Here is a 57,671-nt window from a genome sequence, read left to right as displayed (position 1 = left end):
CGTATTTGGACGACCCGTCGTGATGAAAAAAAACGTCGTATGGAAAAGGTTCGCTCGATGTTAAACGGTGTGATTTTGCCTACGGATCATATTGTAGATGCAATGGAAGTCTTGTTAGTTAGCGGTGATCGAGTAGCGCTAGAAGGTAATAATCAGAAACAAGCTAGCTTCTTATCCCAAGCATTATCCAATGTGAATCCGCAAGTGGTTAACAATCTGCATATGATTATGTCCAGTGTATCTCGTCCAGAACATTTAGACATTTTCGAAAAAAATATTGCTAGCAAACTTGATTTCTCGTATGCAGGTCCTCAAAGTCTACGTATCGCTCAAATGGTGGAAGATCAGACGCTGAGTATCGGCTCGATTCATACGTATCTTGAACTGTATGGTCGGATGTTTGTCGATCTGACTCCAAATATCGCATTGGTTGCCGCTGACAAAGCAGATCGTCAAGGTAATCTATACACAGGTGCCAACACAGAAGAAACACCAACCATTATTGAAGCCACTGCTTTCCGCGATGGAATCGTTATTGTACAGGTAAATGAAATTGTAGATGAATTACCACGTGTAGACGTACCTGCTTCTTGGATCGATGTCATTGTAGAAGCCGATCAACCGTATCAATTAGAAGCGTTATTTACTCGTGATCCACGCCATATCAAAGAAACTCATATCTTAATGGGCATGATGGCAATTCGAGGTATCTATGAACGGCATCAAGTTCAATCGCTGAATCATGGGATTGGATTCAATACAGCTGCTATTGAATTGTTATTACCCACCTACGGAGAATCGCTTGGACTACGAGGTAAGATTTGCAAAAATTGGGTGCTCAATCCTCACCCTACGTTAATTCCTGCTATTGAAAGTGGATGGGTTGAAAGTGTACATTGCTTCGGCGGTGAAGTCGGTATGGAAAAATATACAGCCGCTCGCCCGGATGTCTTTTTCACCGGACATGACGGTACAATTCGATCGAATCGGGCAATGGGTCAAGTTGCTGGACAGTATGCGGCAGATATGTTTATCGGAGCCAGTCTACAGATTGATCCAGACGGCAACTCCTCAACAGTGACCTCGGGTCGGTTAAGTGGTTTTGGCGGTGCACCAAATATGGGTAGTGATGCTCATGGACGTCGTCATGATACAGAAGCATGGCTGAATATGATAAAAGATCAAGATCCTATCGTACGTGGACGCAAATTAGTAGTGCAAATGGTAGAAACTTTCCAATCAGGGGATCAACCTACATTTGTCGATCAACTGGATGCGATTCAAGTAGGGCATGATGCAGGTCTACCGCTTGCTCCTGTTATGATCTATGGAGATGATGTAACCCATGTTGTTACTGAAGAAGGAATCGCTTATCTATACAAAGCGCAAAATATCGAAGAACGTCGTACTGCATTAGCGGCGATTGCTGGAGTGACCCCTTTAGGTCAACGTCATGATACCGATCTGAATGAGAAATTACGTCAAGATGGACTGATTGCTTTTCCAGAAGATTTGGAGATTCGACGTACCGATGCGAAGCGTTCTTTGTTAGCTGCGAAAAGTATAGAAGAACTTGTAGAATGGTCAGATGGATTATACGAACCACCATCCAAATTCCGGAGCTGGTAATCATGAGCATATCAAGTATATCCGCAATCCAATCAGACAAGAACCTTATAGTCAATCGTTATGCTTCTTGGTTAGGGGAGTTAGCAGTGTATGCACTTCGAGATGAAGCTTCTTTAACCCCGAAGCCCGGATTGGTTGATCTTCATCATAATGGTTCTCATGAAGATATGAATATTGAGTTGATGTACCAATCGGCAGCCTCTTTACAATCTACATTTACACAAATGGCTCAAGTATCTTATGGCACATATGCAGATCAATCGCTACGTGAACAACTGGCATGGATCGGACGCACAGGTGAACAGCAGATGCTTACTGTAACGAAGGGGGTCAATACCCACCGAGGAGCGATCTGGGCACTTGGATTGTTAACAGGCTCAGCTTCTATGCTTATTGGAGAAGCTTATAGGAATACAGAAGTACCCTATAGATTAAAGGCTATCTCTGCTGAACATATCGCACGTACTGCATCTGAAATTGCTCAGTATCCCGATCGTTATGCACCTGTTACAGCTTCGCATGGTACACAGGTGAAGCATCAGTATGGAACAGGTGGAGCCAAAGATGAAGCACAACATGGATTCCCTCATGTGATCAACGTCGGGCTACCTGCTCTACAACAAGCTCGTGCACAAGGAATTGATGAATTATATGCTCGCCTCGATAGCCTGCTGACTATTATTTCGGTTCTACCGGATACCTGTTTATTATATCGAGGAGGTCAGCAGGCGCTTGAGCAGACACAGAAACGTGCAACAGCGATTTTGTCACAAGGTGGAACATCTACAACTAAAGGCTGGCAAGCTCTATTAGCATTCGATCAGTGGATGGTGAAGCATCATTTCTCGCCGGGAGGTAGTGCTGATCTACTTGCAGCTACTTTATATATCGATTCGATTCTTAAAGGCATCACAGATAGGACTGACATGGAATCTCTTTCAAAAACGACAGGAGGTCGTATGTAATGGAAATTATTCATCTGCAATATCCAGCGAAGCAAACATTAACTCAGCGTGCACATATCGGTGTAGCCGGGTCAGGCGACTTGGAACTATTAATTGAACCTTCTACAGACAATCAAGCTTATATTCAGATCAGTACAAGTGCAAATGGATTTGAAGATATTTGGCGTGCAGTATTTGATCGCTTTTTCAAAATCTATTCGTATGCGGTAAAGATTGAAATTAACGATTTTGGCGCTACACCGGGTGTCGTCAACTTGCGATTAACTCAAGCCATGGAGGTGCTTCGTGATGGACAATAATACTCAACCTTTAAATATAGCGACAGAAAGTTTTATCGAATTATCAGGACGGGAACGAGCACAAGCCGTACTTGATGCTGGTAGCTTTCGCGAATTGATCGGTCCTTTTGATCGAATGACTTCGCCTCATTTACCATTGCAGGGCATTGTGGCACAAAGTGATGATGGAGTGATCGTAGGCAGAGGAACGATTGCTGGAGAACCTGCTGTAGCGATTGCACTTGAAGGTGCTTTTCAAGGTGGCGGGATCGGTGAAGTCTGTGGAGCCAAAATCTCAGGTGCGCTCGAACAAGTACTTCGTGATCATGAAAAAGGAATCAAAACACGTCCTGTCCTGTTACTCGAAACAGGTGGAGTACGACTACAAGAAGGAAATTACGGTCTACTGGCGATTGCTGAGATCGGAGCAGCTATTATGGCGCTTCGTCCGTATATACCTGTGGTGAGTGTGATCTCGGGTATGATTGGCTGTTATGGCGGAATGTCGATCTGTGCGGCAGGATTATCCAGTCATTTAATCATGACCCGTCAAGGTCGCTTACAGTTGAATGGTTCAGAAGTGATTGAGCAAGAAGCAGGGATTCAAGAAATGGATGCATCGGATCGTTCTCGTATCTGGTCGATGGTAGGCGGAGAGCAACGGGTCGCCGCTGGTTTTGCAGATACACTGGTGAATGATGATATCCACGAAATTAACGAAGCGATTCATGACGTTTTCCGCCAAGGGATTCGAGAAGTGACACGTACAGCGCAAGTCGATCGTTACCTTGCTTTGTTGGCTGCTGTCGATGCGAATACATTGATTGTTCCCTCTTCGATTCGTGAATCTTGGAAATCCGGTATCGTAGACCAAGAGAATTTACAGTCACAATTGGGAGCACAGCGAGCTCAAGCCAATGATTCAGTTGTTGAAGCGCCTATCACTAGAGGACGGACATGGTTTGAAGCATTATCCGGTCAATCGGCTTCGGCTCAGCAAGGGATTGCTTCTGTACTTTGTGCAGATACTGAATTAGAGAATCAACGTGTACGTTATATCTCGGTTGTTCCGAATCCAAATGCACGATTTGTGAGAGCTCGTCAAGGAGAGATTGGACTTGAAGAAGGATGGAATATCGCTCGTTCTATTCGTGAAGCGATTGAAGCAGACAAAGACGGAGAAAAGCGCGCGATTGTAGCCATCGTAGATGTTCCTAGTCAAGCTTATGGTTATCGTGAAGAAGTATTAGGCATTCATTTATCATGCGGATCAGCTGTAGATGCTTATGCTAGTGCCCGTCTTGCCGGTCATCCTGTGATTGCTTTGATTGTAGGTAATGCTATCTCGGGCGCATTTCTAGCCCATGGTATGCAAGCGAATCGATTACTTGCTTTAGATGATGAAAAAGTAACCGTACAAGTCATGTCCAAGCAGTCTGCGGCTCGTATTACACGTCGTTCGATCGAACAGTTAAATGAAGCGGCGACTAAAGTGCCAGGTGCGGCTTACGATATTCGTTCTTTTGCCAAATTGGGAGCTTTGGATCAATTGATCGAAGGAATCGAAGCAGATCAACCACAAGACAAAGATATCGAGCGTATTCAGCAGTATCTGATTACAGCTATTGTAGAGACTCGTCAAGGACCTCGTGATCTAAGTGTACGTCTAACCAGTGCAACTGCGGCAACAGGTAGAGCTTCTTCTATCAAAGTAAGACAGTTATTAGCAGAGCAATGGGATTAAATACAGCTCCTCATGATTTACTTCAACTGAATTCACGCTGGAGAGAAGTAGAGGCAGATCATGATCTGCCTGAATGGGTGCTTAGATCACTAGAACAGACACCATGGGTCGTCGTCAGACGTGCTCCTGCGCTAGAAGGTCAGATTGCTGTAGGTGTTCGTGGCAAAGAACGTCATCTAAGGCAAGCATTAACGATTCCAGATCATTTAGTTGTTCAACAAGTGACACCAGAGCAATTACTACAGTCATCCCTATCTCCTGATCACCGTTCGATAGCGAAAGAACGTTGGCACACTATGCCAGCCCTACAAGCTTTAGAGCAACTTGCCGTATCGTGGGAATCATATGATCTCCATTGGGGACCGGCAGGAAGCACTGGATTTGAATTAGCTACCGGTATGCCAACATTGACGATGACTAGCGATCTGGATATTGTACTGCGTTGTACTTCATTTCTTGCTCCTGTGTTAGCAGAGCAATTATTAGAACAAACATTGGATCTTCCGGTACGTGTCGATGTACAGATAGAGACGCCTTATGGAGCGGTAGCTCTAAGTGAATGGGCAAGACCAGCTACTGATCGGGTGTTAATGCGTACTTTGCAAGGGCCTTTGCTGGTGACTGATCCGTGGAATCCACGCCTCGTATAATTATGATTGATCCAAAGTTATAAAATAACTGACAAACACGATCAGATGAAGGAGAGATGCCAGATGAGTGTAGTCATGCTTTTTCCCGGTCAAGGTTCACAGCGTGCAGGGATGTTGCATGAATTGCCGGATCATTCTGTGATTAAGCAGACACTGACAGAAGCAGAAGACCTTTTACAATTAAAGATCGATCAACTGGATAGTGAAGAAGCATTACAGACAACCGATCATGTGCAGATGTCTCTTTGTATTGCTGGAGTAGCTGTGTCTAGAGCATTGGCGGCAGAAGGCGTTCTTCCTGATCTTGTAGCGGGTCATAGTGCAGGTGCTTTTGCCGCGGCAGTGGCTTCAGGTTCACTTTCGTTCAAAGATGCTTTACATCTAACTCGCTTACGCGGTCAATTGATGATGGAAGCTTATCCACAAGGGTATGGGATGGGTGTAATTACGGGGATGACTCAGCGTCAGGTGGAACAGATTCGTCTGAGTATTCATTCTGAAGAGCATCCAGTATATATCGCTAATTTAAATGCTCCAACACAGATTACTGTCGCAGGGCAGTGGCAAGCGATCGACCAATTGTTGACCACATGCAAAAGCAAAGGAGCACATACTGCCAAACGATTGAATGTCAGTGTGCCATCGCATTGTCCGTTATTATCTTCTGTATCCGATCAGTTAGCTACAGCACTGCACGATATGGAAGTGTCTCGTCCGCTGATCCCGTACGCAGGTAATTATAAAGGGCGTGCTATTCGTACAGCAGAAGGAATTATAGAAGATTTATCTTTAAATATTGCTCATCCTGTACGCTGGCATGATGTGACTACTTTATTTTATGAATTAGGTGCTCGGTTATTTCTAGAAATGCCTCCCGGACAAGTATTAAGTGGTCTGGCTTCTGCTGCTTTTCCAGAAGCTCGTGTAGAAGCCTTATCTTCCAGTCGGCTCGATAATGCAGTCATTTTGGCAAAGCGAGAGCAAGATAACCGTTAACGTAATCTAAGCTATACGCAAAATACATGCATAAACATGTGCTCTTATCTTCAAAAGAAGAGCGCATGTTTATATACATAGAAGAAGTGTACTATAATAAATATAGTCATTATGTATAAATGACCATTTGGATTGATCTTGTTGCAGCGTATTAGAGAGGATGAGAAAAAGATGGAAACGACACAAATTCATACACAATACGGAGAATTACAAGGTATACGTGAACATGGAGCAGTGATCTGGAAAGGGGTTCCTTTTGCAGAACCACCTGTTGGAGAACTGCGTTTTCAAGCTCCAAGACCGCCGCAACCATGGCAAGGTGTGAAAGAAGCATTGCATTTTGGTCCGATTGCTCCTCAACCGGTATATGAAGGAGCGAGTATGTTCGGTTCTGGAAGCGAACCTCCTGTGCAATCGGAAGATTGTTTATATTTGAATATATGGGCTTCGGATAAATCGACTCAAAAGAGACCTGTTATGGTCTGGATTCACGGAGGTTCTTTTGTAACAGGTGCAGGTAGTATTCCTTTATATGACGGAACATCGCTTGCAGTTAACGGAGATATGATTGTAATAACGATTAACTATAGATTAGGGCCATTTGGATTTTTGAATTTATCATCTTATGGTGATGATTATCATTCCAATGTTGGCTTGTTGGATCAGATTGCGGCGTTAGAATGGATCAAAAACAATATCGAAGCATTTGGTGGCGATCCTGAACGTGTAACCGTATTTGGTGAATCCGCAGGTGCAATGAGTATTGCATCTCTTTTGGCAATGCCAGCCGCTAAAGGGTTATTCCAAAGTGCTATTATGCAAAGTGGTGCCGCTCAAGTAATGCCAACAGAAGTCAGCAGACAAATTGCAGACGGATTTGTACAAGCATTGGGTGTAGGTGAACAAGACTTATCCAAGTTGTATACCGCTTCAACGGAAGAAATATTGCAAGCAGGTAATCGTGTGAGTCAAATGCTTGATAATGGTACATGGGCATTGTTGTTCCAACCAACGATTCATCCACACACTTTACCTGTTGAACCTATACAAGCGATCAAAGATGGCTCAGCCAAACATATTCCATTGATTATCGGTACGAATTTGGAAGAGGGTACGTTATTTTTCAATCAACCGACTCAATTGATGAGCGAGACTCAAATTGTAAATATTGTCCAAGCTTTGTTGGGAGAAGATCCTCATGGATTATCTAAACAATATCCTTTGACTGTAAGAGGTCATGCTGATCTGATGACTGACTTGTTCTTCTGGCGTTCGGCTTTACAATGTGCTGAAGCACAGATTGGACATGCTCCAGTATGGATGTATCGATTTGATTGGTGTCAACCAGGGCATCCGTTGTTAGGAACAGCTACACATGGGGCTGAGATTGCTTTTGCTTTTAACAATCTACCTTTATTTGCTCATCTTGGATTAGAAATTGATGAAGATACGTATAATCTAGCAGAGCAAATGCAGGCGGCTTGGATTAATTTTGCGCATAACAGTATGCCGGTGACCAGCAATTTGCCGTGGTCTGATTATGATCTTAAAGAACGTTCTACCATGGTCTTTAATCGCCAGTTAAATGTGGTACACGATCCAGAAAGTGACAAACGTCAACAATTGATTTCTTATTCTTAAGCAGTTGTAAATAGCATGAGATGAACCGATCTTTATCCGGTTCATCTTTTTTATTTGGCATTTCACTTTCGTATTCGCAAATAAGAGATATTCAGTAAAAAGAACGGATTATAGCTATAAATCTATTTTTGCATAAAAGCGAAGTACATTTTACCTATAATTGAGGATTAAGAGCTATACATTATTTCTATAATTTGTCGATATAATAGAGTAAATATCGAAAAAGGTATACATCATTTTGGCACACTTCTAGATGATCATTACTTTATAACTATAGTTACTGATTTAGCTTCTATTTACTCGTATATACGCTATTTTGATTTTTGATATATAAATATAGAACATAATGAAATGGGGAATCGTGATTGATTATACATATTACTGAACTTAAGCAAGGCCAACGATTAAGCAGTGATACATTTAATAGTTCAGGTGTTCCGTTATTAAAAAAAGGAGTAGATATCAAAGAAGAAGATATCACCTTATTACTGCGCCATAAAGTAGAATACATTGATATTGATGCCAGAGAAGATATCAAACCAGTCGCTGATATGATAGCGATTACAGGATTATCTCCTGCGTTGAAAGAAAAAATCAATCGTTCAATAGATGCATATCAGTCCATCTTTTTGGAAGCACTGACTAAAGGCAAATTCAATCCAGCTATTGTCGATGAATTGTTGCAACCCTTATTGTTGGATCTGGATGCGCAAAAAGATGTAGTAGCACTATTGTTAAATTTAGAAAAAGAAGACGATCATCTCTATAGTCACTCACTCAAAGTCGGTTTGCTGAGTTACTATATTGCAGAATGGCTGGATTATTCCAAACATGATTGTTATCGCATTAGCAAAGCAGGCTATCTACATGATATTGGTAAAAGCCGTCTGCCTTCTATTTTGCGTAGCAAGCCTGAGCAATTAAACGACTCCGAGTTCAAAGAATACAAAAATCATACCACCTATGGATACGATATTATTATGGAATCGATGAATGATAAAGTGACTGCATCTGTTGCTTTACAGCATCATGAACGTGGAGATGGTTCAGGGTATCCGAATCGCTTATACAAACGTGGAATTCATCCATTTACGCAGATCGTATCAGTAGCAGATGTATTTGTGAATATGACTGCTAGCAAAAATCAACAAAACAAACAAGGATTTGTTGCTGTATTGCAAAGCATTTACGAATTAGGATTTTCCAAATTAAATGAAAAGCCGGTTCAAGCGTTAATTCATCATCTTGCTCCTAATCTGATCGGCAAAAAAGTTCAATTGACCAATGGAGAACAAGGGACGATTATTTTAAATAATCCACTGGATATTTTTAGACCTTTGATACAGATAAATGATCAATTTGTCGATTTAACCAAAGTCAGAGAACTGCATATCGAAGAAATCTTTGTCTAAGTACTCCCTATACGATATATACATCATTCAAATAAGAAGAAAAGGAACTTGTTAGCGCAAGTTCCTTTTTGCTATGTCTACAGCAAGTTACTCCTGCTATCAACAGTACCGTTAATGAATAGGAATAGATGGTTAATAGGTTGATACATCCTGATGAGGATAAATCGTGATCTGACTCATTAAGGATACGAATGGAGGCACACTACACGTATGCAACATGAACTTCATACCGACTCGAATCTGTCGATTTCTGATTTTACCAAAGATCATGGACAAGATCTATTGATCCGTGTACCCGAAGAATTTAGCTTTACAGAAAATTATAGCCATTTATCAACAGCTACCAATGAGAGTTTATATACATTACGCAACGGAATGATCTACAAAGCAATTGCTGTCGGTCAAGAAGCTACGATTGTTGAGATTAGTGATTATGATGAGCATCATATGTTGATCCGTTTTGTCGAAGAAGATCAATCCATTTCACCTGCGTTACGTACAGGAGTTGCTCAGTATGTATACGATTGGTTTGATTTAGGGACAGACCTTGCCCCTTTTTATAAAATGGCTGCGCAAGATCCGCTACTCCAGCAAGCTGTGGTTTCCTTTTATGGATTGCGCAATATGGGAATTCCTGATCTATATGAAGCAATCTGCTGGGGTATTCTTGGTCAACAGATTAATTTAGGATTTGCCTATACATTAAAACGAAGATTTGTAGAGCATTTTGGACAAGCACTCATTTACAATGGTGAGTCTTACTGGCTATTTCCTACTGCTGAGACGATTGCTATTCTTACTGTCGACGAATTAGCTGCGGCAGGCATGACAACTGTGAAAAAGTGTGAATATTTGATTGATACCGCTCAATTAATCGTTAACGGTACATTATCCAAAGAAGAGCTTTTACAAGCAACTGATGTCAAACAAGCTGAAAAATTACTGGTGAAAATCCGGGGGATTGGCCCGTGGACGGCTCATTATGTATTGATGCGTTGTCTACGCATGCCATCTGCTTTTCCTATTGATGATGTCGGTCTGCACAATTCGATCAAGCATGTGCTGAAAATGGATGCTAAGCCGACCAAAGCTCATATTCTTGAATTATCCGCAGGTTGGTCGTTGTGGGAGTCGTATGCGACGTTTTACTTATGGCGGTTTTTGTACTGAAATTTGTAGGGTGTTCAATGGGAGGACGCTACGAGCGGTGGATGGTTCCTACCGTCGCTGGTAAGATCGGATATCTTGAATGACCGCTAAGCGGTCGATATCCGAGTCTTAAAGGCGACTTACGGAACAATCCTCCGCCCTTCGCTGGCACCATTTGGGGTAACACAAGTTATAAATTGAAGTATAAGGGGAGGGGTAGGGGGAGTTGGAGAGATTTTAAAGATTTAAGGATTTTGAAGATTTACAGATTTGGAAGGGTTATAGATTTAGAAAATTTAAAGGGTTAAAGAATTTAAAGATTTTAAAGAACTTAAAGATTTAAGAATTTAAGGGCTTTAGAGATTTTAGGGAGTTGAAAATTAATATGTTTAGGGGGGATTGATTTGTGTGGGTTATGGGGTATGTTCTTGCGATTGAAAATGTAATCAGATAGTATTTAAGCAAGAATACGTATACATTTTGTGACTCTAATGAGGATAGGGGATATGAAATATGGGAAGTCGACGAGGCGTTGTTGCAGAAGATTTATATCGGTTTCATTGGGTCAAAAATCCGGTGATCTCACCGTTAGACGGTACAATTGTATATGAAATGCAGAAGGTAAATAAGAAGCAAGATGGATATGATTCCCATTTGCGACGGATGCAGGCAGATGGTAGTGAAGATATTCAATGGACAGCAGGCACTCATGATCGTGCTCCTGCTTGGTCACCAGACGGGAAGCAACTGGCTTTTTTACGTAAACAGGAGTCTGATTCCCATTTCCAGATCTGGATCATGTCTGCTTATGGTGGAGAAGCACATCAAGTGACTCATTTGGCTGAAGGAGTAGGTTCTTTTGTCTGGTCACCGGATAGTCAGTCCTTATTAATTGCAGCGACAAATAATGTATCAGCCCAGCAAACGTCTAACGAATCATCAGATCCTAGAGAAGATTCGTCGGTTCCTTTATCCAAAAAGGCTTTAGAAATCGATCGAATCATTTACAAATCGGATAGTGGTGGATTATGGGATGGAGGACGAACACATCTATATGTACATAAGCTAGCTGATCCATCGGGAACTTGGATCACAGCAGGAGAATATGATGTTGAAGATTTTGCCTGGTCACCGAATGGACAGCAGATTGCATATGTCGCTCATATTCCTACAGAAGATGAAGAAAATCCTGACTTTTCACGCAAAAATGATCTATTTACGATCAACACGGAAGGTCATGAGCAACGCAAATGGACAGATCATCAATATGTCATTTCCAGTCTGACTTGGTCACCAGATGGACAATCTATTGCGATGGTAGCAGATGATCAATCTTATTACAATGCGACGCTGAATCGACTGTATCAATTGTCTTTAGCGAGTGGAACGATTACAGGGTTATGTGATCACGATGATATGATGCTGCTGAATGCTGTAGTAGGAGATACGGGACTAAGTTCAACGTATAAGCCTGTTTATCATTTGGATGGACAAGCGATTGATGTATTATGTACTACGTTTGGTGCTTGTCATTTACTATCGATTGCTACAGATGGTTCAGGTTATCAGACGGTACTGTGTGGAGAGCGTAATATTCACTATTTTGCCCGTACAGCACAGCAACATATCGTCTTTATTGCGGCTGATCCATTGCAACCGGGTGAATTGTTTTACTGGCATCCAGAGACTGAAGTTGAGACACGTCTGACTCACCATAATGATGCTTTGCTTGCTGAACTGATCTTAAGCAAGCCTGAAGAAATGAGTGTCACTTCTGTAGATGGCAAAAGTCTTCAAGCGTGGATTATGCGTCCAGCCGGAGATCAAGCAGACAATCAGAAAGTGCCGACTATTCTAGAAATTCACGGTGGTCCTCATGCGATGTATGGATATACTTTTATGCTTGAATTTCAGCTATTAGTCTCGCAAGGATATGCTGTAATCTATGGTAATCCGCGTGGTAGTCATGGTTATGGTCAATTATTTGTAAATGCATGCCGTCATGATTATGGTGGTGGTGATTATCGAGACTTGATGGAAATCACAGACTATGCCATCGAGCATTACGACTGGATTGATCAAGAGCGATTAGGTGTAACGGGCGGTAGCTATGGTGGGTTTATGACCAACTGGATTGTAGGACAGACCGATCGATTCAAAGCAGCAGTCACTCAGCGTTCGATCAGCAACTGGATGTCGATGTATGGGGTAAGCGATATTGGTTTTTATTTTGTAGAAGATCAGATTGCAGGCAATCCGTGGGAACATTTCAATACCTTATGGGATCATTCCCCGCTAGCATATGTGCAGAATGTCAAAACACCTATTTTGATATTACATGGTGAAAAAGATCTGCGTTGCCCAATTGAGCAAGCTGAACAATGGTTTATAGCGTTAAAACGGTTGAATGCAGTGACCAAGTTTGTTCGTTTCCCGGATGCCAATCATGAGTTATCTCGTAGCGGTCATCCTCAATTACGAATACAACGACTGAATCATATTGCTGATTGGTTTAATCAGTATTTATAGATATCACTGTAAGATCCAAAAAGTCAGATCAAAGGAGCTGAAGGAGTATCGTGCATACCGATCAAGAATTACAGATTCGTCCGATAACTGAAGCCGATATTCCAATATTATGGGACTTAATATATAAAGACGAATCTCCAGAATGGAAAAAGTGGGATGCTCCTTATTATGATCATGTTCACGTTCCTTATGAGCAATACTGGCAAGATCGACTGCGTATTATAGAAAGTCCGAGCTTTTGGGTGATTGAAGTGAATCAGCATATCATCGGAATTGTCAGTTATTACTGGGAGCATGAACCTTCATTATGGTTAGAAGTAGGGATTGTGATTTATGATCCTGCTTACTGGAGCGGGGGATATGGTACCAGAGCGCTGATATTATGGATCGATCATTTATTTACAGCAATGCCACTGGTAAGGGTAGGATTCACCACATGGTCAGGCAATGAACGGATGATTGCAGTCGGTTACAAATTAGGCATGATGCTGGAAGCACGTTTACGTAAATGTAGATTATATAACGGTGTTTATTACGATTCGATTCGTATGGGTATTTTGCGTGAAGAATGGAATCATCATCAGATGCAAAGTGAGGTCTAGAGTATAGAACATATTCATTGATAATGTATGGTGATGCATTACAGTAAAAAAAGAGTCTATTCCTATATTACCTAGGGATAGACTCTTTTTGTTTATACAGCTTATAAAGTGAACACTAACTATTGTATTCGCTATTTAGAATAATAGAATATTCACTCAAAAATAAACGTGAAAGTAAAAGTAATTTTTATTTATCTAAACTATCGTCGGATGGAGATGGAGAAGGTTCAGGCATAGGATCAACAGTAGGTGTTTTGAGATGACTCATATACTCTAAAGCATTGTAGATCATGACTGCTGCTTCAGCACGAGTTACCTCGCCTTTTGGATCAAAGTTACCTTTACTATCTAACTTGTTGATATCTAGTGCTAATGAACGCTGAATAGCACCCTGATAAGAAGGAGTGATTTTGCTATCATCTGCAATCTCAACAGGTTTAATATTGATCATCGGCATATTACCGGCTTTTTCCATCGCTTGCATCACAAAAGTTGTAAATTCTTCTTTTGTCATTTTAGCAGCAGGCTTCACATCTTTTGGAATATCAACACCATTTAGATTAGCGATAATAAATGCGTCTGAATACCATACTTTATCTTTAACATTATTATAAAAGTCTTTCGCTTCTGGAGCTTTAATAAAAGTAAAAGCCGCTAGACTTAATTGGAAACTATTGACGATCATTTGCACACCTTGCGCTGTATTGATCGTTTGATTAGGTTTGAATTGATCTGCTGTAACGCCATTAATAAATCCACGATCTTTTAACGATTCAATTTTTTCATGACCTGGTACTTTACTGATATCTGTAAAATCCCCACTCGCTGCAAAAGCTTGGCTACTTAAAGATAGTGTCAATACTGAAGCCGTAACGAATGTCATCCATTTTTGTTTGTTTCTCATTACCAATCACCTCGGTTAATTATTAGCCTTACTTGGCTTGCTTATCCTTACAGACGCAAAGGATTTAAAATAAGTTGCAAAAAGATAGTCAAATTTTTATAAATTGATTTTAGGAATATTTACTTTTAGAATTATATGTAACTAAATTCATATTGTCGATTATAGGACTTTAGAATTTGTTTTATACAGCATTCGACAAATGAAGTCCTAGTTAACATAATGAGATTTTTGACGGATCAGGGTCTATAGAATCAATTAACGAAAATAGTTCAAAATATGTTTAATTTATGTTTTCATTCTCAAAAAGCAGGGGTATATACACATTACAAGATACAAAACAAAAACAAACAAATTTGACGGACGAAAGGAAGCGTGGAGCAAATGAATATGAGTATTCACCACATGACACCATACAACTACAACCACTTCAGACAGCAATCAAACGCAACCGTTCAAAAAGCAGCGGATAAAGAAACACCTAAAAGTTTTCAAGATATTTTGAATGCACAATTGAGTTCTACACGAATCCCTGTTAAAACTCGCGCTTAATTAAAACGATAAAAAAACATAGAATACATATTAAGCATGTTTCTTTATGAATACATGCTTACCGTTATGCATATCATAGAATACCTTCAAAAGTAACCCAGTGAATTGATTCGCTGAAGGTTGCTTTTTTTATTTTGTTTACCTATATTTGTTATTATAAAATCGCTTTCATTTTCGAAAAAGGGTATGATATTAAAAGAGGAGGAGATAATATGGCTTTAATTCAATGTGATTTCTATTCAGAAGTACTAGGGCTTTCATCTACAATGAATGTGATTTTACCACAGGAAACTCATTCTCAAATCGGAATGGAAGGTAAAGTAACCGGAGGTAAGCATCCTACATTGTATTTACTACATGGTCTATCTGATGATCATTCGATCTGGTTAAGACGGACATCGATAGAACGCTATGCAGCAGAATATGGTATTGCAGTTGTAATGCCTGCGGCACATCGTAGTTTTTATACAGATATGAAGCAAGGCGGAGATTACTTCAAGTTCGTGAGTGAAGAATTACCACAACTCGCTGAATCGTTTTTCCCGCTGTCTAATCGTCGTGAAGACCGTTTTGTAGCTGGTTTGTCAATGGGCGGTTATGGCGCACTCAAGCTAGGCTTACGTCGACCTGATCGTTATGCAGCCGCAGCCAGCCTATCTGGAGCAACTGATGCAAGCGCATTGTATGAACGTGGCGATGTTGCCTACACTCAAGAGCTAGAACGCATTTTCGGAACAGTTGAAGAATTACGTGGTTCAGAAAATGATTTATTTTATCTGACAGAACAACTTGCTCAATCTAATAGCACCGAAGTTCCGCAATTATATCAATGCTGTGGAACAGAAGACTTCTTGTATGAGCATAATATTCGGTTCCGTGATCATGTGAAGCAATTGGGATTAGCATTAACGTATGAAGAAGAGCCAGGCGAGCATGAATGGGGATATTGGGATACCAAAATCCAACGTGTACTGGAATGGTTGCCTCTTCGTAAATAGACCACTTTACTTATCGTATCAATTTTATACACATAACAAAAACCACCTGTTTGGTCTTAAGGCTCCCAATAGGTGGTTTTTAATATTTTTATATAAGTCATTGTTGGCTATAGAATGTTATACATGATGATCAAGAAGAAGCTTCCACTTCTTGCATGACGATACGCTGTGTTGGATAAGCTAATTTCACTTTTTCTTCTTCTAATATATCTAAAATCATCAGATTAAGATGTTGACGGTATTCCAGATTTTCGCCCCAAGCAGCGGTTTTAGTGAAACATTGCACCAGAATACCCAGACTACTTTCGTTAAATTCATTGAATTTGACCATAGCGGAATCTGCTACGACATTATCATCTGTATCTAACTCTGATTGAATACGAGAAACCACTCGTGCTAAGGCATCTCGATTAGAATCTAAAGCCACCCGAAGAGGGAACGAAATTTTGCGTTTTCCCATTTGACTACCGTTAGTAATCGGTTGTGCAGCTAATTTGGAATTGGGTACAATCACCAGTGCATCAGTAAAAGTACGGATTTTGGAACTACGGAACGTAATATCTTCGACAATCCCTTCGATATCCGGTGTAGAGATCCAATCACCTTTCGAGAACGGTCTTTCCAAAATAATAATAATCCCTGCGATTACATTACTTAGTGTTTCTTGAGCAGCTAGAGCCACAGCAAGACTTCCAAGCCCCATACCTGCGACTAGACCGTTAATACTGAATCCCCATTCTCCACCGACAATTGTTATAACAAGTACAACAACGATCACACGTAATACTTTAGATAGAAAAGGAATAATCATGCTTGTAGCATCCAATCCAAATCGCTTACTCATACTTTCTAACATAAGCGAAGAGGAAGCAGACACATTATAGATTCCCCATCCCAAAAGGATAATGCCAATACTGCGATAAATACGGTCAATCCCGATAATAAATGTCCATTGTTCATGCATAAAGTATCGCAAAGCCAAGTAAGTACCGATTAAAGTAAAAAAGGCTTGTAGTGGTCGTTCAAAAGCTTGCAACCAGCGAAGAACAGCTAGATGACTATCAAATCGGCGTAAAACAAAAGTAAATAAATAGCGTGTAAATAATTTGCGGAAAGCTAAAAAAACAATCAGTATTGCAATTGATACAAGTAGATCAATCCAGCGGATATTGTAATACCATGCAACTAGATTGTCCCACAACGAATAAAAATACATATCCACCATCCTTTGCTTCATCATCTATGTTGTTATCTATTATTAACCGATTTGCACCTGTTCGATAGAATGCCGAAGCAAACAGCTTCTAACATCGTGAAAAGGATAAGGTTTATAAGAAAAGAATTACGACATAAAAGCATAAAAAAAGCCTGCTCCCGAAGGAACAGACTTTTTGAGATCATAAAATATTGAATATCTTATGATACATAATGATGTGTGTTAACCGCGTGATCTTCTAGAAGAACGCATGATAGCACTCACGATAGCAATAACAATCACAGCACCGATAATCGCTTGAATAATGAAGAATCCACCGATTTCTGGACCCCAAGTACCAAGCAACATGTTACCTAACCAACCACCGATGAAACCTGCGATGATGTTACCAATAATACCACCTGGAACGTCACGTCCTACGATCATACCTGCGATCCAACCAATAATACCACCTACGATTAATGCCCATAACCAACCCATTGTTGTCGCCTCCTAATAATTAAATGTCTTTTTTAAGATAGTTGAATAACTACACTAAATCACTTGATTTATAACATTTGTGTTACAACAAGCACTTAGAAGATTTATTCAGCAATCTCTTCTCGTCTATTTATTAACCATTGTTTAGCAATCGAAACCATATGTTTAAAATTTAATAAATAAATAACTAAAAATAATGAGTTAAATAGGGTAAATATGCATTTGAAATTATGTAAAAAAAGGCTGGAAACCAGCCTTTTTGCTTTAGTCTGTAATATTACCAGCCATTTTGAGACGCTTAGCAATTTCTTTGAAATCTTCTTGTGAAATCCCTGGAGCGAACTCTTCATCTAACTCAGGATACTCAGGAACAGGGACACCTTGAGGGAATCCGTGAATCACTTCAAGTGGCAATCCATCCTCTGGATGAGTACCTTTCCAGATTTGGTCAATCGCTTTGAAATCATCTGTACTATGAGTATAAAGACGAGTATGAACGCCTTTTTCCTCGTATTTACGTGACTCGTTAAATGCTTTATTGCTCAGTGAAGGGACCGGTACAAGTTTGGTTACATTTACGCCTGTAGCAATTTCTAATGCTTTTGCATAAGCGACAACGTGTACGCCACCACGAACAAGAAGGAAACCAACGACTTCACGTGCAGCTGGATGATCTGTTGTTTCATAGACTTTCATTTTATGTGTTCTTGCACCGCACTCTAAGAAGAAGTTATGCAACAAATCTTCTACAAGATTACCGCTATTAAATACATTATCGCCTGTCCAAGGACGACCCATAGAGTCACGAGGCATAGCGCCTTGTGCACCTGCTAGATGATGATAACTTAAGCGAACATCTTTAAGCGGATCAAGTGGAGTTGAATCAGGTTCACCTGGCAAGCTAGAACCTGCAAGAATTTTATTGATACCGTGTGCAACCAATTCCACGTGACCTAATTCTTCAGCTGTAATACTAGTAACTAGATCGTAGAAAGGTTTTAATTTAGATTTTCCACGGAAGTTAAAAGATTGATAGAGGTAGTTGTTCAAAGTCGACATTTCCCCGAATTTACCACCAAGTAATTCTTGCACAGCTGCTGCTGCATTAGGATCAGGCTTTTTGACATCCGGAATTTCAATCATGATTTGGTCAAGACGTGTGAACATTATCATACCTCCAGTATTTTTGTATTCTTGAAGCCCTTATCAAAATTAGTCAATATTGGTGTTTAACCCATATTGCCAAAACAAAGGCTCTCTTATTCCATACCCTATATTATTGAAAACAAACGGCTATTTTATGTGCAAAAAGGAGATATAATCTGTTACTAGAAAGTCACTTTTTTCGAAAAGGTAGATACAAATCTGTTAACAACTGTAAAACGATATGATTTCACATGAATAGTGATCCTTGAAATATATTTTTAAAAAATGTATAAAAAATGTATAATATGTGAAATGAGATGGTTTGAACTGTTCAGCTAGATTCTGATAGAGATGTGGGATGATAAAAGCCGTGGATAATGACAAACAACGTTTGAGTATAGAGACAGCAAGATTGTACTACCTTTCTGATCATAGCCAGCAAGAAATAGCGACCAAGCTAGGCGTTTCTAGACCGACTGTATCTCGCTTGCTACAGTATGCCAAAGAAAAAGGGTATGTGCGGATAGATATTGTAGATCCTCTCGAAGATCTGGATGCACTTGGAGAACAATTAAAAAAACGTTATGGATTAGATACAGTACATGTCTGTTATTCACCGATCAATGAGTACAAAGAAATCCAAAAGCATATCAGCAAGCGTGCCGCCGATTATTTGCATGAGACGGTTAAAGATAGTGATATTATTGGAGTCACCTGGGGAACTACGATGTATGCTGTTGCAGAACATTTAGAGCAGAAGCAAGTACGGGGAGTTGAAGTCGTACAACTCAAAGGCGGAGTAAGTCACTCGCATGTGAACACCTATGCGGCTGAAACGGTCAACCTTTTTGCAGAAGCGTATCACACGATTGCTCGCTATTTGCCGTTACCCGTTATTTTCGACAGTATTGAACTTAAAAAAATGGTAGATGAAGATCGTCATATTCAGCGTATTATTGAACTGGGTAGACAAGCTAATATTGCTGTTTTCACCGTAGGAACTGTAAAAGAAGATGCTCTTTTGTTCAGACTGGGTTATTTTAACGAAGAAGAACAGCGATTGTTACAACAAACAGGAGCTGGTGATATCTGCTCACGCTTTTTTGATAAACAGGGTAATATCTGTAGCCCGGCTATCAATGATCGCACGGTAGGCATCGATCTGGTTGATTTACGAAAAAAAGAAAAATCGATTTTGGTCGCTGGTGGACAACGTAAAATCGAAGCGATTGAAGCTGCTCTAGTTGGCAAATACGCTAATATTTTGGTGACCGATCAATTTACAGCTCAAGCTTTATTAACATAAATATCAAAAAGTGATTTGCCTTATAAAACAGCCCTCTACATGATCCAGTAGAAGGCTGTTTTTTTGTATATCTAATTCATAAGCTTGTATTGACAATAGTTTTGTTTTGAAATAAAATTAGTTCGAATTCGAACTAAAGAAAGAGGGGAATGTATTGAGTCAGAGTGATATAGATAGATACAAGCAACAGGCACAAGATGCTTTATCTAGTCCCACTCCTTTAATCAAAAAAACATATTTAACGATCAAGCGTCAGATCGAGCAGTCGTTACGATCTTTAAATATAACTTCTCAGCAAAGTCAGGCATTGCACGAAATAGCGATTCAACCCGGGATTACCAATCATGAGTTAGAGCATCAACTGCTTATTGAGAAATCAAGCGTGACTAGCTTAATGAATGGTATAGAAAAAAGAGGTTGGATTATACGTAATGCTCATCCTAATGATGCTCGTATGAAGCAAAATACATTAACTACAGCAGGCGAGCAAAAGTATATTCAGGCTCAACAAGCCGTTAATGAAGTCAAAAGCCGTTCGACCCACACATTTACAGCTGAAGAATTAGAACATCTCAAACAGTTGTTAAACAAATTAATTCATGTTTATCAATAAAATAGCAACGGTATACGTAGAGAGGATGACAGCATAAGTGGCAACAGAAACAGAAAGAGTCTATCCCAATGGTGAGAAATTAATGCGTGTACTTGCATTTACGTTAGTATTCTCGGTAATGAATGCTTCGATGTTCAATGTAGTGATGCCTACGATTAGTAAAGAGTTCAATATTGGAGCCGCCGATGTGACATGGTTATTAACCGGTTATATAATTGTTTATGCAGTAGGTTCTGTCGTATACGGCAAGCTTGCCGATAAATACCGACTCAAAGATTTATTGACGTTCGGTCTGATCTTTTTTGCTTTAGGTTCTGTCGTTGGCTTAGCAGCGACTGAATTTTGGATGATGGTTGTAGGGCGTGTTCTACAAGCCGCCGGAGCTGCGGTTATCCCAGCAACCGCTATGATTGTGCCTGTTCGTTATTTTTCACCTGAGAAAAGGGGACGTGCCCTTGGTACAACAGCGATTGGATTATCATTAGGAACCGCTATTGCACCCATCGTTGCAGGTCTGATTACGAGCTTTGGAAGCTGGCGGTTTTTATTTTTACTATCGTTATTTCCTTTAATCGCTTTACCATTTTTCCGTAAATATCTAGATGATTATCGGGGAGAAGCGCAGAAGATCGACTGGATCGGTGGCATCTTGCTAGGTGGAACTGTAGCGATGTTACTATTAGCGATCTCACAAGGGCAGTGGATGTACGCTATAATTGGCGCCATCTTATTGATTTTATTTATTGTTCGGATACGTACAGCGGCAGAGCCTTTTATTCAGCCCAAATTATTCAGCAATAAACAGTATTCTTTTGGATTGTTGATTGCATTTTTGGCAACAGGACTTAGCTTTGGACTACCTTATGTCACTCCACAATTTTTAAGTGGATTGAATGGACTATCTCCAGCACTGATTGGACTAATTATGTTCCCGGCTGCGATTTGTTCTGCTTTTCTAGGTCGTCAGGGCGGTAAGTTAGCTGATCGCAAAGGCAACCCATTATTAGTCTATATTGCAACGACATTAATCTTTATTTGTTTTATTACGTTATCGACTTTGGTCGGGGTGTCCCCTTATGTGGTGATGTTTATTCTTATTTTTGGTAATGTGGGTCAGACGTTTATGCAGATTGCGATGTCTAACACGATTTCACGTACATTGACCAAAGATCAAGTAGGGGTAGGCATGGGGTTATTCTCTTTACTTAACTTTATAGCTGGAGCGATGGCAACCAGTATTATTGGTAAAATGATCGAAGCGAATCATGGTTCAGTTCATTTCAATCCAGTAGCAGTGTATGCAGATGGATATGTATTTAGCAATATCTTTTCGGTACAAGCCTTGTTAGCGATTGTGATTATCGTACTTTATTATGCTCAATCGCAAATGACAGGCAAATCCTCTTCACTACCACGCAAAGCATAATGTAACGAGACTTCAGGAGATCAATGACCTGAAGTCTTTTTTTATTCCACTATGCAATCGGTTACTTATAAATAGCTTTTGAAAATGAAAGTTATTTTAGTACATGACATCTCAAGTAACATAGTGTTAAAATAGGAACAGCCTGCGCAAAAAATAAAGCTGTGCTGTAAGCCTTTGATTTGTCGTGAACATAATTTCAAAAACTGTTTTACATATGTTCAACATGGTGTTATGATGTGGATGTAAGAGCTGAACAGTTATTTGTCAAACAAACCATTCACTCAAAGGAGATTAACAATATGAATTTAGCTAAATTGATCGACCATACGTTATTGAAAGCGGATGCTACACAAGCAGAAGTGACTAAATTGACAGAAGAAGCTAGAAAATATGAGTTCGCATCTGTATGCGTTAACCCAACATGGGTAGCTTATTGTGCAGAACAATTAAAAGGTAGCCCTGTCAAAGTATGTACGGTTATCGGATTCCCTTTAGGAGCAACAACTCCAGAAGTGAAAGCTTTTGAAGCAAGCAATGCGATTGCAAACGGTGCTACAGAAGTAGACATGGTTATCAACATCGGTGCTTTGAAAGATGGTAATAACGAGCTAGTGCAACGTGATATCCAAGCCGTAGTTAATGCTGCTAAAGGTAAAGCTTTAGTTAAAGTTATTATCGAAACTTGCCTACTTACAGACGAAGAAAAAGTTCGTGCTTCTGAATTGTCTGTCAAAGCTGGAGCAGATTTTGTTAAAACATCAACTGGTTTCTCTACAGGTGGAGCAACACCAGCAGACGTAGCTTTGATGCGCAAAACGGTAGGACCTGATGTTGGTGTTAAAGCATCTGGTGGCGTACGTAATCTTCAAGATTTAAACAACATGGTTGAAGCAGGTGCAACACGCATCGGTGCAAGCTCTGGCGTCAAAATCGTTGAAGGCGAAGAAGGAACTTCTTCTTACTAGCATTTGGCACTATAAATGCGACTTCTTTTAGTAAGATCAAAAGTGATTTTTGCAAAGCAAAATATCTTACCTAAGCATTTGGCACTATAAATGCGACTTCTTCTATTAGAATTAAAAATGATGTTTGCAAAGCAAAATATCTTATCCGTTAGAGGAGAGACCTATCCATGAAAGATCAATTGATTCAAGCAGCAATAGAAGCACGTAAAAATGCATATGTACCTTATTCCAAGTTTCAAGTAGGCGCTGCACTGCTCGCAGACGGTAAAGTCTACGGGGGATGTAACGTGGAAAATGCTTCTTATGGTCTTACCAATTGTGCAGAACGTACAGCTATTTTCAAAGCTGCATCTGAAGGTCAACGCAAGATCGAAGCGATTGCGATCGTTGCGGATACTGAAGGTCCGGTCTCTCCTTGTGGTGCTTGTCGTCAAGTCATTGCTGAATTTAGTGATGAGAATACGAAAGTATACCTGACTAACCTTAAAGGTGATGTTACCGAGTGGACAATAGCTCAAATGTTACCAGGATTTTTCCAAGCGCATGACATGGATCATAGTCAGCCAGCAGAATAATCCAAAAAAAGAATGTATCCGCAAGGATTTGTTCTTTTTTACGAATAATGTAAGCGCTTAATGTATAATTTCTGATTATTTCAATTTGTTTCAAAAGATTTTAAATACGTGGTTATGATTATGAAGCAGAGTGCAGAATGGGAGCTAATTATTTATGAGTTATATTATCGCAATTTTGGGTATTCTTTTGGTGTTTGGATTAGCTTATTTGGGAAGTAATAATAGAAAAGGTATTCGTTATCGTCCATTATTTGTCATGGTTGTACTGCAAGCGATTTTAGCATTCGTGCTCCTTAATACAGTCGTTGGTACATGGGTAATCGGAGGATTTGCAACTGTCTTTACACATTTATTAGCATATGCTGGTGAAGGTATTAGTTTTGTATTTGGTGGATTTGTCTTTGCAGAAGGTTCTACACCATTTTTCTTAAGTGTTCTTATGCCTATCGTATTTATTTCAGCATTGATCGGTATTCTGCAATACTTCAAAATTCTACCGTTTATTATTAAGTACATTGGTCTTGTGCTCAGTAAAGTAAATGGTATGGGTAGACTAGAGTCGTATAATGCTGTAGCATCTGCGATCCTAGGTCAATCAGAAGTATTTATCTCTGTTAAAAAACAAATCGGTGCGCTTCCTAAACACCGTCTGTATACGCTTTGTGCATCAGCCATGTCTACGGTATCGATGTCTATCGTAGGTGCATATATGACGATGTTGAAACCTGAATATGTTGTGACTGCATTAGTGCTTAACTTATTCGGTGGCTTTATTATCGCTTCCATTATCAATCCTTATGTTGTTACAAAAGAAGAAGATATTCTAGAAGTACAAGAAGAAGAGAAACAGTCATTCTTCGAAATGCTGGGCGAATATATTTTAGACGGATTCAAAGTTGCTATTATTGTAGCAGCAATGTTGATTGGTTTCGTAGCATTGATCGGTATGATCAACGGTCTATTCGGATTAATCTTCGGTATTACGTTCCAACAAATCTTAGGTTATATCTTCTCACCATTTGCATTCATGATGGGTGTACCTTGGAGTGAAGCTGTAACAGCTGGTAGTATTATGGCAACGAAACTGGTATCCAATGAGTTTGTAGCGATGCTAGATCTAGTGAAACACACAGAACTTAGCTCACGTACACTAGGTATCGTATCTGTATTCTTAGTATCATTCGCTAACTTCTCTTCAATCGGTATTATTGCTGGTGCGGTTAAAGGTCTACACGAGAAACAAGGTAATGTTGTAGCTCGTTTTGGACTGAAACTATTATATGGTGCTACACTAGTAAGTGTGCTTTCTGCTACAATTACAGGTCTGTTCTTAAAATAAAAGATCACTTCAGTATATGACAACCTATGAATATGAATCGTGATCGCAGATTTAGAATTCATAAATGACCGCAGAATTCCTTACCTACTTTTCAAAAAGCAGATATAGGTATAACATAGAGCATTTGGTACACTATTGTTGCATAAGCATGATAGCAACCAAATGCTCTACTGCGCATTTTGGACAGAGTAGGGTATATGAGCACTGTAGACATTTTGAAAAGTTGAAAGGGGTAATACAAATGAGCGAATTTAAACGTATTCATCTAGTAGTTATGGATTCAGTAGGTATTGGTGAAGCACCAGATGCAGCTGAATTTGGAGATGTTGATGTAGATACATTCGGACATATTGCACGCGAAAATGGTGGACTTAACATGCCACATATGGCAAGTCTAGGATTATCGAATATCAGTGAGATTCAAGGCGTACCTGTAGCAGATCAACCACTTGCTTATTACACTAAAATGCAAGAAGCATCCCGTGGTAAAGATACAATGACAGGACACTGGGAGATCATGGGATTATATATTGATACACCGTTCCGTGTATTTCCAGATGGATTCCCGGATGAATTGATTGGGCGGATCGAAGAAAAAACAGGACGTAAAGTCATTGGTAACAAACCGGCAAGTGGAACAGAAATTATGGATGAGCTAGGCGAAGAACATGTGAAAACAGGCGCACTTATCATCTACACTTCTGCAGATTCCGTATTGCAGATTGCGGCACATGAAGATGTCGTTCCTTTAAAAGAATTGTATGAAATCTGTGAATTCTGTCGTGAGATTACACTGGAAGATCCTTACATGTTAGGACGCATTATCGCTCGTCCATTTATCGGGGAAGTCGGTAATTTCCAACGTACATCCAACCGTCATGATTATGCACTCAAACCGTTCAAACCGACGACAATGAACGCTTTGCAAGATGCAGGTCTAGACGTGATTGCTATCGGCAAAATTGCTGATATCTACGATGGCGAAGGTGTAACAGAATCGATTCGTACCAAGTCTAATATGGACGGTATGGATCAACTGGTCAACGTACTAGCGAAGCCTTTCCACGGTCTAAGCTTCTTGAATCTGGTTGACTTCGATGCTCTATTCGGACACCGCCGCGATCCTAAAGGATATGCTGACGCACTGGAAGAATACGATGCTCGCTTACCACAAGTATTTGCAGGTATGGAAGAAGATGACCTACTAATCATTACAGCCGATCACGGTAACGATCCAACCTACACAGGTACAGATCATACTCGTGAATATGTACCATTACTTGTCTATTCCAAACGTTTTGCAAATGGTGGTAAAGAATTGCCATTACGCACAACATTCTCAGACATCGCTGCAACTGTAGCCGAAAACTTTGGCGTAACAAGCCCAGAATACGGCACAAGCTTCCTATCTGATCTTAAGTAATATTCAAAACACGGATCAGAGTTGTAAAGAAATGATAAAGGTGAACCTAAACCCATTTCTATAACAAACTAATCTCAATGTTAAATATTCTAATTGTTGTTTCCCCGGTCAAGCGAGTCCCCAGCGCCGACCACCCATCTTTATGTTTTTGTGATATTGTTGCATCCGCACAGAGCGAAGGCTAACGGATTGGAGTGTAGCCTCTCCTCGTAAGGGTAGATATCGACTGCATCAGCAGTCTTTCAAGATATCTATCCTTACCAGAGAGCGGAACCCAATCCGTTAGCCGTAGCGGTACAACCAAGCAAATCAAACCTAAACACATACTTTGGAGGTTTTTATAAAATGAGCGTTCATATTGAAGCAAAAGCTGGCGAAATCGCTGAAACGATTCTTTTACCAGGCGATCCATTACGTGCTAAATACATTGCAGATACGTATCTTGAAGATGTAGTCTGCTACAACCAAGTACGCGGTATGCTTGGATTTACAGGAACATACAAAGGTAACCGTATCTCTGTACAAGGTACAGGTATGGGATTGCCTTCGATCAGCATTTACGTGAATGAATTGATCAGCGAATACGGCGTCAAAAACTTGATCCGTGTGGGTACATGTGGTGGTATGCAAGAAAATGTACGTGTTCGTGACGTGATTTTGGCACAAGCATGTTGTACAGATTCCAGTATGAACCGTCATATTTTCGGCGGATACGATTTCTCACCTGTAGCAAGTTTCCCTTTACTCAAAGCTGCTTATGATCGTGGCGTAGAAAAAGGTCTGAATTTGCATGTCGGTAACGTATTCAGTTCAGATTCATTCTACCGTGACGACAAAACCGTTACAGGATTATTAATGCAATACGGCGTACTAGGCGTTGAAATGGAAACAAGTGCATTGTACACATTAGCAGCGAAGTTTGGCGTAAACGCATTAACCATTTTAACAGTAAGTGATCACTTGCTAACAGGTGAAGAAACAACATCTGAAGAAAGACAATCTACATTTAACGAAATGATGGAAGTTGCTTTAGATGCAGCAATCTCTTTCCAAAAATAAAACGTACAAGGAGCTAGAATAATTATGAGAATGGTAGACCTTATTGAAAAAAAACGTGATGGTAAAGAACTAACAACTGAGGAAATCAACTTTATTATTAATGGTTACACACACGACGAAATTCCTGACTATCAAATGAGCGCATTTGCAATGGCAGTCTTCTTCAAAGACATGACAGAGCGCGAACGTGCAGACCTAACGATGGCTATGGTGAACTCTGGAGATACAATCGATCTATCCGCTATCGAAGGAGTTAAAGTCGACAAGCACTCCACAGGCGGTGTAGGTGATACCACAACATTAGTATTGGCTCCTCTTGTAGCAGCATTGGATATTCCAGTGGCTAAAATGTCCGGTCGTGGTCTAGGTCACACAGGCGGTACAGTCGATAAATTAGAAGCAGTAGAAGGTTTCCACGTAGAAATCACAAACGAAGAATTTATCAAATTAGTGAATGAAAACAAAATCGCTGTTATCGGACAAAGTGGTAACTTAACACCTGCTGACAAAAAGTTATACGGCTTGCGTGATGTAACAGCAACCGTAAACTCGATTCCATTGATCGCAAGTTCAATCATGAGTAAAAAAATCGCTGCTGGATCAGACGCTATCGTATTGGATGTTAAAACAGGTGCTGGCGCATTTATGAAAACAGCAGAAGATGCTAAAGAATTGGCTCATGCAATGGTAAGTATCGGTAACAACGTAGGACGCAAAACAATGGCTGTTATCTCAGATATGAGTCAACCGCTAGGTCTAGCAATCGGTAACTCTCTTGAAGTAAAAGAAGCAATCGATACACTAAAAGGTGAAGGTCCTGCTGATTTGGAAGAATTGTGCTTGGCACTTGGAAGCCAAATGGTATATCTTGCAGGTAAAGCAAGTTCACTTGAAGAAGCAAGAGAAAAATTGAAAGAAGTTATTGCTAACGGTAAAGCGTTGGAGAAATTCAAATTATTCCTTGCAAGCCAAGGTGGAGATGCTTCGGTTGTTGATCAACCAGAACGTTTGCCACAAGCGAAATTCTTGATCGAAGTTCCTGCGAAAGAAGATGGATTTGTAGCTGAATTGGTAGCGGACGAAATCGGTACAGCAGCAATGTTGTTAGGTGCTGGTCGTGCAACGAAAGAATCCGAAATCGATCTTGCTGTAGGCTTGATGTTGAACAAAAAAGTAGGCGACGCTGTTAAAGTGGGCGACTCTTTAGTAACAATTCATGCTAACCGTGAAAATGTAGACGATGTATTGAAAAAACTATACGAGAGTATTCGTATCGCAGATCATGCTGACGCTCCAACATTAGTATACGGAACAGTAACGGAGTAATAGAGATCCTTTTCCAATAGATTAAAATAGACAAAACCCTCGACGATTGAACATTACGTTCACTCTGGTCGGGGGTTTTTCTGTTTTAAGGATATAGAGTTAATAGAAAATTCGATTATAATGTCGAATAAATTAGACTTGGGAACTATTCAAAAAATGGCTAAAATGGATCGATATATAGTATAGACTATCTATCCAAATTGAATATTCTGTATGCAATAAATATAAATCGTAATACATTTACTAGACATAAAAAGAAAGGAGTAGAGAGGTACATTGAATTTACACCAATGCCTACAGAAAATCGAGCAACAACGTCAAGAAATGCACCAATTGGCTGAAATGTACGGATTCTCAGATAACCGTGTTTTAGATAAATCCCAACAATTGGATGAGACCCTCAATGAATATAATCAATATGCTACCCTCTATAAACGAACACATATGAATATGTTATAACACTACATCAATAGTCCAATTGCTAAGATAGCTATACCACCTACAGCAATAGCTCCAAAAGCAATATAGCCAAACCAGCGTATTGGAGCAGGCATATCCGAGATATTTTCGATATTTCCAGTACGTGGCACACCTAAAATCGTATGATTATGCTCGGTTACACTATTAAAAGAAGCATCTCTAGGTACTTCGATCATAGGCTGTTCTTCTGTAGACGAATGATGAGGTTGTGTCATAGCCTTGTCCTCCATGTTAATCAAATTGATTTAGATTTATGTACAATAAACATCTTAGCTGACTTCTACTCTAGGAATTAAGATCTTTTGGCAAATAACTTCGCAACCAACCAACGTATAGCGATTATAAAAGCAATCAATACAATTACAGATAAAATAAGCCCGTATACACCTACACCTTGTAACATAACATTCCCTCCTTTATATTAAATAATATACTAAAAATGAAATATATTTCAATTTCGCAGTATTTATACTATTTTGCGATAAAATAAGTTGATTTAATTGGAAAATAGCATAAGATAAAAGAAACGATATCTGAGAACGCTTACAACTGGTTAAACAAAAGAAAGTGGGTGTCCTATGGAAAATGTAGTGACCGTTATTTTTACAGATGAATGTAAGGCATACCGAGCTTTATCTACTCTTCGACATAGTCGTATTACCGAAGGATATGCTGTCTTGGAAGCCGCTATTGTAGCACGAGAAAAAGGCAAAGTGGTATTTTGGGATGGATTTGGTACACATGGATCACTGGCAGGTGAATGGACAACAGGTGGACTTTTGGGGTCAATGATTGGAATTTTTGCAGGTCCGTTAGGTGTATTGTTAGAACGCAGTATCGATTCGATGATTAGTATGCCATTTACTCATGAAGTAGCAGAACAAGAAATGGGATTGATCCAATCTACGTTGTATACGTTAGATGAGGGACAAATGGCTTTAATCAGTATTGTGCAAGAAAATAATGTAAGCGTATTCAATTATGTGTTGAGTCAATTGGGTTCTCAATTTGTCTGTCGGCACGATGTGATCGATGTCGAAGCAGAAATAGATCAAGCCTATGAAGTAGAGCGTGAATTACAACGTGAAGCTCATCAACGTATGAATAATCAGCGTCATGAATATTTCAAGAATGGATCAGACGATGTACGGGATCGCATTCGTTCTCAATTTGAACAGTTAAAGCAGAACTTTTGATAAGCTGGCGACTTCAATACAGAATACAACAAAAGCATCTTGCTAGAAGAACTGAACGAGTCAATGGTTCAATCTTTTATTATAGCAAGATGCTTTTTGGTATGTGTTCTTTATAAAAGAAAAAGCTAGTTTATTCATCTATTTTGACCATTTGTACATCCGGTAGGGATTGTAATAGAGGAACAAGGTCTTTTGGTTTGATAGTGGTATTCAATTGAATGGAAGCTTGTAACAGTAAATAGGAAGGAACGGACTCCTTAGCGTCAGGCGTCGATTTTTCGATTTCAGAGTGTAAACTAAACACATGAATCTGGTGCTGATCCAACGCATCCAGAATCGATGGGATAGCTTGCTTATGATTTACGATCCGTACAGTTAGACGATGGGGCACACGAGTCGCTACAAGCGGCTTACGATGACGATGCATTGCAAATTGTACAACTACAATCAACAGGGTGACTCCGATCCCTAGCGTGTACATACCGGCTCCTATGCTCATCCCTACTCCAGCTGTTGCCCATATACCGGCAGCTGTCGTTAATCCTTTCACTTTTTGCTTATTCATAAAAATAGTGCCTGCTCCTAGAAAGCCCACTCCACTTACAATCTGCGAAGCTACCCTCGAAGGATCAAGGGATACATTGCTCCAATTTCCCATATCGGTAAATCCATATTTGGATATAATCATCATTAAAGAAGAACCGACCGCTACGATAAAATGAGTGCGAATCCCGGCTTCTTTTTGGCGACTACTCCGTTCATATCCGATAATGGCTCCAGCCAATCCTGCAATTAATACTCTCAAAATATGTTCTATTGTTATCCATACCATTGCTATAATTTCCTCCTTCGCAAGATCATTATCCTAAAAAGTATATACCCTAATTGCAGAGAAATATGTTGCTTCACAGCGTATATACCATGTTCAAATAAAGCGATAAAGGGTAAGAATAATGATGGAATTATGTCTATTACAATAAAACCAAGTAATTTTATCGGAAAAAGAGTTGACGTGTGACGAAAGACAGTGTACTATACAATTTGCAGTACGTTATTAATAAGTAGTGAATCACCAACGATAAGTGTGATCACCAACATCTGAGAGGGGTATTTTCAAATGAAAAAATGGGGTTCTTTTACACTGGTTATGATACTGACCATGCTTGTTCTTGCAGCATGTGGTAACAGTTCTAATACAGCAACGACAGGCAATACCGATACATCTGGAGCAACCAATACAGACACAGCTTCTTCTAGCAAAGTAGCCACATTGGAATCTGTAAAAGCTAGTGGTAAATTACGTATTGGTACAGAAGGAACATATGCACCATTTACGTTTCATGATGAAAGTGGTAAATTAACTGGTTTTGACGTAGATATTGCAACAGAAGTCAGTAAACGTCTGGGTGTAGAACCTGTATTTACTGAAGCTGCTTGGGATAGCTTACTAGGTGGACTAGAGTCGAAGCGTTTTGATACGGTATTTAATGAAGTAGGTATTACAGAAGAACGTCAAAAAACATTTTTATTCTCTGATCCGTACATCGCTTCCAAAGCAGTACTTATCGTACGTGACGACAATACAGATATTAAATCGTTTGCTGATCTAAATGGTAAAAAATCTGCTCAATCTTTAACAAGTAATCTAGCTCAAATCGCTAAAGATAACGGTGCAGAAATCGTTTCTGTTGATGGATTTACACAAGCAGTAGGATTGTTAACTTCTAATCGTGCTCAAGCTACAATCAATGATAACTTGTCTTACCTTGATTTGAAAAAGCAACAACCAGATGCACCTATCAAAGTTGTAGCTGAAGAAGCAAATGCTTCTCAAAGTGGTGCTATTTTCAACAAAGGCGGCGAAGATTTGGTTCAAGCTGTGAATAAAGCGTTAAAAGATATGGTAGATGATGGAACATACTTGAAAATCTCTGAGAAATATTTCGGAGAAGATGTATCTAAATAATACACTGAGTCTCACTTTGTATATATGCGACGATAACGATATCTTGACGAATAAACACTCGTCAAGATATTTGTACGTTGTAAGCCTTTCTAAGATATTTACTTAGCATTGCATGTACAAGAGATATGAACCCAAATTGTCGAAATAAAGGATGTTAGAATATGGACGATCGTCAAATCGAGATACTTGTTAATTCTTTTTGGCCTATGCTTGAAGCCGGAATACGTTTTACTATTCCGTTAGCTATTTTTTCATTTATTATTGGTTTGATTTTGGCTGTATTAACAGCATTAGCCCGATTATCTGGCGTGAAAATTTTAGATTTTATTGCACGATTTTATATTTGGATTATCCGAGGAACTCCTTTAATTGTGCAGTTAGCGATTATCTTCTACGGATTGCCTACGATTGGAATCGAATTAGATCCTTTTCCAGCGGCATTAATTGGTTTCTCTTTGAGCGTAGGGGCATACGGTTCTGAAATTGTACGTGCAGCGATTCAATCGATTCATAAAGGGCAATGGGAAGCTGCCTATTCACTTGGAATGACACGTGGACAAGCATTACGCCGAATTATTCTTCCTCAAGCTGCTCGTGTATCATTACCACCATTATCGAATTCATTTATTAGTCTAGTGAAAGACACTTCTTTGGCTGGAACAGTAACATATGTAGAATTATTTCGGAAGTCTGAAGAAATTGTAGCTACTACTTATGAATACTTATTAGTGTATTCGGAAGCAGCAGTTATTTATCTAGTATTCACTTCAATATTATCCTTTTTCCAAAACAAATTAGAAAAACGACTAGGTCGCTCGTCAGCGGACTAACTCATATATAAGAATCGCTATTGAAGAAGTAAAGGAGAGATTAGCCGATGATGATCGAGATTCGTAATTTGCACAAGTCATTCGGTGCATTGGAAGTACTTAAAGGGATTGACGTAAGCTTAGACAAAGGAAAAGTGCTCGTTATTATCGGGCCGTCTGGTTCAGGTAAAACTACGCTACTTCGCTGCATGAATCTACTGGAGACTCCTGATCAAGGAACGATCAAGTTAAGTGATCGTTCGTTAGATTTTCAAAAAGGTCGTAAAGTGTCTAGCAAAGAAGTGACCGAACTTCGCAAACGGACAGGTATGGTTTTTCAATCGTATAACTTGTTTCCTCATAAAACCGTTATTGAGAACGTTATGGAAGCTCAGATTACGGTACAGAAAAAAAGTAAAGAAGACGCTCGCAAATCCAGCCAAGAATTACTTGCCAAAGTAGGATTAGGCGACCGTGGTAATTCTTATCCACACCAATTATCCGGTGGACAGCAACAACGTGTTGGTATTGCACGTGCAATGGCAGTTGAACCGGATGTACTCCTTTTTGATGAGCCTACTTCTGCACTTGATCCCGAATTGGTTAGTGAAGTGCTTAAAGTTATTAAGCAATTAGCGATTGAAGGTAGAACAATGGTAATCGTAACGCATGAAATGAAATTTGCAGCTGATGTCGCTGACCATGTGCTTCTGATGGACGGTGGATACATTATAGAACAAGGACATCCCAAAGATGTACTCAATAACCCACAAAGTGATCGTGCAAAGCAGTTCCTTAATCGCTTAACAGGTGAAGACATCTAACAGATTAGATTATAAATGCTCTATTCAGGGTATAAAATAGCATAAAGGTAACTAGCTTGAGAAAGAAGAAAATCGTACAGACGAATATGTATGGTTTTCTTTTTTTCTATATTTAGAGACATATAAGGGGATGAAGGAATGAGAAGAATATTACATACATGCAAAACCGTCATATTAAGTACAGTATTGATCGCTACGTCTATTGGGATATATGCACCGATGACTCATGCGGCTACCGAGAAAGAGTCACTTAAACTTTCAGCACGTGCTTCGTATTACGGACAAGTGGAAAATGGAAAGCCTAACGGAACAGGTACGATTCGCTGGGGAGATTCCAAATCATATGCAGGACAGTGGGTCGATGGGATACGGCAAGGGACAGGGAAATATGTAAATCAATATATGGTCAAAGGACGTACATTTGTTGTGACATACAAAGGCGAATGGAGCAAAGATCAGCGCAATGGTCTGGGCGAAGTCAGACAAACGATCAAAAATAAAGCAGGTAAAATAGAAGCGAATTTGATTCAGCAAGGTCAGTTTGAAAATGATGTGTTTAAAAAAGGATATACTGTGACTCAAGCATTAGCAGATCCTGCCTTTAGCTTTAATTACAAAGATAGTGATCTATGGTTACAGATTTATGGAGATAACCAAAATATCTCACAATACTGGGCAACTGGTAAATTCACGCAGATTCAATACCGGAAAGGAAAGATTGATAAAGAGTACTCTATCTTTCCAGAAGAAGATGCTGCTAAGCAATTAGCCAATCAAGCCAACTTGAAATATTTCAAAAAGATTCAACCGCAAGTGTCTACGTATCTTAAAACATTCCAGACCCTTTCTATCAAAGTACCGGTTACTTCATCTTAAAATAGAGCCATTTATCGTTATCCAAAAAGTAGTTCAACACAGCCTCGGTAGAGATGACGTTGAACTACTTTTTTTGTGATTTGGACTTAAAAAGAATATTCTTTTAAAATAAATTTTGAGATTTTTTTGTCGAAATTCTATTAATATTCGACCTACATTTAGAATTATTAATAAAAATATTACTACATGTTGTATTCATAATGTATATTTTTTCTATAAATAATGAGCTAAAACTTCTAAAAAGGATGATATTACAGATGGCAAAGGTGGATAATTTGAGCGGATTACTATAAGATAGCTGTGGAACACTTAACTTCATATTTCAGGAGGAATGTAACGATGACTAAAGTCAGAGTAGCAGTTATAGGTTGTGGAAGTATTGCGGAACGTCGCCATATTCCAGAGTATGCAGAACATCCGAATGTAGAATTGGTAGCGTTTGCTGATCCAATTATAGAACGTGCTGAAGGTTATGCGAAACGTTTCGATGCCAAAGCATATAGTGATTACAAAGAATTATTAGCAGCTGGTGGGTTCGACGCTGTAAGCGTGTGCACTCCGAATATTTTCCATGCTGAAATGTCGATTGCTGCTGCCAATGCAGGTGCACATGTACTGGTTGAGAAACCGATGGCTGTGTCTGAAGAAGAAGCACAAGCAATGATTGATGCAGCTAAAAAGAACAATGTGTATTTGATGGTTGGTCATAATCAACGTTTGATGCCACCACACGTCAAAGCCAAAGAAGTATTGCAAACAGGCAAATTGGGTCGCATACTGACTTTCCGTACTGCTTTTAGCCATGGAGGTCCAGAATTCTGGAGTATTGATGGTAAAGAAAGCTGGTTCTTCCGTAAAAACGAAGCGATCATGGGTGCGATGGGTGATCTAGGCGTACATAAGTCTGATATGATTCGCTGGTTGCTAGATGACGAAGTGGTTGATGTGAGTGCATTTATCGGTACATTGGATAAAAAAGATACAGATGTTGACGATAACGCTATTTGCTTGCTTCGTATGAAGAGCGGTGCAATCGGTACATTAGTAGCGAGCTGGACAGCTTATCGTGGTGAAGATAACGGCACATACTTGTGGTGTGAGAACGGTATTATGAAAATTGGTACCGATCCTGATGATCAAGTGATTGTCGAACTTCGTGACGGTACAGTCGAGAAATATCGTGTAGGTGCTATTTCTACCAATGACAAGCAAGAAGTTAGCGGTGTAGTAGATGCCTTTATCGAATCTATCGTTACCAATACACCACCATCTATTTCAGGTGAAGAAGGCAAAAAATCACTATCTGTGATCTTATCTGCGTTCCAATCTCAAGCGGATAACAAAACTATTTCTTTATAAAATAAGCTACAAGTAGCCAAACAACAAAATAGTATTACCAAAAAGCTGTTACCTTCGTATCAAGGGTAGCAGCTTTTTAGTATAGATGTGAGACTGGATTATTGATTATGTTTTATCGTATACCGTATAAGATTGAGCTAACGGATGACCAAGTGGGGAGTGGATCGTTTCTGTAGGTCTAGCAGGTTGGGCTGTTGCAATCGACTTGTTTTCTTCTTCTGTCCATTCTCCTGCAAGTACAGCTTTCATTTTCTCTGTGTCCAACATACCCTCCCATTTGGCTACGACAAAAGCAGCTACACAATTGCCCATAAGATTGGTGAATACACGCATGGTATCCATAAATCGGTCAGCACCGAGCAATAGTGCTACAACAGCTACAGGAAACGCATTAAGTGCTGCGGCTGTAGCCGATAATGCTAGAAAAGCGGAACCCGGTACACCAGCCATTCCTTTTGAACTTAGCATCAACACAGCTAAAATAGTAATCTCTTGTCCTAAGGTCAGATCGATGCCTACTGCCTGTGCAAGAAACACGGTAGCTAGAGATAAATAGATCGAAGCACCATCTAGATTAAAAGAATATCCTGTCGGTACAACCAATCCGACCACTGCTTTATCACAGCCCGCTTTGTTCAGCTTTTCCATCATACGTGGCATAACGACTTCAGACGAAGCTGTACCAATCGCAAGCATAATTTCAGAACGAGTGTATTTGATAAATTGCAATAGATTCATACCTGTGATCCACCATGCCGCTAATCCCAGACAAATTAAGAATAAGATCGCAGCTAAGTAACAAGCAAGGATCAACATTCCATAAGAAGTCAATGTCGCTACTCCATAGGCACCGACCGTATAAGCAATCGCACCGAATGCACCAATGGGTGCTAATTTCATAATATAACCGACCACTTTAAAAATCAGCTCCATGATCTGATCGACCAGCGTCAGTACATTATGTTTTAATTGACTTTCACTAGCAGCAAGAGCAGTACCGAATAGACAAGCAAGCAGTAGCACTTGTAACAGTGCATTTTGCGCAAAAGCATCTACTGCACTGGTCGGAATAATATTGAGGATAAAATCTACGGTATGTGGAAGTTCTGCGCCTCCTGTTTTGGCGGCTACAGCATTGGGATCAAGTGTACTGGCATTGATATTCATTCCCTCTCCCGGACGGAATACACGAGCAGCGACAAGACCTAACATGAGTGCGACTGTCGTAGCAAGCTCGAACCACAGGATAGCTTTGAGACCGATCCGACCGACTGCTTTGAGATCGCCTGCTTTGGCAATACCTGCGACAACGACGAAGAAGATCAAGGGTGCAATTAACATTTTAATTAATTTGATAAATCCGGTTCCAAGCGGTTGTAACTGCTCTCCAAAGTTAGGAAAGGCTATTCCTACACCAATACCGATCACAACAGCTACAATGATTTGAAAAAATAATGATTTAACAAAATTCATAATAAACCTCCTTGATATTCAAATGCTTAACGACACTACATCCTCATGGATTTGGAAAAGAATTATTTAGTCTATGTTGGTTGTATGTTCTATCTTTAAGTTATGTAGCATTTTATAACATTTGGTCAAAGTAGTTACTATAGATTTCGATCTTTTTTGTATATTTCACAATTCAAACGTTCAAATTATGATTTTTATACAAAAATAAACGAATGATATGTTAAAATAAGTAACATATCATTCGCTTATTTATTTTGGAGCATTATGGTATAATATTGCAGTAACCTATTTTAATATTCAGGAGAGTGAATTTATTATGGCACGTACCCAGACTCAAAAAGCTATTCGTAAAGCAAAGCGTAGTGGCAGTTGGATTCCCGAATACAGTCGTAGAGCCAATGAAGATTATGCAGCCATCTCGCAACATACCCGTATGACATCTACCAAACAAGAACGATTACAAAAAGTAAAACACAAGAAGCATATCACACACGATGATGCTTCTTTTTTGTGTCTTTTAGTCAAATCGCCTGATCGCAGGTACGCATAACCCGATAATCACCAGCAACATCCCAATCCCCGAAAATAAACTAATCGTAATCAGTCCACCAATCTGATCGGCTAACCAACCAATCAGTAGAAATCCAATCGGTAAAAAAGCGAATGAACCGAACATATCCAGACTAGCCACACGTCCAAAACTTTCCACAGGTACTAACTCTTGCAGACTCGTTTCCCAGACTAGCGCAAACATCATCAAGCCGAATCCTTCCAAAGCCATAATCATCACCATACCGGGTGGCCATGTAATCACCGATAATAAGAATAGAGCGATTCCGCTTAACAATGCTCCGCCATATCCAATCCAACCACGTTTGCGCCACTGTTTTCGACTTCCAAATAAGACTGCTCCGATAATAGCGCCGACACCAGCAGAGGTCATAGCCAGTCCATAGACAATAGGATCTAAATGATGATGAATTTTGAAAAGCCATGGAATAAGAACACTGGTAATCCCTACATAGCAAATATTCAAGAGCGAAAAAATAACAATCGTAATCCACAACCACGGTTGTTTTTGCAAAATAACAAACCCTGCGGTGAACTCTTGCCACACCGATGTTTTGACTGGTGAGTGTGACAGATCCGTAGAAGAGGCTTGATCAATCGTCTGTTGCTTATAGCGTTCTTGCTGACGTTTAGAGATAAAGTGCTTGCTAAGTAAAGTAAAACAAAGCAGTGAGAACAGATATGTAAGTGAATCCAGAGCAAATCCACTTCCAGGAGAAGCGACAGTCACCAGAATCCCGCCTAATGTCGGACCTAGTAGACGGACGAACTGAATACTAACTTGGGTTAGAGCATTCGCCGCATTTCGAATATCAGGGGTAAATATTTCAGCACGTAAAGCGGAATAGGCAGGTTGGAATATACCTTCCATTAATCCATATAGAGCAAGTCCTACATATAAGACAGCTAAAGACAATTGATCTGTAAAAATTAAAATTGCACCACTCAGCATTAACACAAATCGGATGCTATTGGTCAATAGAATCAAGCGTACACGATCGGTATGATCTACAATCCAGCCGGAAATCGGCAAAATAATCACAATCGGCAACATATAGATCGTCATCGCTAGCCCCATAATGGTTGAAGAACCGGTTAACGTGTAGACAAGAATAGGCAAAATAATCATCGTAACTGAACTACCCAGCATCGCTATTAATTGACCTAACCACAGATATGTAAATGCTTTGGACTGACGTACAGGGGAGAGAAAACGTCGTATAACAGATTCTTGCTGTTCTTGCTCAAGGGGCATGTTCGATTTCTCCTTTTCAGCTCATATTATCTTTGTATTCAAGTGTATTCGTTCTTCTCTATACAATACTATACAAAAAAGACAATTCTCTAAAAGAATTGTCTGATCCAAAACCATATAAACGATCTCATGTATGTATGATCATTGATGATGATCTTCTAATGCATTATGAAATTTGAGTCTGTTCTACAGCATCACGTTGATGTTGACGATGCAAGTAGCGATCAAATACAAAAGGTCCGAACGGAAGAATAGAAGCGACCAATCCTAAAATAGCTTGTTTAAACGATATTTTACGCAAAATCAAAGTCAATCCAATCGCCGCTACATAAGCTACAAACAATACCCCGTGAATCATCCCTACATAAGTCACCGCAAGAGGCATATTAGCAAAATACTTAAGAGGCATTGCGATCAGTACGAGAGCAAGATAAGATACCGCTTCCACGTTACCAATCACTCGTAACATACTTAGAGCATTTTTGATCATAAAGTATATTCTCCTTTATTACAATTTTAATAATTCAAATATAACGTAAATGTTCTGTTAAAAGCACAATCAAAAGTTACAAAATATTGAAAGTACACTTTAATAAGAGATTATATACATAATAAATATTTATGATAACTTAGCTAACAATAATTAAATCTAAAAAATAGCGATTTCTTTCTGTTTAACTATGAATAAGTAGATCCTATTGGATAAAAATACATATATTTTAGCATGATAATCCATTTATTTGGGCAATGGTCAATAGTTTATTTGGTAATTATCCCAAATAGTACTGTTGGATTTCAGTAGATTTAACGTATGTTTAAAAAGTAAACATTGTTAACATGAAAAACATCAAATACAAGAAATTATAGATGAGGTGAGTATATTGAGAAAGATAACAGGTGGAATTTTGGTTGGAATGTTAATTATGTTGACAGCGTGCTCTAGTTCAGCTCCAAATACGGCAAGCACATCAACCTCTTCAACAAGTACAGGTCAATCTACAGCATCCAATGTGATAAGAGTCGCCGTACAATCGGATGGCAAAACGCTTGATCCTCATACCGCTACAGATGCAGGTTCTATGCATTATATCGAAAATATGTACAGTACATTGATGCAATACAATGGCAAATACGGTGAAATTGAACCGGGACTTGCTGAATCGTATACTGTTTCGGATGATCTACTCACCTATACCTTTAAGCTACATCAAGGGGTGAAGTTCCACGGTTCTGGTAAAGAACTGACTTCAGCCGATGTGAAATATTCTATTGAACGAATTATTGATAAAGGAGTACGTGCGAATCAATTTACCGCAGTCAAAAGTATAGATACACCTGATCCATCTACAGTTGTATTTCATTTAAAACAACCGATGGCTCCTTTCCTTACCTATCTAGCGAACCCGATGAATGGCATTGTAGATAGCGATATTGTCAAAGCCAATAACAACAGCCTAGATAACGTAGATGCAGGCACAGGTCCTTTTGAATTGGTCAAATGGGATAAAGATCAACAGCTAACGTTGAAAAAGAATCCTGATTATTATGAAAAAGGGTTACCTTATTTGGACGAAGTGGATTTCAAGCCGATTGCAGATGCAACCGCTCGTACAACAGCTCTTCGTAATAATGAGATTGATCTGATTCTAGAAACGACAGAAAAAGAAAATAAAGTATTAGAAAATGTTGAAGGGATTACATTGAAGTCAGAACCCGGTACCTTTTGGGAATATATCGGGCTGAATGTCAAAGACCCTGCACTACGTGATGTTCGTGTTCGTCAAGCGATTGCCAATGCAGTAGATCGCAATCAGATCAATCAATTGGTGAAGTTAGGTAAAGCAACGGTATTGGACGGCGGAAATATTCCTCCGAATCACTGGGCATACCCTGATATTCATCCATATGCTGAGCGTAATGTAGAAAAAGCCAAGCAATTGTTACAAGCAGCAGGAAGCCCGGCTATTTCGCTTACACTCAAAGTCGGCTCTGAATATGATTATCAGGTGCAAGCTGCTCAAGTGATTAAGCAACAATTAGCTGAAGTAGGTATTACCGTCAAAGTGGAATCTCAAGAATCTAGCGTCTTTTTCGATGCACTAGGTAAAGGTGACTTCCAGATGGCGGTCGTGGGTTGGCAAGGATTTGTAGATCCAGATGAATATACCTATAACCTATTCCATACAGGTGAAGCTTATAACCAACAAGGCTACTCTAATCCAGAAGTAGATGCTTTACTCGAAAAAGGTCGCACGACTGCGGATGAAGCAGCACGTAAAGACATTTACAAACAAATTGAGACCACTGTAGCTGATGAAGCTCCGATGGTATTCCTGTATATGAATGAACGTGCAGCCGCTTATCGTAATAATGTTACAGGCTTTATCGTGGAACCGACAGTTACTTCTATTTTCTTAAAACAAACCAAAGTAGAGTAGATTGAACTGTAGAATATAGCTGCTAGATATGAACATAGGAACTGACGGGCTTGCTCGTATCAGTTCCTGTTTGGTTAAAGGAGGGATAAGATGTTGAGCTATATTGTCCGGCGGATTCTAGTGTCTATTCCTGTATTGTTCGGCATTTCCATTGTTACTTTTTTTATGATTCGTTTAGTACCTGGAGATACCGTTACGGCATTATTGGGAACACGTTATAGCGAAGAACAAGCTATACAATTGAAAGCTTATTACGGGCTGGATAAGCCTTTATATATCCAATATTTGATCTGGATTGGAAATGTACTGCGGGGCGATCTAGGACGTTCTTCATTTAGTGGAGATTCGGTGATGCAATCAATTATCGAACGCTTGCCCGTCACTCTAGAATTGACATTGATTAGTGTATTGATTGCCAGCCTCGTAGGGATTCCACTCGGTATATGGGCAGCTTATCGCCATAATCGACTACCTGATTATATGGCAACGGTTGTAGGGCTATTGGGAATTTCGATTCCGGGATTCTGGTTAGGAACGATCTTTATCTTATTATTTGCTTTGAAGTTAGGCTGGGCTCCTTCCAGCGGATATATCTCTTTCTGGGAAAATCCACTACAAAACTTACATCATATGTGGATGCCGGGTATTGCGCTTGGTGCAGCCGTATCTGCGGTAGTCATGCGGATGACACGTTCCACGATGCTTGAAGTATTAAGCGAAGATTATATGAAAATGGCTCGTGCCAAAGGGATGTCGCCGTTGCGATTGTTAACAAGACATGCACTCAAAAATGCAATGATTCCGATTATTACAGTGCTCGGTATCCAGATTGGTTATTTGATCGGTGGATCTGTTGTGATTGAGCAAATCTTTTCGTTACCCGGAATTGGACGCTTAGCATTACAAGCCATTACCAATCGAGATTACGCTTTAATGCAAGGAACAATACTGTTTGTAGGTTTTTGTTTTGTAGTTATTAATCTGATCGTTGATATTCTGTATTCGATCTTAAATCCCAAAATTCGTTATTAGGAGGAGCTCTGAATGAAAGAGATTTGGTATCGCTTTAGCAAAAACAAACTCGCCATGACGGGTCTCCTATTTATTAGTTGTTTTGTGCTGATTGCATTGGGTGCAGGCTGGATAGCTCCATTTGATCCTTATGCGCTGGGAACCGAAATGTTAGGCAAGCCCAGTATTCATCACTGGTTAGGTACAGATCAGTTAGGACGGGATATTCTTTCTCGCATTATTTATGGAGCAAGGATATCATTGCGAGTAGGTGTTATTGCTGTCGGGGTTGCATTGCTTATTGGAGCGACGATGGGAATCCTTGCAGGTTATTTTGGCAAATGGGTCGATGCGATCATTTCACGTATCACCGATGTTCTATTTTCGATTCCTGATATTTTGTTAGCCTTATCAATTATGGCGATTCTAGGTGCAAGTACAACGAACTTAATGATCGCAATCGGTATTGTATACACACCGATATTTGCACGTATTGCTCGAAGTGCTGTATTGTCGATCAAAAGTTCGCTTTATATCGAAGCCGCTCGTTCGATCGGTGTAGGGCATATTCGAATTATGCTCAAACATGTATTGCCTAATATTATGGCTCCACTTATTGTACAGATTACTTTATCTTTTGCTTTCGCTATTTTAGCAGAAGCAGCGCTTAGCTTTTTAGGGCTGGGCGCAGAGCCGGATACTCCATCATGGGGAACAATGCTTAACGAAGGCAAAGACTGGATGGAATCGGCATGGTGGATCGCTGTATTCCCGGGTCTAGCGATTACCATTGCTGTATTAAGTTTTAATATTCTGGGAGATGGTCTACGTGATGCGCTTGATCCCAAATCCAATAAACATTAAATCATCTTAGAAGAAAGGAGTGCTGTTTGATGCCTATTTTTTATCCAACAGATCGACCTTTAGCTGACTTTAAATGCAATACCTTTGCTATTATTGCTCGTTGTCCTCAGACCAAACGTTTTGGTGCAGCTGCGGCTTCTAAATTTCCCGGTGTTGGCGCATTCTCTCCTTGTGTTGATCCTGAATATGGGGTGGTAGCTACCCAAGGATGGATGAATCCAGCACTCGGACCTCGTGGTATAGAATTGTTACGACAAGGACTTACTGCTAATAAAGTATTAGATGATCTGCTGATGGAAGATCCCGGTCGAGATTTGCGGCAGGTGGCTGTAATCGATCGGTTTGGTCATTGTGCTGCTTTTACAGGTAGTGAAAATGATGATGTTAAAGGGCATGTGATTGGGGATCAATTTTGTCTATCAGGCAATTTGCTTGCGAATGAAGACGTATTGCCTGCTATGGAGCGAGCTTTTGAACAAAGTGCAGATCTGGAACTAGCAGAACGTCTACTTGCTGCTCTCAAAGCAGGTTCAGATGCAGGTGGAGATCGTCGTGGCAAACAAGCATCCGTACTCAAAGTCGCCGCTACACCTGGTTTTCCTTATGTTGATTTCCGTGTCGATGATCATCCCGAACCTATTCTTGAATTAGAACGAATTTATTATAGTAATCGATCTGTATTAATTGAACAATACTACGACTGGGTGGACACCGTGATGAAAGGTATTCCACTCGAAAAGAAAGGTTGAGTCGATGAGTTATTTTCCGGAAAATGATCCTTCTTTAACGACAACATCTCTGTTAAACACATCTTCTATCCTGATTACCAATGCAAACCTGTTAACGATGGAAGGGGTAACGATAGAGCAAGGCTGGATTCATATCGTAGATGGCAAAATTGTAGGCTTAGGCGATACTACCGAATGGGAAACGTATAAGTCACAACTAAGCAATATATCCAATACTCGAATTATTGATGCACAGAATCGCCTAGTCTCTCCCGGCTTGATCGATCCTCATACCCATATCGGTATAGATGAAGAAGGTATCGGGTGGGAAGGTGCTGATTACAATGAGACATCTGAAGCGGTAACTCCTCATTTGCGTGCGTTAGATGGAATCAATCCTTATGATGAAGGATTTGTAGATGCTGCTAGAACAGGTGTGACTACGGTTCAAGTTTTACCGGGTAGTGCTAATGTGATTGGAGGCTTAATGTGTTGTCTCAAAGTTCTTCCTGGATCAACCGTAGAGCAGATGGTTGTCCTGCATCCGTCAGGTCTCAAAATGGCATTGGGCGAAAATCCTAAAAAATATCACGGAGTAGCTAGTGGTAGAGCGCCATTGACTCGTATGGGGATAGCTGGTATCATTCGTGAACAATTAGTACAGGCTCAACATTATGTAGCACAGCAACAATCTATAGAGGTAGAACAATCGAGACCATCACCTCCACGCAACTTGCGTATGGAAGCTTTGGGTCTGGCTTTAGAAAAGAAAATTCCTGTTCGTTTTCATGCACATCGTGCCGATGATATTGCGACAGCACTACGATTAGGACATGAATTTGACTTGGATATTACCATTGAGCATACAACCGATGGGATTAAGATTGCCAAAGAATTAGCGTCATCAGGTCGATATTGCAGTGTAGGTCCTACCTTATCTTCACGTAGTAAAGTGGAACTGCGTAACCTTTCTTGGGAAACGTATCCTGCTCTGTATCAAGCAGGGGTGCCGATATCAATCACAACCGATCATCCTGTATTACCTATTCAATATTTGCCAACATCAGCCAAAATGGCTATTCAAGCAGGATTGCCACTAGATGCCGCATGGGAAGCGTTAACGATTCAAGCGGCTCGTCATTTGCATCTAGCCGATTCTACAGGCTCACTAAAAGTAGGCAAAGATGCAGACATCGTGATCTGGAATACACATCCGCTTACCGATTCAGGTGAAGTGGCTCTGACGATGGCAGGTGGACAAATAACATTTGAGCAGTCTGAACCGCAACTATAAATAGACAAAAAGTATACATCACTTATATTACAAAATGTTAGCAAAAAATGAACTTAAAGGAGGCGTAACCGATGGAGCATCCCCCGATTCATTCTCTTATGCGCTTCATGAAGACGATTATGTCTCCGGTTCATGAAGAACAAATGCTTCAACTGATTTTGCAGACAGCGATGGATAGTATCCCAGCCGCAGAAGCAGGATTTTTATTTTTGCATGATCCATTAATCAATAAGTTGATTATTCAAGCTACAGTAGGCTATCTTCCAGCAGTGATGACGATGACTCGATTGTCTTCAGGTGAAGGGATATCAGGCAAGGTTTTTGCAGAACGTATGCCTATTCGGATCAACAATCCTCTGGATCTACAAAGTGCTATGGATAATATGAGTGCTTTTAATTACAAATACTATGTAGAATCATCGACTCAAGGGGAAATACCTTGTTGCTGTATTGCAGTGCCTTTATTATCTGATGGCCGTTGTATAGGAGTAGTGACGCTTGATAATTTTACCGATGCGCAAGCATTGACTGAACATGATCTGGAATCTCTACAAATCTATTGTGATCTAGCAACGATGGCGATTGAGCATCATCGTTTATTTCGACAGGTTCAAGAGCAGAATCATGAGCTGTTTTTGACTCATGATGCGCTACGTCAAGAGCATGAGCGATTACAAGTGACAATGGACTTTCATAATCAGATTAATAACTTGGCAGCAAAAGGGTACGGAACCCCTGAAATTCTGTCTGCTCTATATCGTAATGTCAAAATGCCGATTGCTGTATTCGATCTGCTACTCACACCTATGGGTTATTTACCTGCTGAAGTCAAACCTCATTTACCCGATCAATTTCTACAACATCCTGCGATGCAGTGGGTGCAACGCAGTAAAAAGTGGCAACGAATTGTACTCGAAGAAGACGCTGCTCAATCTATTATTGTAACTCCGATTGTAGGTACCGATCGATTGCTTGGTTATTTGTGTGCATGGACAGGAAATCAAGAATTTATGAGTACGAACAAAATGATTTTTGAATACAGTGCCACGGTGCTTGCCTTAGATTGGGTGAAAAAAGAAGCTGTTCAACAATCACAAATGCGTGCCAAAGATGCTTTTTTCGAAAGTATTTTATCCGGTGAGATGAATATGTCTTTACAAGAGCAAGCACGTGTACTCGGATTTGAACAGGAAGATCATTATGCAGTGATGTTGATGCAACCGCTACAAGGGAGTGCACGACATTCATTTGAATCTATTATGAGTCAGCTACATATCCATTATTTATTGGTTGAACGGCATCATCATACGATTATTATTGTGAATATTGCGGGGAATCTGAACAAAGAAGAACGTCAAAGTCAATTTCAATTGTTATTACGTGAGCTGCGCCGAGATCGTCAATTATCATCAGGTATCGGTAGATTGTATCAGGGATTAGATAAAGTAAGCCGATCCTACAAAGATGCTGAACAATGTATGCAGTTATTGCTCAAAGAAGGCAATCAACAGCGCTTGATCTATTTTGGTGATCTAGGAGTGATTCGCTTTTTTATGCAACAATCGCGTGAAGAATTAGAAGAATATTTGAATGATGTATTAGAACCAATTATTCAGTATGATCAGCAAAAAAAAGCCAATCTAATGATCACTTTAGTCTCCTTTGTTAAATATGACCGCAATCTCAAAAATACAACTCAATCGTTACGTATTCACCACAATACTTTATATTATCGACTCGGACGGATTCAAGAATTATTAGGTTACTCTTTTGATCATGGAGATGAATGGTTCAATGTCCGCATGGCATGTCAGATTTATTTGTATTTATATGAAGATTAACCAAAATGCGGGAGAAAATACGAAATAAACACGAAACTTTATCCTAAAAGAGATAAAGTTTTTTTGATTTGTTAACGCAGTGTAAAAATTTCAAAAAAATCTAATACATAATATGACAAAATTCGATAATAATAATAATAGGTCTTAGTAACTAAGAGGATTATATAACAATATAGCGGAGGCAGACACATCATGACAGTCAGAACCAGATTAATTGTAACTATTAGTTTATTAATTTTTACTATTTTAGGAAGCGGAATATTATCTTTTGTTACCATTTCTAATACGATTGAACAAAGTGCATTATTACAATCCAAAATGGAAATGCAAAAAAATATGAAACAGATCGATTTTAGATTAGCAGGGCTTTCTAATGATGAACGTGGTTATTTACTTACAGGTGATCAAGAATACGTACCCGAAATGCAGAAAAAAATCACCGAAATTAATAGCATTTTACAATTGTTGCAACAATCAACAGCCGGTGCACCTTATCAATCTTCTTTACAAGAGATTAGTACGACATTTGCCAAAGTTACCGAGTTAAATGGAAATGTAGTCAAATTGCAAGGCGAAAATCCAACAGCTGCTAGTCAATATCATTTTGGGGAAGAACGTACACTACGCAAAACAGCTTTAACACCAGCAGTCAGTGAAGTGATTACGAACCTTAATCAAGAAGTAGCACAATTACAAGCACAAAATGAAAAACAAGCGCATCTCAGCAAAACGATTATTTTGGCAGCAGTAATCATTTCTTCGGTAGTGGGTATTCTTTTAGGTATTCTTTTACTACGTGCTATCCTCAAACCTTTACGTCTGCTAAATCGCCAAATGTTAGAAATCGCTCAAGGCGAAGCTGATTTGACTCAAAAAATTATATTGAAGCAAAAAGACGAATTTGGAACATTAGCATCGAACTTTAACTTATTTGTATCTACATTACATTCTATCGTCAGTCAGATCGGTGTATCGTCTGATATGGTTGCAGCTTCAGCAGAAGAATTTTCAGCAAGTGCAGAGCAATCCAAGGCTACTTCTCAGCAAGTCGCTGAATCTATGCAAGTGATCGCTGATCAGACAGGTGGACAAGCCAAACAATTGAGATATCAATCGGCTTCTTTGCAAGATTCATTCCATAAATTATCTGAGATTTCTTCGAACACTGCTCAAATGGCAGATTTCTCTCAATTAATGAAGCAACAATCTGAAAAAGGAGCAGATTCGATTGAACGTGTAGGCGAGCAAATGATATCGATTCAAAGTTCAGTATCTCGCGCAGATCAAAGTGTAGGTGTACTGGCAGGACATGCGACTAAGATTGATACAGTAACTACATTAATCAATGAAATTTCGTCTCAAACTAATCTTCTAGCATTAAATGCTTCTATAGAAGCTGCTCGTTCGGGAGAACATGGACGTGGATTCGCAGTGGTAGCAGAAGAGGTTAGAAAGCTGGCTGAACAATCAGCAAATGCAGGTAGACAGATCAAAGAATTGGTTAGTCATATTCAGTTAGAAACACAATCGACAATGTCAGCTATTCAAACGGTTCAAACAGATGTTGCAACAGGTAATCAGATGACCAGAGAAACAGTACAGCAATTCCATGATATTTTGAATGCAGTGGAAGAAATTTCATCCAAAACGGAAAATATCGCGAATAATGCTTCACAAGTTAATGATTCTTTTGCAGATTCTGCGGATACAATGCAGACGATGACTAAAGGAACACAAGAAATATCAGACAGCACGCAGGAAATCGCTGCGGCAACAGAAGAGCAATTAGCTTCGAGCGAAGAAGTTCTACATTCTGCTGTAGCTTTAACGTCACTTGCAGAAGATTTACAAGCATTAGTCACTCGTTTCAAAATCTAATCTATATCGCAAAGATCTATACTACAAAGAAAAAAGCACATTCCTACATGATGTAGGATGTGCTTTTTTTTGTTGGTAAAGGTATATTGAGAATTATTTTATGTTGAGAAGATATTAGGCACTTTCACGTCAGGTTCTAGATCTGCTTCGTAATCCACATGATCTGTCTCAAAGCCGAACAGTTGGAAGAATTCACGACGATAGCCTTCCAGATCAGTCAATTCATAAATATTTTCAGACGTTAAGTTGTCCCAAATTTCAGCAACTTCAGCTTGCACATCTTCGCGCAACTCCCAGTCATCGATACGAATACGGTTTTTCTCATCCACAGGAGCAGGGCCATCTGTATACAAACGGTCTGCAAAAAGACGGTACATTTGCTCGATACAGCCTTCGTGAATCCCTTTTTCTTTCATAACTTTATACAATGCTGAGATATATAAAGGAACAACAGGGATCGCTGAGCTGGATTGAGTTACTAATCCTTTACTTACAGATACAAAAGCACGTCCGCCTGTAGCACTTAATTGATCGTTCATTTCTTGTGCTGTACGTTCCAAATGATCTTTTGCTTGTCCGATCGAACCTTGACGATAGATCGCTTGCGTAATATCTGAACCAATATAAGAATAAGCAACTGTTGTTACATCTTCAGTCAAGACACCTGCTGCATTCAATTGATCCATCCATAATTTCCAATCTTCGCCGCCCATTACTTTTACCGTATCTTGTACTTCTTGTTCAGAAGCCGGTTCGATCGTAATTGGAGTGACTTCACCATTGTGGAAGTTAACTGTTTTGTTGGTATATTCAGCGCCGATAGGTTTGAGCACAGAGCTGAATGTTTCACCTGTTTCTGGATCGGTACGACGTGGAGCTGCTACGCTATAGATCACAGTGTCGACTTGACCCAATTCTTTACGAATCGCTTCAATCGTCTGAGCTTTGATCTCATTAGTAAAAGCATCACCAATCACACTGCAAGATTTCAATCCTGCTTTTTGTGCTTCTTGTTCAAAAGCCGCCGAATTATACCAGCCCGCAGAAGCGGTACGCCCTTTAACTGAACCTCCATCACGATAAACACCGATTGTATTAGCACCTGCACCGAATGCCGCTACGATACGAGAAGCTAGTCCATAACCCGTAGAAGCACCGATAACAAGTACATTGCGTGGGCCACTGATTTTAGGTTGAGATTGTACATATTCAATTTGTTCTTGAACTTGACGTGCACAACCGACAGGGTGAGCTGTCGTGCAGATAAAGCCACGTGTTCTAGGTTTAATAATCATAGGAAGGATTCCTCGCTTTCACTTTTTACATCATCTTTCGTATTGTAGCATTTTTTGCGAAAGTGTACACGATAAGGCTAGTTGAGACATATACAATCAGTAAATTACAAAGTTCAATTATCGTCCCAAAATGGACATAAAATAATGCTAAATAGCTGTTTAAAATTTAGATAGGTTGGTTAATAAATAACATCAAAGAATAATTGCACAAAATATAATAAAATATTTTTAAATAGTATTGCAATATTCTTTAATTAATGTTATTATTAATTCATAAGGTTACTAAGAGAAAATTAGTTACCAAAAAACAGCTAACATCACAAAGGAGAAATTAACCATGAATACCAAATTTCAAAAAGTTTTATTGTCAACTACTTTAGCACTAGGTCTTGGAGCAGTAGCAGTTGTAGCACCAATCGGAGCTAACCAAGTATCTGCAGCTTCTAACGATCAAAGCAACCACGAGAAAAACAAAGACAAAGCAGAACAACGTGCTAACAACCAAGCTTATGTAGATTCTGTAAGTGCACAAATTAACTCTATGTTCGGAACTGCTAACGAAACAACTGAACCTACTACACCAACAGACAACACAACAACTGAGCCTACAAAAACAACTGAACCAGTAGCAAACAACAAAATCACTGTAATTCTTCCACAAGGTGCTAGCCTTACTGAAATCGCTGCTCAATATGGTGTAACTGTAGACGAATTGGTTGCTGCCAACAACCTTCTACCTGCTGGATACCAATTGACTATTCCTCAAAAATAAGAATTTAGACATTATCGATCAACTGCCATCTGATCGGCCAAAATATTATCTACCCATAAGTATCTGCCAAATGCTTATGGCGTAGTTTATATATAAAAAGCTGACGTTCCCCCGAGCGTTGGCTTTTTTTGTTGTTTTCAAACAGTTAAGACGATCAATAACTGTTAGATAGTTCATTGTGCTGTGACATCTATTCGCTTTTAATAATAAAGAAAGCGGAGGGGATCTTATGATTCATATATATAAAAGTAGAGGAAGAATAGAGATTCAGATGGATGCTTATTTGATGGGTATAGACGATGTGGTTATACTGATCAGTGGAGGAGATCGCCCTCATTTGGGCACAATAACGACAGGCACCAAAGATCAACCCTTGCAAACGATCCAATTTCAGCAACATCAAGAATTTTATATCACAGAGGAAATTGCTATGAACTTACGGAAACATTGGCGCGGAAATTTTGCGATCTGTGGAGGGATTCATATTGATCAGATCAATCGTGAAGAAATTAATCAACTTATCGAAATGGTGGTAGAGATGGGGAATGAATTGATATTGAAGTTGCAGAAGTAGTAATAGATAGAGTGAGAGTAAATATTAGAATTAGCCATGTAACTAATTTAAATAAAGAATACATATACAAAAAGAACGAGATGATACATCAACGAATAGAATGTCAATCGTTAACATAATCATCTCGTTTATTTATAAATCAAATCATTTCTTGCTTATTTAGTTAATGAAGAAGTAGTTAAAGGTACGAATAATTTAGAGTCATTATCAGCATCAGTGATTTCAACAAAAATAGCTTTGGTATTAGAAACATCTACATCGGCGCTAATCATACCATTATCAGGATTAACAGATATCGTTTTGAGTGTGGTATTGTCTTGATTCATAATAACTATTTTTTGATTACCACTAAGTGAAGCTAGTTCTAGATGCAATGTAGAATATTTATTATCAGTCATGATCTGAAAGCTTTTACTTTGATTATTTACACCAGTGTATAGAAAAATATCTTTGTAATCTTTGTCTTTATAAACAGTATTGCTTGGATCTTTGGTGTGCCAGTCAGAGGTACCTAATACTTTGGTTCCTAGCGTGCTGAGTGATTGAGATTTATTTTCGATAGGGGTTGTAGAAGATCCTGTGTTACCTGAATCGCCAATGATAACAGAAGAAGAAGATTTGTCGTAAGTGATTGAAGTTCCCATTAGATTTCCAACTGCACGTACAGGTAAGTAGGTTGTTCCGTTGTACGTAATAGGGAGTACCGCTTGACCATTTGCATCTTTAGCCGTAACCGTAGTTCCATTCATTTTAAGAGAAATTGTACTGTTCAAATAAGCTTTAATCGGTTCTAATCCTGTAGCTGCGAGAGCACCTGTCCCTATTCCAAATGTTAACGTAGCCGCCAAAATACCCAAACCAACTTTTTTGTTCATTAAATATCCCTCCTGAGTAATAAAGTAATAAACACTATTATAAATAAACGATTAACAACTGATTGTCAAGTGTTTGGTACACGTTGATATGTCTTTTTTAATATGTATAATGTAGATTAAAAAAGACAGTCCAAAGTAAAACACCTCTGTACTGTCTGCTTATATAATGTTGTATATTAAGAATGATCTGTAGGATCTTTTTCTTTCAATCCTTGACCTAGCCCTTTCATAAATCGCATTCCAAATCGAAGCGCTCGATTGATATCAGGATCTTTCAAAGCTTTCATTAATGAAAATACACCTAGTTTGGTGTTATCTTCTTTACCTGCTTCTTCTAATCCTTTGGTCACACTATTCATTAATTGAGTCGTTTGTGCAGGATCAACCGCAGTTAAGGCACCCGCTGCCGCCATACCATTATTGATCAGATTAGTGATTTCTTTACGAGAAACTTGTCCCAAAGCAATCTCTGCAATATGCGCTTTCGCTTTGAGCATCGATTCCGCTGCTTCCAAAATCCCACTATCATTTAACTCCCGTAATATCGACATCGACCGTGCTAACGCTGCATTAGATTCTGCTAATTCCTTTTTCAATTCATCAATCGTCTGCTGCTGTTGCTCTTCATCAGTAAGCACCCGCTTACGAATCGTAGTAATCGGAGTCGCCATACATACATTCTCCTTTCGCCCATATCCATCTAGTAAGATATACCAACTTACAAACATATAAATTCATCATCAATACTCAAAAAACATCATATAAAAAAGGAAATAAAACCTAACAAGTAAAAATGAAAAACACATAAAAGTAAGAAATAAATCCATATAAAACAAATCATAAAAATAAAACAATGTATTCAACTCTCTAAAGAATTAAATTCTTTAAAAAGATTCTATTCTTTACCACTGCTCCACAACCCCTAAGTTGCACCAGCGAAGGGAGTGAAATTGTTCTGAAAGAGCGAAGCGCTCGCCTGTGTAACGAAATCCCTACCGCCAAGCGGTAAATCAAGGGATTCCGTTACACCAGCGACGACAAGAACAATTCACTCACGAAGCGCCAGCGATTCCGCTCGCCTACATATCAACTAAAGAGACGTAATCATCACGATTCCATTTACGTTGTACTTCAACACCATTTTGTGGATGGCGTTTTTTGTTACGAGGATTGAATGAAGGTAATGGATTAACACCTTTGACATTCAAAATCATCATCCGTACTTTGGTCTGTTTGTAAGCGGGTGTATGCGTACGTACATCAACCGCTGAACCAGTTAAAAGATTAACGGCTGTCTCATGACTGGTAGAGTGCATAGGTACATAAATTTCTTTGCCACGTACACGGTCGGTGACAACAGCTCTTAATTTAATAGCACCATACGGAGATTCAAGACGAACCAGTGTACCGTCTTCAACACCACGTTCTGTGGCTAGTTCAGGAGACACTTCGACAAACACTTCAGGTAATTTGCGATTGATCCCTTTAGACTTGTTCGTCATATTACCTTCATGGAAATGTTCAAGTAGTCGTCCATTGTTCAACACAAGATCGAACTCAGCAGGGAACTCTACAGCAGGTACATATTGCACTAGTGAGAAACGAGCTTTTTTATCCGGGAAATGGAACCCATCTGTATAAAGTAGAGGTGTGCTTTCACCCGTACTCGAACCCCATAAGAAGCTTCCCCAACCTTCTAACACCTCATAATTACAACCGGAGAAGAAAGGCGTTAAGCTTGCCATTTCATCAAAAATTTGAGAAGGATGAGTGTACCCCCAATCAAATCCCAAGTGTTTAGCAAGTTGAGTTGTTATCCACCAGTCAGGCTTAGAATCGCCTAAAGGTTCAAGGACTTGATACAAACGTTGCACACGACGCTCCGTATTGGAGAAAGTACCATCTTTTTCAAGAGATGGAGCCGCAGGTAAGACTACATCTGCAAACTGAGCGGTTTTGGATAAAAAGACATCTTGAACAACGAAAAATTCAAGTTGAGCTAACATTTCATGAACATGATTCACATTGGAATCAACCCATGCCATATCTTCACCGACAAGATACATCGCTTTAAGTTCTCCACGAGCGATATCATCGACCATTGCGATATTATCTTTACCCGGCGCTGGAGAGATCGAGACCCCATAAGCTTTTTCAAATTTAGCACGTGCTTCATCATTAGAAACGTGCTGATATCCTGGTAACCAAGGTGGTAAAGTACCCATATCACAAGCACCTTGTACATTGTTATGACCACGAAGTGGATAAGCCCCTGCACCTGGACGCATATAGTTACCTGTTGCTAATAACAGATTGGAAATAGCCGCAGACGTATGAGATCCAGCGATATTTTGTGTAACTCCCATACCCCAACAGATTACAGTTCCATCCGCATCCCGAATCATTTCAGCAATTCGAATTAATTCAGCTTGTGCGATTCCAGTAATTTCTTCTGCATAAGCAAGCGTATAAGGCTCAGAAGCTTTGAGGTATTCATCAAATTGATTCACATGTTGGTGGATAAAGTCAGCAGCATGCCAGCCTTGCTCTACCATATAGTTCATAATCGCTGTAATCCAGACAAAGTCTGTTCCTTGTTGCGGACGAATAAATAAGTCTGCCCGTTCAGCCATTTCATGTTTACGTAGATCAGCTACAACCAATTGTTGACCATGTAATTTGTGTGCACGCTTGATACGAGTCGCTAGAACAGGATGACCTTCAGCTGGAGAACAACCGATCAGAATCACAAGGCCAGCGGCGGCGATATCTTTGATCGTACCTGCATCGCCACCAATCCCTACTGTAGACATCAGACCATCTGAAGCAGGGGATTGGCAATAACGAGAACAGTTATCGACATTGTTGGTTTCAAATACTTGACGAGCTAATTTTTGGATCACATAGTTTTCTTCATTGGTGATTTTGGAAGAGGAGATAAAGCCTAATTTATCACTGCCATGTTCTTTGCGAATCGCTGTCATTTTTTCAGCAACAAGTGTTAAGGCTTCATCCCAGCTCGCTTCTACAAATTCACCATTACGACGAATCAGTGGAGTCGTTAAGCGTTGGTCACTGTTGACAAAGTCCCAACCAAATTTACCTTTTACACAGGTAGAGATAGCATTCACCGGTGCATCGTGAGAAGGCTGAACTTTAAGAATCTCCCGACCTTTCGTCCATACTTCAAATGAACAACCGACTCCGCAGAATGTACAGACTGTTTTGGTTTTGCGAGTCCGTGTATCACGCATAGCCGCTTCGATTTCTGAAATAGCAAAAATACCGCTATATCCTGGTTCTACATCTTTGATTAGATCAATCATCGGATTAAGCATTTCTTCGCCAATACCGGACATAAATCCCGCTTCGCCTAGCATCGATTTCTCCATCAAAGCATTACATGGACAGATGGTGACACATTGTCCGCAACTGACACAGGAAGATTCGTTAATAGAAACGCCTTCATCCCACATCACGTATGGACGTTCGGCTTCCCAATTGATTGATAACGTCTCATTGACTTGCAAGTTCTGACATACCTCTACACATTGCCCACAAGCGATACACTGATTGGGATCATAGCGATAGAACGGATGAGACATATCGACTTCGGTTGCAGGGACTTTCGGTTGGAAAGGATATTTCTGATGTTCGATACCCATTTCTTCAACTGTATTATGAAGTTTGCAATTACCGTTATTGTTATCACAAACAGTACAATACAACATATGATTTTCCAGTAAACGATCCATACCTTCTGTTTGAGCCGCTTTGGCAGAAATAGAATTGGTCTGCACATTCATACCTTCTGTGATCGTTGTTGAACAAGCACGTGCTAATTGACCGTCAATTTCAACAATACAGGTATCACAAGTCTGAATCGGATCGACTTCAGGAACATAACAGATTTGTGGATGCTGAATTTGAGCTAGATTAATAACATTCAGTACGCTTAATCCTTGCCCGGCTTCATAGGTTTCGCCATTGATCGTAATTTTGATTGGTTGTTGTTCGCTCATGCAGATACCCCTTTATTTAACAGTTGTATTTCTAGATGTAAGCATTTGGCACATCAAATAGAGCATAATATAAAGATTTTCGGATTTGTGTAGTATCATATTTATACTTTATTATCCTTAATATGTATTATTAACTAATAGATACAGATTAAGGATAAAATAAAAAAGGCATAAAAAAACTCCACCTTAAAATCACTACCCCTTTGCAGGTAGCACTTTTAAAGTGGAGTAATCGTTTAGCAATGACATACTAACTGACCAATCCGATTATATTATGACAAAAATGTGAATACTCTAAATTATACTCTTCTTTTGTGAAATTTCAAGACACATTTAACACACCATGCTAGC

52 protein-coding genes (1 of these 52 cut by a window edge) are annotated in these 57,671 nt (G+C 39.6%); 39 read left to right on the top strand and 13 right to left on the bottom strand.

All coding sequences use genetic code 11. From position 1 onward, the window contains the following. The 11 genes from mdcA to PO903_RS21795 all read left to right on the top strand — a co-directional run. A protein-coding gene (gene mdcA / locus PO903_RS21845; RefSeq protein ID WP_273594558.1) for a malonate decarboxylase subunit alpha crosses the window boundary here: on the top strand, nucleotides 1–1,629 show its 3' portion. The gene continues 39 nt to the left of window position 1, outside the view; 1,629 of the gene's 1,668 nt are visible here — the last part of the coding sequence; its start codon lies off the left edge, out of view; it ends in the stop codon at nucleotides 1,627–1,629. A 2-nt stretch (nucleotides 1,630–1,631) separates the two neighbouring features. Beyond that, nucleotides 1,632–2,594 (top strand): triphosphoribosyl-dephospho-CoA synthase, encoded by a 963-nt coding sequence (locus PO903_RS21840; protein WP_273594557.1) that lies wholly within the window; start codon nucleotides 1,632–1,634, stop codon nucleotides 2,592–2,594. Beyond that, nucleotides 2,594–2,893: a malonate decarboxylase subunit delta gene (locus PO903_RS21835; protein WP_069329242.1), complete on the top strand. Its 300-nt coding sequence runs from the start codon at nucleotides 2,594–2,596 to the stop codon at nucleotides 2,891–2,893. Before PO903_RS21840 ends, PO903_RS21835 begins: the two co-directional genes overlap by 1 nt. After that, nucleotides 2,883–4,616 carry a biotin-independent malonate decarboxylase subunit beta gene (locus tag PO903_RS21830; RefSeq protein ID WP_273594556.1) on the top strand — a complete coding sequence of 578 codons (1,734 nt, stop codon included), beginning with the start codon at nucleotides 2,883–2,885 and terminating at the stop codon, nucleotides 4,614–4,616. The genes PO903_RS21835 and PO903_RS21830 overlap by 11 nt, the downstream gene beginning before the upstream one ends. Then, nucleotides 4,607–5,266 (top strand): malonate decarboxylase holo-ACP synthase, encoded by a 660-nt coding sequence (locus PO903_RS21825; RefSeq protein ID WP_273594555.1) that lies wholly within the window; start codon nucleotides 4,607–4,609, stop codon nucleotides 5,264–5,266. The genes PO903_RS21830 and PO903_RS21825 overlap by 10 nt, the downstream gene beginning before the upstream one ends. Before the next feature lie 63 nt (nucleotides 5,267–5,329). Further along, nucleotides 5,330–6,262, top strand: a complete 933-nt coding sequence (gene mdcH, locus PO903_RS21820) for a malonate decarboxylase subunit epsilon (protein ID WP_273594554.1) — start codon at nucleotides 5,330–5,332, stop codon at nucleotides 6,260–6,262. A gap of 171 nt (nucleotides 6,263–6,433) precedes the next feature. After that, nucleotides 6,434–7,903 carry a carboxylesterase/lipase family protein gene (locus PO903_RS21815; RefSeq protein ID WP_273594553.1) on the top strand — a complete coding sequence of 490 codons (1,470 nt, stop codon included), beginning with the start codon at nucleotides 6,434–6,436 and terminating at the stop codon, nucleotides 7,901–7,903. A 365-nt stretch (nucleotides 7,904–8,268) separates the two neighbouring features. Beyond that, nucleotides 8,269–9,315 carry an HD-GYP domain-containing protein gene (locus PO903_RS21810; RefSeq protein WP_069329247.1) on the top strand — a complete coding sequence of 349 codons (1,047 nt, stop codon included), beginning with the start codon at nucleotides 8,269–8,271 and terminating at the stop codon, nucleotides 9,313–9,315. A gap of 210 nt (nucleotides 9,316–9,525) precedes the next feature. Continuing rightward, the gene (locus PO903_RS21805) at nucleotides 9,526–10,485 is read left to right on the top strand and encodes a DNA-3-methyladenine glycosylase family protein (RefSeq protein WP_273594552.1); all 960 of its coding nucleotides are present in this window, start codon (nucleotides 9,526–9,528) and stop codon (nucleotides 10,483–10,485) included. A 492-nt stretch (nucleotides 10,486–10,977) separates the two neighbouring features. Then, nucleotides 10,978–12,993 (top strand): S9 family peptidase, encoded by a 2,016-nt coding sequence (locus tag PO903_RS21800; protein ID WP_273594551.1) that lies wholly within the window; start codon nucleotides 10,978–10,980, stop codon nucleotides 12,991–12,993. Nucleotides 12,994–13,043: 50 nt separating this feature from the next. Then, nucleotides 13,044–13,595, top strand: coding sequence for a GNAT family N-acetyltransferase (locus PO903_RS21795; RefSeq protein ID WP_273594550.1), 552 nt, complete (start codon nucleotides 13,044–13,046; stop codon nucleotides 13,593–13,595). A 187-nt stretch (nucleotides 13,596–13,782) separates the two neighbouring features. On the opposite strand, the gene PO903_RS21790 is transcribed toward PO903_RS21795, so the two are convergent. Next, on the bottom strand, nucleotides 13,783–14,499 hold the full coding sequence (locus PO903_RS21790; RefSeq protein ID WP_273594549.1) for an S-layer homology domain-containing protein: 717 nt from the start codon (nucleotides 14,497–14,499) through the stop codon (nucleotides 13,783–13,785). Between the two features lie 381 nt (nucleotides 14,500–14,880). On the opposite strand from PO903_RS21790, the gene PO903_RS21785 reads away from it, so the two are divergent. Beyond that, nucleotides 14,881–15,048 (top strand): hypothetical protein, encoded by a 168-nt coding sequence (locus tag PO903_RS21785; protein ID WP_175425225.1) that lies wholly within the window; start codon nucleotides 14,881–14,883, stop codon nucleotides 15,046–15,048. Nucleotides 15,049–15,260: 212 nt separating this feature from the next. Further along, nucleotides 15,261–16,046, top strand: a complete 786-nt coding sequence (locus tag PO903_RS21780; protein WP_137223374.1) for an alpha/beta hydrolase — start codon at nucleotides 15,261–15,263, stop codon at nucleotides 16,044–16,046. A gap of 130 nt (nucleotides 16,047–16,176) precedes the next feature. On the opposite strand, the gene PO903_RS21775 is transcribed toward PO903_RS21780, so the two are convergent. The 3 genes from PO903_RS21775 to PO903_RS21765 all read right to left on the bottom strand — a co-directional run bounded on the left by PO903_RS21775 (nucleotide 16,177) and on the right by PO903_RS21765 (nucleotide 18,909). Further along, on the bottom strand, nucleotides 16,177–17,262 hold the full coding sequence (locus tag PO903_RS21775) for a mechanosensitive ion channel family protein (RefSeq protein WP_069329253.1): 1,086 nt from the start codon (nucleotides 17,260–17,262) through the stop codon (nucleotides 16,177–16,179). A 222-nt stretch (nucleotides 17,263–17,484) separates the two neighbouring features. Continuing rightward, nucleotides 17,485–17,742 (bottom strand): GlsB/YeaQ/YmgE family stress response membrane protein, encoded by a 258-nt coding sequence (locus PO903_RS21770; RefSeq protein ID WP_069329254.1) that lies wholly within the window; start codon nucleotides 17,740–17,742, stop codon nucleotides 17,485–17,487. 264 nt (nucleotides 17,743–18,006) lie between these two features. Beyond that, nucleotides 18,007–18,909, bottom strand: a complete 903-nt coding sequence (locus PO903_RS21765; protein ID WP_069329255.1) for a manganese catalase family protein — start codon at nucleotides 18,907–18,909, stop codon at nucleotides 18,007–18,009. A gap of 349 nt (nucleotides 18,910–19,258) precedes the next feature. On the opposite strand from PO903_RS21765, the gene deoR reads away from it, so the two are divergent. From deoR to PO903_RS21715, 10 genes are all read left to right on the top strand, one after another. Further along, complete coding sequence (gene deoR, locus PO903_RS21760; RefSeq protein ID WP_069329277.1) at nucleotides 19,259–20,194, top strand: DNA-binding transcriptional repressor DeoR; 936 nt, start codon at nucleotides 19,259–19,261, stop codon at nucleotides 20,192–20,194. A gap of 154 nt (nucleotides 20,195–20,348) precedes the next feature. Then, nucleotides 20,349–20,807, top strand: coding sequence for a MarR family winged helix-turn-helix transcriptional regulator (locus tag PO903_RS21755; RefSeq protein ID WP_273594548.1), 459 nt, complete (start codon nucleotides 20,349–20,351; stop codon nucleotides 20,805–20,807). Between the two features lie 82 nt (nucleotides 20,808–20,889). Next, nucleotides 20,890–22,233, top strand: a complete 1,344-nt coding sequence (locus tag PO903_RS21750) for an MFS transporter (protein ID WP_273594697.1) — start codon at nucleotides 20,890–20,892, stop codon at nucleotides 22,231–22,233. Nucleotides 22,234–22,532: 299 nt separating this feature from the next. Continuing rightward, entirely contained in the window at nucleotides 22,533–23,198 is a 666-nt protein-coding gene (gene deoC, locus PO903_RS21745; protein WP_273594547.1) for a deoxyribose-phosphate aldolase, read from the top strand. A gap of 167 nt (nucleotides 23,199–23,365) precedes the next feature. Next, nucleotides 23,366–23,773, top strand: a complete 408-nt coding sequence (locus PO903_RS21740) for a cytidine deaminase (protein WP_069329257.1) — start codon at nucleotides 23,366–23,368, stop codon at nucleotides 23,771–23,773. Nucleotides 23,774–23,927: 154 nt separating this feature from the next. Then, a complete protein-coding gene (locus PO903_RS21735) occupies nucleotides 23,928–25,112 on the top strand; it encodes a NupC/NupG family nucleoside CNT transporter (RefSeq protein WP_069329258.1) in 1,185 nt (394 codons plus the stop codon). Between the two features lie 241 nt (nucleotides 25,113–25,353). Then, complete coding sequence (gene deoB, locus PO903_RS21730) at nucleotides 25,354–26,535, top strand: phosphopentomutase (protein WP_273594546.1); 1,182 nt, start codon at nucleotides 25,354–25,356, stop codon at nucleotides 26,533–26,535. A 345-nt stretch (nucleotides 26,536–26,880) separates the two neighbouring features. Next, complete coding sequence (gene deoD, locus PO903_RS21725; RefSeq protein ID WP_069329260.1) at nucleotides 26,881–27,594, top strand: purine-nucleoside phosphorylase; 714 nt, start codon at nucleotides 26,881–26,883, stop codon at nucleotides 27,592–27,594. Nucleotides 27,595–27,618: 24 nt separating this feature from the next. Then, nucleotides 27,619–28,920 (top strand): pyrimidine-nucleoside phosphorylase, encoded by a 1,302-nt coding sequence (locus PO903_RS21720; protein WP_069329261.1) that lies wholly within the window; start codon nucleotides 27,619–27,621, stop codon nucleotides 28,918–28,920. Between the two features lie 276 nt (nucleotides 28,921–29,196). Then, nucleotides 29,197–29,379, top strand: coding sequence for an aspartyl-phosphate phosphatase Spo0E family protein (locus PO903_RS21715; protein ID WP_069329262.1), 183 nt, complete (start codon nucleotides 29,197–29,199; stop codon nucleotides 29,377–29,379). A 2-nt stretch (nucleotides 29,380–29,381) separates the two neighbouring features. On the opposite strand, the gene PO903_RS21710 is transcribed toward PO903_RS21715, so the two are convergent. After that, on the bottom strand, nucleotides 29,382–29,615 hold the full coding sequence (locus tag PO903_RS21710) for a hypothetical protein (RefSeq protein ID WP_273594545.1): 234 nt from the start codon (nucleotides 29,613–29,615) through the stop codon (nucleotides 29,382–29,384). A gap of 363 nt (nucleotides 29,616–29,978) precedes the next feature. Between PO903_RS21710 and PO903_RS21705 the strand changes: the two genes are divergently transcribed. After that, nucleotides 29,979–30,596: a hypothetical protein gene (locus PO903_RS21705; protein WP_069329264.1), complete on the top strand. Its 618-nt coding sequence runs from the start codon at nucleotides 29,979–29,981 to the stop codon at nucleotides 30,594–30,596. 130 nt (nucleotides 30,597–30,726) lie between these two features. Here PO903_RS21705 and PO903_RS21700 read toward each other — a convergent pair whose 3' ends face one another. Then, on the bottom strand, nucleotides 30,727–31,428 hold the full coding sequence (locus PO903_RS21700) for an MgtC/SapB family protein (protein WP_273594544.1): 702 nt from the start codon (nucleotides 31,426–31,428) through the stop codon (nucleotides 30,727–30,729). 285 nt (nucleotides 31,429–31,713) lie between these two features. Between PO903_RS21700 and PO903_RS21695 the strand changes: the two genes are divergently transcribed. The 5 genes from PO903_RS21695 to PO903_RS21675 all read left to right on the top strand — a co-directional run bounded on the left by PO903_RS21695 (nucleotide 31,714) and on the right by PO903_RS21675 (nucleotide 36,430). After that, nucleotides 31,714–32,562, top strand: a complete 849-nt coding sequence (locus tag PO903_RS21695) for an amino acid ABC transporter substrate-binding protein (RefSeq protein ID WP_137223382.1) — start codon at nucleotides 31,714–31,716, stop codon at nucleotides 32,560–32,562. Between the two features lie 161 nt (nucleotides 32,563–32,723). Then, nucleotides 32,724–33,392: an amino acid ABC transporter permease gene (locus PO903_RS21690; RefSeq protein ID WP_204823070.1), complete on the top strand. Its 669-nt coding sequence runs from the start codon at nucleotides 32,724–32,726 to the stop codon at nucleotides 33,390–33,392. Nucleotides 33,393–33,442: 50 nt separating this feature from the next. Continuing rightward, nucleotides 33,443–34,195, top strand: coding sequence for an amino acid ABC transporter ATP-binding protein (locus PO903_RS21685; protein ID WP_069329280.1), 753 nt, complete (start codon nucleotides 33,443–33,445; stop codon nucleotides 34,193–34,195). Between the two features lie 138 nt (nucleotides 34,196–34,333). Then, entirely contained in the window at nucleotides 34,334–35,071 is a 738-nt protein-coding gene (locus PO903_RS21680) for an MORN repeat-containing protein (protein WP_273594543.1), read from the top strand. A 339-nt stretch (nucleotides 35,072–35,410) separates the two neighbouring features. Continuing rightward, a complete protein-coding gene (locus PO903_RS21675) occupies nucleotides 35,411–36,430 on the top strand; it encodes a Gfo/Idh/MocA family protein (protein WP_137223388.1) in 1,020 nt (339 codons plus the stop codon). A gap of 105 nt (nucleotides 36,431–36,535) precedes the next feature. On the opposite strand, the gene dctA is transcribed toward PO903_RS21675, so the two are convergent. Next, nucleotides 36,536–37,903: a C4-dicarboxylate transporter DctA gene (gene dctA / locus PO903_RS21670; RefSeq protein ID WP_273594542.1), complete on the bottom strand. Its 1,368-nt coding sequence runs from the start codon at nucleotides 37,901–37,903 to the stop codon at nucleotides 36,536–36,538. Nucleotides 37,904–38,219: 316 nt separating this feature from the next. On the opposite strand from dctA, the gene brfA reads away from it, so the two are divergent. Further along, nucleotides 38,220–38,453, top strand: coding sequence for a ribosome rescue factor BrfA (gene brfA / locus PO903_RS21665; protein ID WP_069329270.1), 234 nt, complete (start codon nucleotides 38,220–38,222; stop codon nucleotides 38,451–38,453). Here brfA and PO903_RS21660 read toward each other — a convergent pair. Then, nucleotides 38,421–39,728 carry an MFS transporter gene (locus tag PO903_RS21660; protein ID WP_273594541.1) on the bottom strand — a complete coding sequence of 436 codons (1,308 nt, stop codon included), beginning with the start codon at nucleotides 39,726–39,728 and terminating at the stop codon, nucleotides 38,421–38,423. The genes brfA and PO903_RS21660 overlap by 33 nt on opposite strands. A gap of 166 nt (nucleotides 39,729–39,894) precedes the next feature. Then, a complete protein-coding gene (locus PO903_RS21655; protein WP_069329273.1) occupies nucleotides 39,895–40,218 on the bottom strand; it encodes a DUF3817 domain-containing protein in 324 nt (107 codons plus the stop codon). Between the two features lie 391 nt (nucleotides 40,219–40,609). Between PO903_RS21655 and PO903_RS21650 the strand changes: the two genes are divergently transcribed. The 7 genes from PO903_RS21650 (at nucleotide 40,610) to PO903_RS21620 (ending at nucleotide 49,782) form a co-directional block, all read left to right on the top strand. Next, the gene (locus PO903_RS21650; protein ID WP_502921658.1) at nucleotides 40,610–42,166 is read left to right on the top strand and encodes an ABC transporter substrate-binding protein; all 1,557 of its coding nucleotides are present in this window, start codon (nucleotides 40,610–40,612) and stop codon (nucleotides 42,164–42,166) included. A 90-nt stretch (nucleotides 42,167–42,256) separates the two neighbouring features. Continuing rightward, complete coding sequence (locus tag PO903_RS21645) at nucleotides 42,257–43,198, top strand: ABC transporter permease (protein ID WP_273594539.1); 942 nt, start codon at nucleotides 42,257–42,259, stop codon at nucleotides 43,196–43,198. Nucleotides 43,199–43,210: 12 nt separating this feature from the next. Continuing rightward, nucleotides 43,211–44,041 (top strand): ABC transporter permease, encoded by an 831-nt coding sequence (locus PO903_RS21640; protein WP_069330021.1) that lies wholly within the window; start codon nucleotides 43,211–43,213, stop codon nucleotides 44,039–44,041. Between the two features lie 29 nt (nucleotides 44,042–44,070). Further along, nucleotides 44,071–44,790: a DUF1028 domain-containing protein gene (locus PO903_RS21635; protein ID WP_137223397.1), complete on the top strand. Its 720-nt coding sequence runs from the start codon at nucleotides 44,071–44,073 to the stop codon at nucleotides 44,788–44,790. A 4-nt stretch (nucleotides 44,791–44,794) separates the two neighbouring features. Then, nucleotides 44,795–46,063, top strand: a complete 1,269-nt coding sequence (locus tag PO903_RS21630) for an amidohydrolase (protein WP_137223399.1) — start codon at nucleotides 44,795–44,797, stop codon at nucleotides 46,061–46,063. Between the two features lie 71 nt (nucleotides 46,064–46,134). Then, nucleotides 46,135–47,904, top strand: a complete 1,770-nt coding sequence (locus tag PO903_RS21625) for a helix-turn-helix domain-containing protein (protein WP_273594538.1) — start codon at nucleotides 46,135–46,137, stop codon at nucleotides 47,902–47,904. A gap of 192 nt (nucleotides 47,905–48,096) precedes the next feature. Further along, nucleotides 48,097–49,782, top strand: coding sequence for a methyl-accepting chemotaxis protein (locus tag PO903_RS21620; RefSeq protein WP_069330017.1), 1,686 nt, complete (start codon nucleotides 48,097–48,099; stop codon nucleotides 49,780–49,782). Between the two features lie 98 nt (nucleotides 49,783–49,880). On the opposite strand, the gene fabV is transcribed toward PO903_RS21620, so the two are convergent. Next, nucleotides 49,881–51,077 (bottom strand): enoyl-ACP reductase FabV, encoded by a 1,197-nt coding sequence (gene fabV, locus PO903_RS21615; RefSeq protein ID WP_069330016.1) that lies wholly within the window; start codon nucleotides 51,075–51,077, stop codon nucleotides 49,881–49,883. A 337-nt stretch (nucleotides 51,078–51,414) separates the two neighbouring features. Here fabV and PO903_RS21610 point away from each other — a divergent pair, with 337 nt between their 5' ends. Continuing rightward, nucleotides 51,415–51,849, top strand: coding sequence for a LysM peptidoglycan-binding domain-containing protein (locus PO903_RS21610; RefSeq protein ID WP_137223405.1), 435 nt, complete (start codon nucleotides 51,415–51,417; stop codon nucleotides 51,847–51,849). A 229-nt stretch (nucleotides 51,850–52,078) separates the two neighbouring features. Next, nucleotides 52,079–52,423 (top strand): prenylated flavin chaperone LpdD, encoded by a 345-nt coding sequence (lpdD, locus tag PO903_RS21605; RefSeq protein ID WP_273594537.1) that lies wholly within the window; start codon nucleotides 52,079–52,081, stop codon nucleotides 52,421–52,423. A 155-nt stretch (nucleotides 52,424–52,578) separates the two neighbouring features. On the opposite strand, the gene PO903_RS21600 is transcribed toward lpdD, so the two are convergent. From PO903_RS21600 to fdhF, 3 genes are all read right to left on the bottom strand, one after another. Beyond that, nucleotides 52,579–53,298 carry a stalk domain-containing protein gene (locus PO903_RS21600; protein WP_273594536.1) on the bottom strand — a complete coding sequence of 240 codons (720 nt, stop codon included), beginning with the start codon at nucleotides 53,296–53,298 and terminating at the stop codon, nucleotides 52,579–52,581. A 176-nt stretch (nucleotides 53,299–53,474) separates the two neighbouring features. Further along, on the bottom strand, nucleotides 53,475–53,969 hold the full coding sequence (locus PO903_RS21595; protein WP_137223409.1) for a helical membrane plugin domain-containing protein: 495 nt from the start codon (nucleotides 53,967–53,969) through the stop codon (nucleotides 53,475–53,477). Nucleotides 53,970–54,377: 408 nt separating this feature from the next. Continuing rightward, nucleotides 54,378–57,320 carry a formate dehydrogenase subunit alpha gene (fdhF, locus tag PO903_RS21590; RefSeq protein WP_137223411.1) on the bottom strand — a complete coding sequence of 981 codons (2,943 nt, stop codon included), beginning with the start codon at nucleotides 57,318–57,320 and terminating at the stop codon, nucleotides 54,378–54,380. Nucleotides 57,321–57,671: the final 351 nt, after the last annotated feature.

This window comes from Paenibacillus sp. PK4536, assembly GCF_028594455.2.
Taxonomy (GTDB): Bacteria; Bacillota; Bacilli; order Paenibacillales; family Paenibacillaceae; genus Saccharibacillus; species Saccharibacillus nuruki.
The sequence above is the reverse complement of the archived record's forward strand: the minus strand, read 5'-3'. Positions and strand labels throughout refer to the sequence as shown.

Coding starts and splice junctions, on each gene's coding strand:
- PO903_RS21635 (WP_137223397.1), top strand. CDS start 44,071: ATGCCTATTTTTTATCCAACAGATCGACCTTTAGCTGACTTTAAATGC.
- PO903_RS21785 (WP_175425225.1), top strand. CDS start 14,881: ATGAATATGAGTATTCACCACATGACACCATACAACTACAACCACTTC.
- PO903_RS21675 (WP_137223388.1), top strand. CDS start 35,411: ATGACTAAAGTCAGAGTAGCAGTTATAGGTTGTGGAAGTATTGCGGAA.
- PO903_RS21815 (WP_273594553.1), top strand. CDS start 6,434: ATGGAAACGACACAAATTCATACACAATACGGAGAATTACAAGGTATA.
- fdhF (WP_137223411.1), bottom strand. CDS start 57,320: ATGAGCGAACAACAACCAATCAAAATTACGATCAATGGCGAAACCTAT.
- PO903_RS21660 (WP_273594541.1), bottom strand. CDS start 39,728: ATGCCCCTTGAGCAAGAACAGCAAGAATCTGTTATACGACGTTTTCTC.
- PO903_RS21800 (WP_273594551.1), top strand. CDS start 10,978: ATGGGAAGTCGACGAGGCGTTGTTGCAGAAGATTTATATCGGTTTCAT.
- PO903_RS21750 (WP_273594697.1), top strand. CDS start 20,890: ATGCGTGTACTTGCATTTACGTTAGTATTCTCGGTAATGAATGCTTCG.
- PO903_RS21790 (WP_273594549.1), bottom strand. CDS start 14,499: ATGAGAAACAAACAAAAATGGATGACATTCGTTACGGCTTCAGTATTG.
- PO903_RS21840 (WP_273594557.1), top strand. CDS start 1,632: ATGAGCATATCAAGTATATCCGCAATCCAATCAGACAAGAACCTTATA.
- brfA (WP_069329270.1), top strand. CDS start 38,220: ATGGCACGTACCCAGACTCAAAAAGCTATTCGTAAAGCAAAGCGTAGT.
- PO903_RS21775 (WP_069329253.1), bottom strand. CDS start 17,262: ATGTATTTTTATTCGTTGTGGGACAATCTAGTTGCATGGTATTACAAT.
- PO903_RS21805 (WP_273594552.1), top strand. CDS start 9,526: ATGCAACATGAACTTCATACCGACTCGAATCTGTCGATTTCTGATTTT.
- lpdD (WP_273594537.1), top strand. CDS start 52,079: ATGATTCATATATATAAAAGTAGAGGAAGAATAGAGATTCAGATGGAT.
- deoC (WP_273594547.1), top strand. CDS start 22,533: ATGAATTTAGCTAAATTGATCGACCATACGTTATTGAAAGCGGATGCT.
- PO903_RS21690 (WP_204823070.1), top strand. CDS start 32,724: ATGGACGATCGTCAAATCGAGATACTTGTTAATTCTTTTTGGCCTATG.
- PO903_RS21685 (WP_069329280.1), top strand. CDS start 33,443: ATGATCGAGATTCGTAATTTGCACAAGTCATTCGGTGCATTGGAAGTA.
- PO903_RS21600 (WP_273594536.1), bottom strand. CDS start 53,298: ATGAACAAAAAAGTTGGTTTGGGTATTTTGGCGGCTACGTTAACATTT.
- PO903_RS21625 (WP_273594538.1), top strand. CDS start 46,135: ATGGAGCATCCCCCGATTCATTCTCTTATGCGCTTCATGAAGACGATT.
- deoD (WP_069329260.1), top strand. CDS start 26,881: ATGAGCGTTCATATTGAAGCAAAAGCTGGCGAAATCGCTGAAACGATT.
- PO903_RS21780 (WP_137223374.1), top strand. CDS start 15,261: ATGGCTTTAATTCAATGTGATTTCTATTCAGAAGTACTAGGGCTTTCA.
- PO903_RS21610 (WP_137223405.1), top strand. CDS start 51,415: ATGAATACCAAATTTCAAAAAGTTTTATTGTCAACTACTTTAGCACTA.
- deoB (WP_273594546.1), top strand. CDS start 25,354: ATGAGCGAATTTAAACGTATTCATCTAGTAGTTATGGATTCAGTAGGT.
- PO903_RS21735 (WP_069329258.1), top strand. CDS start 23,928: ATGAGTTATATTATCGCAATTTTGGGTATTCTTTTGGTGTTTGGATTA.
- PO903_RS21720 (WP_069329261.1), top strand. CDS start 27,619: ATGAGAATGGTAGACCTTATTGAAAAAAAACGTGATGGTAAAGAACTA.
- PO903_RS21825 (WP_273594555.1), top strand. CDS start 4,607: ATGGGATTAAATACAGCTCCTCATGATTTACTTCAACTGAATTCACGC.
- PO903_RS21620 (WP_069330017.1), top strand. CDS start 48,097: ATGACAGTCAGAACCAGATTAATTGTAACTATTAGTTTATTAATTTTT.
- PO903_RS21765 (WP_069329255.1), bottom strand. CDS start 18,909: ATGTTCACACGTCTTGACCAAATCATGATTGAAATTCCGGATGTCAAA.
- PO903_RS21645 (WP_273594539.1), top strand. CDS start 42,257: ATGTTGAGCTATATTGTCCGGCGGATTCTAGTGTCTATTCCTGTATTG.
- PO903_RS21770 (WP_069329254.1), bottom strand. CDS start 17,742: ATGGGTTGGTTATGGGCATTAATCGTAGGTGGTATTATTGGTTGGATC.
- PO903_RS21705 (WP_069329264.1), top strand. CDS start 29,979: ATGGAAAATGTAGTGACCGTTATTTTTACAGATGAATGTAAGGCATAC.
- PO903_RS21695 (WP_137223382.1), top strand. CDS start 31,714: ATGAAAAAATGGGGTTCTTTTACACTGGTTATGATACTGACCATGCTT.
- PO903_RS21655 (WP_069329273.1), bottom strand. CDS start 40,218: ATGATCAAAAATGCTCTAAGTATGTTACGAGTGATTGGTAACGTGGAA.
- PO903_RS21640 (WP_069330021.1), top strand. CDS start 43,211: ATGAAAGAGATTTGGTATCGCTTTAGCAAAAACAAACTCGCCATGACG.
- PO903_RS21710 (WP_273594545.1), bottom strand. CDS start 29,615: ATGACACAACCTCATCATTCGTCTACAGAAGAACAGCCTATGATCGAA.
- fabV (WP_069330016.1), bottom strand. CDS start 51,077: ATGATTATTAAACCTAGAACACGTGGCTTTATCTGCACGACAGCTCAC.
- PO903_RS21595 (WP_137223409.1), bottom strand. CDS start 53,969: ATGGCGACTCCGATTACTACGATTCGTAAGCGGGTGCTTACTGATGAA.
- PO903_RS21630 (WP_137223399.1), top strand. CDS start 44,795: ATGAGTTATTTTCCGGAAAATGATCCTTCTTTAACGACAACATCTCTG.
- PO903_RS21700 (WP_273594544.1), bottom strand. CDS start 31,428: ATGGTATGGATAACAATAGAACATATTTTGAGAGTATTAATTGCAGGA.
- PO903_RS21680 (WP_273594543.1), top strand. CDS start 34,334: ATGAGAAGAATATTACATACATGCAAAACCGTCATATTAAGTACAGTA.
- PO903_RS21830 (WP_273594556.1), top strand. CDS start 2,883: ATGGACAATAATACTCAACCTTTAAATATAGCGACAGAAAGTTTTATC.
- PO903_RS21740 (WP_069329257.1), top strand. CDS start 23,366: ATGAAAGATCAATTGATTCAAGCAGCAATAGAAGCACGTAAAAATGCA.
- dctA (WP_273594542.1), bottom strand. CDS start 37,903: ATGAATTTTGTTAAATCATTATTTTTTCAAATCATTGTAGCTGTTGTG.
- PO903_RS21835 (WP_069329242.1), top strand. CDS start 2,594: ATGGAAATTATTCATCTGCAATATCCAGCGAAGCAAACATTAACTCAG.
- mdcH (WP_273594554.1), top strand. CDS start 5,330: ATGAGTGTAGTCATGCTTTTTCCCGGTCAAGGTTCACAGCGTGCAGGG.